The organism is Segatella copri (assembly GCF_026015465.1).
GTDB classification, from domain to species: domain Bacteria; phylum Bacteroidota; class Bacteroidia; order Bacteroidales; family Bacteroidaceae; genus Prevotella; species Prevotella copri_E.
Map to the genome: position 1 here is coordinate 288,357 of NZ_JAPDUQ010000003.1, position 57,671 is coordinate 346,027.

General features: G+C 44.2%; 47 protein-coding genes (2 of these 47 cut by a window edge). 19 read left to right on the plus strand and 28 right to left on the minus strand.

The window, feature by feature from the left end:
* Positions 1-327, plus strand: partial view of a DMT family transporter gene (locus ONT08_RS12295; RefSeq protein ID WP_118200181.1) — the end only. It extends 570 nt beyond the left edge of the window; the window shows 327 of its 897 coding nt (coding positions 571-897); its start codon lies off the left edge, out of view; it ends in the stop codon at positions 325-327.
* A 207-nt stretch (positions 328-534) separates the two neighbouring features.
* Here ONT08_RS12295 and ONT08_RS12300 read toward each other — a convergent pair whose 3' ends face one another.
* The 15 genes from ONT08_RS12300 to ONT08_RS12370 form a co-directional block, all read right to left on the minus strand.
* On the minus strand, positions 535-1,281 hold the full coding sequence (locus ONT08_RS12300) for a peptidylprolyl isomerase (protein WP_301331968.1): 747 nt from the start codon (positions 1,279-1,281) through the stop codon (positions 535-537).
* Between the two features lie 50 nt (positions 1,282-1,331).
* Positions 1,332-1,694 carry a hypothetical protein gene (locus tag ONT08_RS12305; RefSeq protein ID WP_022120298.1) on the minus strand — a complete coding sequence of 121 codons (363 nt, stop codon included), beginning with the start codon at positions 1,692-1,694 and terminating at the stop codon, positions 1,332-1,334.
* 155 nt (positions 1,695-1,849) lie between these two features.
* Positions 1,850-2,704 carry an HAD family hydrolase gene (locus ONT08_RS12310; protein WP_117586403.1) on the minus strand — a complete coding sequence of 285 codons (855 nt, stop codon included), beginning with the start codon at positions 2,702-2,704 and terminating at the stop codon, positions 1,850-1,852.
* A 199-nt stretch (positions 2,705-2,903) separates the two neighbouring features.
* The gene (gene dnaK, locus ONT08_RS12315) at positions 2,904-4,799 is read right to left on the minus strand and encodes a molecular chaperone DnaK (protein ID WP_118201253.1); all 1,896 of its coding nucleotides are present in this window, start codon (positions 4,797-4,799) and stop codon (positions 2,904-2,906) included.
* A gap of 331 nt (positions 4,800-5,130) precedes the next feature.
* The gene (recA, locus tag ONT08_RS12320) at positions 5,131-6,162 is read right to left on the minus strand and encodes a recombinase RecA (protein ID WP_022120294.1); all 1,032 of its coding nucleotides are present in this window, start codon (positions 6,160-6,162) and stop codon (positions 5,131-5,133) included.
* A 19-nt stretch (positions 6,163-6,181) separates the two neighbouring features.
* Positions 6,182-7,423: a saccharopine dehydrogenase family protein gene (locus tag ONT08_RS12325; RefSeq protein WP_006848470.1), complete on the minus strand. Its 1,242-nt coding sequence runs from the start codon at positions 7,421-7,423 to the stop codon at positions 6,182-6,184.
* Positions 7,424-7,452: 29 nt separating this feature from the next.
* Positions 7,453-8,061, minus strand: a complete 609-nt coding sequence (locus ONT08_RS12330; protein WP_117586401.1) for a DUF6621 family protein — start codon at positions 8,059-8,061, stop codon at positions 7,453-7,455.
* A gap of 224 nt (positions 8,062-8,285) precedes the next feature.
* Positions 8,286-8,666: a fluoride efflux transporter CrcB gene (crcB, locus tag ONT08_RS12335; RefSeq protein ID WP_264960065.1), complete on the minus strand. Its 381-nt coding sequence runs from the start codon at positions 8,664-8,666 to the stop codon at positions 8,286-8,288.
* 102 nt (positions 8,667-8,768) lie between these two features.
* Positions 8,769-10,064: an ATP-binding protein gene (locus ONT08_RS12340; RefSeq protein ID WP_218434481.1), complete on the minus strand. Its 1,296-nt coding sequence runs from the start codon at positions 10,062-10,064 to the stop codon at positions 8,769-8,771.
* Positions 10,065-10,407: 343 nt separating this feature from the next.
* Positions 10,408-11,310, minus strand: coding sequence for an IS3 family transposase (locus ONT08_RS12345; RefSeq protein ID WP_182429326.1), 903 nt, complete (start codon positions 11,308-11,310; stop codon positions 10,408-10,410).
* Positions 11,311-11,312: 2 nt separating this feature from the next.
* Entirely contained in the window at positions 11,313-11,750 is a 438-nt protein-coding gene (locus ONT08_RS12350) for a transposase (protein WP_089543290.1), read from the minus strand.
* A gap of 511 nt (positions 11,751-12,261) precedes the next feature.
* A complete protein-coding gene (locus tag ONT08_RS12355) occupies positions 12,262-12,519 on the minus strand; it encodes a hypothetical protein (RefSeq protein WP_264960066.1) in 258 nt (85 codons plus the stop codon).
* Positions 12,520-13,349: 830 nt separating this feature from the next.
* Complete coding sequence (locus ONT08_RS12360) at positions 13,350-14,573, minus strand: transposase (RefSeq protein ID WP_264959370.1); 1,224 nt, start codon at positions 14,571-14,573, stop codon at positions 13,350-13,352.
* Between the two features lie 648 nt (positions 14,574-15,221).
* Positions 15,222-16,034 (minus strand): ADP-ribosylglycohydrolase family protein, encoded by an 813-nt coding sequence (locus tag ONT08_RS12365; protein WP_264960067.1) that lies wholly within the window; start codon positions 16,032-16,034, stop codon positions 15,222-15,224.
* A gap of 22 nt (positions 16,035-16,056) precedes the next feature.
* Positions 16,057-16,455 carry an A1S_2505 family phage non-structural protein gene (locus ONT08_RS12370; RefSeq protein WP_264960172.1) on the minus strand — a complete coding sequence of 133 codons (399 nt, stop codon included), beginning with the start codon at positions 16,453-16,455 and terminating at the stop codon, positions 16,057-16,059.
* A gap of 988 nt (positions 16,456-17,443) precedes the next feature.
* Between ONT08_RS12370 and ONT08_RS12375 the strand changes: the two genes are divergently transcribed.
* From ONT08_RS12375 to ONT08_RS12385, 3 genes are read left to right on the plus strand one after another with little or no spacing between them, the layout of a single operon-like run.
* On the plus strand, positions 17,444-17,983 hold the full coding sequence (locus tag ONT08_RS12375; RefSeq protein ID WP_264960068.1) for an RNA polymerase sigma factor: 540 nt from the start codon (positions 17,444-17,446) through the stop codon (positions 17,981-17,983).
* A 48-nt stretch (positions 17,984-18,031) separates the two neighbouring features.
* On the plus strand, positions 18,032-18,418 hold the full coding sequence (locus ONT08_RS12380) for a hypothetical protein (RefSeq protein ID WP_147380036.1): 387 nt from the start codon (positions 18,032-18,034) through the stop codon (positions 18,416-18,418).
* Between the two features lie 33 nt (positions 18,419-18,451).
* Positions 18,452-18,949, plus strand: a complete 498-nt coding sequence (locus ONT08_RS12385; RefSeq protein WP_178775872.1) for a hypothetical protein — start codon at positions 18,452-18,454, stop codon at positions 18,947-18,949.
* Between the two features lie 145 nt (positions 18,950-19,094).
* Here ONT08_RS12385 and ONT08_RS12390 read toward each other — a convergent pair whose 3' ends face one another.
* From ONT08_RS12390 to ONT08_RS12400, 3 genes are all read right to left on the minus strand, one after another.
* Entirely contained in the window at positions 19,095-20,261 is a 1,167-nt protein-coding gene (locus tag ONT08_RS12390) for a DUF3810 domain-containing protein (protein WP_264960069.1), read from the minus strand.
* A gap of 458 nt (positions 20,262-20,719) precedes the next feature.
* Positions 20,720-21,418, minus strand: a complete 699-nt coding sequence (locus tag ONT08_RS12395) for a M15 family metallopeptidase (protein WP_264960070.1) — start codon at positions 21,416-21,418, stop codon at positions 20,720-20,722.
* An 11-nt stretch (positions 21,419-21,429) separates the two neighbouring features.
* Positions 21,430-21,906 (minus strand): Lrp/AsnC family transcriptional regulator, encoded by a 477-nt coding sequence (locus ONT08_RS12400; protein WP_117695577.1) that lies wholly within the window; start codon positions 21,904-21,906, stop codon positions 21,430-21,432.
* 223 nt (positions 21,907-22,129) lie between these two features.
* On the opposite strand from ONT08_RS12400, the gene ONT08_RS12405 reads away from it, so the two are divergent.
* The gene (locus ONT08_RS12405) at positions 22,130-23,260 is read left to right on the plus strand and encodes a 5-methyltetrahydropteroyltriglutamate--homocysteine S-methyltransferase (RefSeq protein WP_264960071.1); all 1,131 of its coding nucleotides are present in this window, start codon (positions 22,130-22,132) and stop codon (positions 23,258-23,260) included.
* 154 nt (positions 23,261-23,414) lie between these two features.
* Complete coding sequence (greA, locus tag ONT08_RS12410; protein ID WP_006848453.1) at positions 23,415-23,879, plus strand: transcription elongation factor GreA; 465 nt, start codon at positions 23,415-23,417, stop codon at positions 23,877-23,879.
* A 70-nt stretch (positions 23,880-23,949) separates the two neighbouring features.
* Here the strand turns inward: greA and ONT08_RS12415 are convergent, their stop codons facing one another.
* A complete protein-coding gene (locus ONT08_RS12415; RefSeq protein WP_264960072.1) occupies positions 23,950-25,842 on the minus strand; it encodes a MutS-related protein in 1,893 nt (630 codons plus the stop codon).
* Positions 25,843-26,046: 204 nt separating this feature from the next.
* Between ONT08_RS12415 and ONT08_RS12420 the strand changes: the two genes are divergently transcribed.
* A complete protein-coding gene (locus tag ONT08_RS12420) occupies positions 26,047-27,354 on the plus strand; it encodes an ATP-binding protein (protein ID WP_264960073.1) in 1,308 nt (435 codons plus the stop codon).
* Positions 27,341-27,637, plus strand: a complete 297-nt coding sequence (locus tag ONT08_RS12425) for a hypothetical protein (protein ID WP_254974181.1) — start codon at positions 27,341-27,343, stop codon at positions 27,635-27,637. The genes ONT08_RS12420 and ONT08_RS12425 overlap by 14 nt, the downstream gene beginning before the upstream one ends.
* Before the next feature lie 271 nt (positions 27,638-27,908).
* Here the strand turns inward: ONT08_RS12425 and ONT08_RS12430 are convergent, their stop codons facing one another.
* The 3 genes from ONT08_RS12430 to ONT08_RS12440 all read right to left on the minus strand — a co-directional run bounded on the left by ONT08_RS12430 (position 27,909) and on the right by ONT08_RS12440 (position 30,441).
* Positions 27,909-28,298: a nitroreductase family protein gene (locus ONT08_RS12430; protein ID WP_254974182.1), complete on the minus strand. Its 390-nt coding sequence runs from the start codon at positions 28,296-28,298 to the stop codon at positions 27,909-27,911.
* Positions 28,299-28,316: 18 nt separating this feature from the next.
* Positions 28,317-29,531: an ATP-binding protein gene (locus ONT08_RS12435; RefSeq protein WP_117586384.1), complete on the minus strand. Its 1,215-nt coding sequence runs from the start codon at positions 29,529-29,531 to the stop codon at positions 28,317-28,319.
* A 229-nt stretch (positions 29,532-29,760) separates the two neighbouring features.
* Positions 29,761-30,441, minus strand: coding sequence for a hypothetical protein (locus tag ONT08_RS12440; protein ID WP_264960074.1), 681 nt, complete (start codon positions 30,439-30,441; stop codon positions 29,761-29,763).
* Positions 30,442-30,739: 298 nt separating this feature from the next.
* Here ONT08_RS12440 and ONT08_RS12445 point away from each other — a divergent pair, with 298 nt between their 5' ends.
* On the plus strand, positions 30,740-31,372 hold the full coding sequence (locus ONT08_RS12445) for a nitroreductase family protein (protein WP_264960075.1): 633 nt from the start codon (positions 30,740-30,742) through the stop codon (positions 31,370-31,372).
* Between the two features lie 164 nt (positions 31,373-31,536).
* Here the strand turns inward: ONT08_RS12445 and ONT08_RS12450 are convergent, their stop codons facing one another.
* Both ONT08_RS12450 and ONT08_RS12455 read right to left on the minus strand, forming a co-directional pair.
* Entirely contained in the window at positions 31,537-33,066 is a 1,530-nt protein-coding gene (locus ONT08_RS12450) for a hypothetical protein (RefSeq protein WP_264960076.1), read from the minus strand.
* Positions 33,067-33,128: 62 nt separating this feature from the next.
* Complete coding sequence (locus tag ONT08_RS12455; RefSeq protein ID WP_264960077.1) at positions 33,129-36,065, minus strand: TonB-dependent receptor; 2,937 nt, start codon at positions 36,063-36,065, stop codon at positions 33,129-33,131.
* A 258-nt stretch (positions 36,066-36,323) separates the two neighbouring features.
* Between ONT08_RS12455 and ONT08_RS12460 the strand changes: the two genes are divergently transcribed.
* On the plus strand, positions 36,324-37,613 hold the full coding sequence (locus tag ONT08_RS12460; protein WP_264960078.1) for an ATP-binding protein: 1,290 nt from the start codon (positions 36,324-36,326) through the stop codon (positions 37,611-37,613).
* A 36-nt stretch (positions 37,614-37,649) separates the two neighbouring features.
* Here ONT08_RS12460 and ONT08_RS12465 read toward each other — a convergent pair whose 3' ends face one another.
* Positions 37,650-39,287, minus strand: coding sequence for a DUF6377 domain-containing protein (locus ONT08_RS12465; protein ID WP_264960079.1), 1,638 nt, complete (start codon positions 39,285-39,287; stop codon positions 37,650-37,652).
* A 227-nt stretch (positions 39,288-39,514) separates the two neighbouring features.
* Here ONT08_RS12465 and ONT08_RS12470 point away from each other — a divergent pair, with 227 nt between their 5' ends.
* The 5 genes from ONT08_RS12470 to ONT08_RS12490 all read left to right on the plus strand — a co-directional run bounded on the left by ONT08_RS12470 (position 39,515) and on the right by ONT08_RS12490 (position 48,772).
* Positions 39,515-42,490 carry a SusC/RagA family TonB-linked outer membrane protein gene (locus ONT08_RS12470; RefSeq protein ID WP_264960080.1) on the plus strand — a complete coding sequence of 992 codons (2,976 nt, stop codon included), beginning with the start codon at positions 39,515-39,517 and terminating at the stop codon, positions 42,488-42,490.
* 71 nt (positions 42,491-42,561) lie between these two features.
* On the plus strand, positions 42,562-44,289 hold the full coding sequence (locus ONT08_RS12475) for a RagB/SusD family nutrient uptake outer membrane protein (protein ID WP_264960081.1): 1,728 nt from the start codon (positions 42,562-42,564) through the stop codon (positions 44,287-44,289).
* Between the two features lie 104 nt (positions 44,290-44,393).
* Positions 44,394-46,496 carry a glycoside hydrolase family 97 protein gene (locus tag ONT08_RS12480; RefSeq protein WP_264960082.1) on the plus strand — a complete coding sequence of 701 codons (2,103 nt, stop codon included), beginning with the start codon at positions 44,394-44,396 and terminating at the stop codon, positions 46,494-46,496.
* A 68-nt stretch (positions 46,497-46,564) separates the two neighbouring features.
* On the plus strand, positions 46,565-48,292 hold the full coding sequence (locus tag ONT08_RS12485; RefSeq protein ID WP_264960083.1) for an alpha-amylase family glycosyl hydrolase: 1,728 nt from the start codon (positions 46,565-46,567) through the stop codon (positions 48,290-48,292).
* A gap of 162 nt (positions 48,293-48,454) precedes the next feature.
* A complete protein-coding gene (locus ONT08_RS12490) occupies positions 48,455-48,772 on the plus strand; it encodes a helix-turn-helix domain-containing protein (protein ID WP_006848442.1) in 318 nt (105 codons plus the stop codon).
* A gap of 280 nt (positions 48,773-49,052) precedes the next feature.
* Here the strand turns inward: ONT08_RS12490 and ONT08_RS12495 are convergent, their stop codons facing one another.
* Positions 49,053-49,970 (minus strand): hypothetical protein, encoded by a 918-nt coding sequence (locus ONT08_RS12495; RefSeq protein ID WP_264960084.1) that lies wholly within the window; start codon positions 49,968-49,970, stop codon positions 49,053-49,055.
* Between the two features lie 536 nt (positions 49,971-50,506).
* Between ONT08_RS12495 and nhaD the strand changes: the two genes are divergently transcribed.
* A complete protein-coding gene (gene nhaD, locus ONT08_RS12500) occupies positions 50,507-51,877 on the plus strand; it encodes a sodium:proton antiporter NhaD (RefSeq protein ID WP_264960085.1) in 1,371 nt (456 codons plus the stop codon).
* 177 nt (positions 51,878-52,054) lie between these two features.
* Here nhaD and ONT08_RS12505 read toward each other — a convergent pair whose 3' ends face one another.
* Positions 52,055-53,941, minus strand: coding sequence for a VapE domain-containing protein (locus ONT08_RS12505; RefSeq protein WP_264960086.1), 1,887 nt, complete (start codon positions 53,939-53,941; stop codon positions 52,055-52,057).
* Positions 53,942-54,047: 106 nt separating this feature from the next.
* Between ONT08_RS12505 and ONT08_RS12510 the strand changes: the two genes are divergently transcribed.
* Positions 54,048-55,025 carry an IS982 family transposase gene (locus ONT08_RS12510; protein ID WP_118201933.1) on the plus strand — a complete coding sequence of 326 codons (978 nt, stop codon included), beginning with the start codon at positions 54,048-54,050 and terminating at the stop codon, positions 55,023-55,025.
* A 189-nt stretch (positions 55,026-55,214) separates the two neighbouring features.
* Here the strand turns inward: ONT08_RS12510 and ONT08_RS12515 are convergent, their stop codons facing one another.
* Positions 55,215-55,670, minus strand: coding sequence for a DUF6078 family protein (locus tag ONT08_RS12515; RefSeq protein ID WP_119236624.1), 456 nt, complete (start codon positions 55,668-55,670; stop codon positions 55,215-55,217).
* Positions 55,671-56,114: 444 nt separating this feature from the next.
* On the opposite strand from ONT08_RS12515, the gene ONT08_RS12520 reads away from it, so the two are divergent.
* The gene (locus ONT08_RS12520; protein ID WP_264960087.1) at positions 56,115-57,371 is read left to right on the plus strand and encodes a protein kinase domain-containing protein; all 1,257 of its coding nucleotides are present in this window, start codon (positions 56,115-56,117) and stop codon (positions 57,369-57,371) included.
* Positions 57,372-57,381: 10 nt separating this feature from the next.
* Positions 57,382-57,671, plus strand: the 5' end (the start) of a protein-coding gene (locus ONT08_RS12525; RefSeq protein ID WP_264960088.1) for a DUF6939 family protein. Its footprint extends 313 nt past the window's final position; 290 of the gene's 603 nt are visible here — the first part of the coding sequence; its start codon is at positions 57,382-57,384; its stop codon lies off the right edge, out of view.

Consider the following 57,671-nt stretch of genomic DNA (forward strand, 5'->3'; position numbering starts at 1 on the left):
TTCTTCTATGGTGTGCTTACCATCTTGCCTTATTATCTTATCATCCCTGGTTGGCCGTCATGGGATGTGTTTATGAAGCCTCAGGTGGTGGGTAATCTCCTGTTCCTGGGGTGTTTGGCATCCATGATATGTTTCCTTACCTGGAACTGGTGTATCTCTAAGTTGGGTGCCGTGAAAGCTACCAACTGGGTTTATTTCAACCCTATCACCACTATGATTTTCGCCTCTCTGGTATTGGACGAAAAGATAACTCCTTACTTCCTGGCAGGTGCCTGCTGCATTCTGGCAGGTATGTATATCGCGGATAGAAAGACAAAGGCGGAATAAAAAATGACGAAGCATAGCTGTAGTTAGAACTAGCCAATGCTAAGAGCATCATGATACTCTTTACCATTTTGCTTTTCATTTTTCCATATTGATTTGTCTTTTTGTGTAATACGAATGAATAGTTGTTATTACTTATATAATATTTGTTTAGGTTTTTATTAGGCGTTCCGCCGGATTTACCGTCCGGCGGAGCGTTATGGAGATTTCTTATTCTTCGATGACTGAAATCTGCATAGAAACATCCTCTTTTGGGCGATCGCCACGCAATGTTTCGCAGTTCTGAATCTTCTCTACGATGTCAAGTCCTTCCTCCACTTCACCGAAAACGGTGTATTGGTTATCGAGGAAAGGTGTTCCGCCTATTTCTGTATAAGCCTTCTGCTGCTCCTCGGTAAACTTAGGATAGCCCTGCTCCTTGCAGCACTTCTTGGTTTCATTCACCAGTTCGTCCTGGAGTTTCATCAGCCCCTCACGGTCGCGGTTGCGGCGGAAGTTCATGATTTCTTCATGATGCTCCTTGGCAAGCTGGTTGAAGATGTTCTGTTCCATCTGCATGCCCATCTGCTTTTCCATCTGCTTCAGTTCATTCTGCTTGTAGGTCTTTCCCCATACAATATAGAACTGGCTACCGCTGCTCTCGCGTTCTGGGTTTACCTCATCTCCCAAACGGGCTGCGCTCAAGGCACCACGCTTGTGGAAAAGTTGTGGATAAACGAACTCGGCAGGGATGGTATAGTCAGGACCACCTGTGCCCAGCATCTTGCCTTTAGGAGCGCCTTTGCTGTCTGGATCGCCGCCTTGAATCATAAAATCCTTGATGACACGATGGAAGAGAGTGCCATCGAAATATCCCTCCTTTGCCAACTTCAAGAAGTTGTCACGATGCTGGGGTGTCTCGTCGTAGAGGCGCACCTTGATGTCGCCCTCTGATGTCTTTATCAATACTTTTGCCATAATAATTTATAATCAGTATATGTCGTAATCAGTATGTTCTTTTTACCTTTTTACTTTTCGTAATACTCATTCCACTCCTTCATAGCCTCCTGCCAGTCGGTCTGTTCACCGCTGGCTACGGCTTCCTTCTGTCTTTCTGCCTCGTCGCGAGCCTTATCTCGGGCACGTTTTGCCTTCATTGCTTCGATGGTGGCATCGTCGAGAATCTGAATGGCGCCACGCTTGATGGCTGCCTGCAACTCCTCTTCTCCGAAAGCCTTGCCAGGCTCATTGAAGTCAGAGATATTGAATTCATAATCCACGCGAAGGTCGTGGCGTATCATTTTCTGTTGTAAACGGTTGCCTGCGTTTTTGAGTCGCAGCAACTTGCCGATTTCCTTGATTTCTCCTGCTGAGTATTTGTTTCTTCCCATTAATATGATTTGATATTATTATTTTTGTGTGCAAAATTAAGCATAATCCTCGACAAAACCAAGAAAAGTTTCAAGGAATTCACAAAAGAATCCCTTTCTCCCTTTACTTTCTTGTCCTTTTTGGGCTTTTACCTTTTTACCCTTTTACCTTTAAATCACTTCCATGCCTTCTTCTGGTTCAGTTCTATCAGGCGGTCGAATTCAAAGTCGGCTTTGATTTTATCCAATATCCTCTTTACGATGATATTCATCACGCTTCCTTTGCTGTAGTTGGCAGAGCACATGAAGTTTACCCGTCCCTCCTTGACAAGCTGGCAGGCTGTTTTCTGTTTATCCTCGTTATCATATACCGCAATCGAGTGGCCGCCATGTTCCTTTACCATCTTCATGCAAGGCACATCGGTTTCTCCATCTCCGAAGTATATCATTCGGGGGAAAGGGATAGGGCGCTTCTCGTCGGGGATATACTGGTTCACTCTTCTGTTGTCGCTCACCTGTTTGATACCCTTGTTGATTTTGAAGAGAAATTGCGTTTTGGTAGTATAGTCTACGGCTACGGCTGGCCAATAGGCGATTCCCTCCTTGTTGTAGAGAAAGGAGCAGGCGTAGATGTTCTCAAATTCGTGGGCGATAGGTGTGCCCTCTATCATCTCCTTCAGTCCCGAGGAGTTGATGTAGTGCTTTACGTCCAGTCCGATACTGTTGCCATATTCATTCACGAGCGAAAACCATTGTTTTACGCCGCGGAACAGTTCTACATCCTTGCCGAATTTCTGAAAAGATTCCCGGGTGAGCGAGATATTGTTCTTCTTGGCTTCGTCGAGCATCAGATACATATAGGTCAAAATGCCGTTGGCATCCTTACCCTCTGCAAACTTTCTGTTTTTCTCCCAGAACTCGTCTTTTGTCTTGCCTGTAGCCTGTATGAATCCAAACTCCTGCATATTGCCCGGCGACAGTGTGCCGTCGAAATCATAAACCAGCGCTACCTGTGGTCTCTTCTTTGCCATATCTCGTTCTCCTTTCTTTTATATTTACCCTAAACTGTCTATCTCTTTTGGGGATGTTTTTTCTCCCTTAATTTGCAAATATATATAATTTTCAGCGAATTAGCAAACTATTGGGATATAAAAAAACATAATGAAACAAAAAAGGCGTACAAAACTCATTTCTGAGCATTGTACACCTTTATTATAATATTAGTCTGTATTACTTAACCTCCTCGAAGTCAGCGTCTTGTACATCCTGAGCGCCATCATTGCCGCCCTGTGCCTGCTGACCGCCCTGAGCACCTGCCTGCTGGCCGCCCTGATACATCTGCTGAGAAGCAGCCTGCATGACGGTGTTCAAGTTGTTGATAGCTGAATCGATAGCTGCAGCATCACCAGCCTTGTGAGCATCCTTCAACTGCTGCAATGCCTGCTCGATACCTGGCTTCTTGTCTGCAGGAATCTTATCACCGTTATCCTTCAGGAAGTTCTCGGTGGTGAAGATCATGCTGTCAGCCTGGTTCATCTTGTCAATCTTCTCGCGCTCAGCCTTATCAGCAGCAGCGTTCTGCTCTGCCTCAGCCTTCATGCGGTTGATCTCGTCCTCGCTCAAGCCAGATGAAGCCTCGATGCGGATGCTCTGCTCCTTACCGGTAGCCTTATCCTTAGCTGATACGTTCAAGATACCGTTGGCATCGATATCGAAGGTAACCTCAATCTGAGGAACACCACGGCGAGCTGGAGCGATACCTGTCAGGTTGAACTGGCCGATGCTCTTGTTCTGAGCTGCCATTGGGCGCTCACCCTGCAATACGTGGATGGTAACCTCTGTCTGGTTATCAGCTGCTGTAGAGAATACCTCGCTCTTCTTGCAAGGGATAGTTGTATTGGCATCGATGAGTTTAGTCATCACACCACCCATAGTCTCGATACCGAGAGTCAATGGAGTAACGTCGAGCAATACGATGTCACCAACACCCTCTTCCTTGTTCAGGATGGCACCCTGAATAGCTGCACCTACTGCAACAACCTCATCTGGGTTAACACCCTTAGAAGGCTCCTTGCCGAAGTAGTTCTTAACGAGTGTCTGAACGGCTGGAATACGGCTTGAACCACCAACCAGGATAACCTCGTCGATATCTGATGTAGAGAGCTTAGCGTCACGAACGGCATTCTGGCAAGGTACCAAGCAAGCCTGAATCAGGTTGTGAGCCAACTGCTCGAACTGTGCACGGGTCAAAGTCTTAACCAAGTGCTTTGGCATACCGTCAACGGCTGTGATGTATGGCAAGTTGATTTCGGTAGATGTAGAGCTTGACAACTCAATCTTAGCCTTCTCAGCTGCCTCCTTCAAACGCTGCATAGCCATAGGGTCCTTGCGGAGATCTACGCCTTCTTCAGCCTTGAAGCCATCAGCCAACCAGTTGATGATTACCTGGTCGAAGTCATCACCACCCAGGTGAGTATCACCATTGGTAGAAAGTACCTCGAATACGCCGCCACCGAACTCCAGGATAGAGATATCGAATGTACCACCACCCAAGTCAAATACGGCAATCTTCATATCCTTGTTAGCCTTGTCAACACCGTAAGCCAAAGCTGCGGCTGTAGGCTCATTTACGATACGCTGAACGTTCAAACCTGCAATCTGACCAGCCTCCTTTGTAGCCTGACGCTGTGAGTCAGAGAAGTAAGCAGGAACTGTGATTACAGCATCTGTAACCTCCTGTCCGAGATAATCCTCTGCAGTCTTCTTCATCTTCTGGAGAACCATTGCAGAAATCTCCTGTGGAGTATACTTGCGACCCTCGATTTCAACACGTGGATAACCACCCTCGTTTACTACTGTGTAAGGCATTGCCTCAGCCTCTTTCTGGCTCTGAGCGTATGTCTCACCCATGAAACGCTTGATAGAATATACTGTGTTCTTAGGGTTTGTGATGGCCTGACGCTTAGCAGGATCACCTACCTTGCGGTCACCATCCTTAACGAAACCTACTACTGATGGAGTAGTACGCTTACCTTCACTGTTAGCGATTACAACTGGTTCGCTACCTTCGAAAACGGCAACACAACTGTTTGTGGTACCCAAGTCAATTCCAATTACTTTTCCCATAATTATATCTTTTTTTATTTTTATCGTTATTAATATGTTATTTATCTCATGAACTGCTGGCTAATGGAAGTCTGCCGAAGATATGCATCTGTCGGGAACCTCTCTATTCAGCGTTCACGCTTTCCGTCATAACAAAGCATGTGCCAAGGGATTGTAAAATTTAAAGTGGCTGACAAGGTGTCAGATAATGCTGACAAAATAAAAGGAATCAGGATATGGGAGGCGATAAAATGTCGCATTCTCCCTATCTTGATTCCTGTAATATGATTGAGAAATCTTTCTTTTCAGATAAAGCTCCTATATATAATAAGGTGTGAAACCTTATCTGGCTTTATTTCTGTTCCTTAGCAGCAAGTGCTTCGCGAACCTTAGCTTCCAGTTCATCGAGAAGTTCAGGGTTATCCTTGAGCAATGCCTTGCAGGCATCGGCACCCTGTCCGAGTTTAGAACCGCCATAGCTATACCAGCTGCCGCTCTTTTCGATGATATCGTTGGCTACAGCCAGACCGAATACCTCGCCGGCACGGCTGATGCCTTCGCCAAACATGATGTCGAACTCTGCCTTGCGGAAAGGAGGAGCCACCTTGTTCTTTACTACCTTTACGCGAACCAGATTACCTACTACCTCATCGCCGTCCTTGATGGCTGTTGCCTTGCGGATATCCAAACGCACTGATGCATAGAACTTCAGAGCATTACCACCGGTGGTTGTCTCTGGGTTACCGAACATTACACCAATCTTCTCGCGCAACTGGTTGATGAAGATGCAGGTAGTGTTGGTCTTGCTGATGGTAGAAGTGAGCTTGCGGAGAGCCTGACTCATCAATCGAGCCTGAAGACCTACCACATTGTCACCCATATCGCCTTCGATTTCCTTCTTAGGAGTCAAGGCGGCTACAGAGTCAACAACTACGATGTCTACAGCAGCAGAACTGATCAGCTGGTCTGCAATCTGCAACGCCTGCTCACCATTATCTGGTTGTGAAATCCACAAGTTATCAACATCAACGCCCAATTTAGCCGCATAGAAACGGTCGAAAGCGTGCTCTGCATCAATGAAAGCAGCGATACCGCCAGCCTTCTGAGCCTCTGCGATGGCATGGATAGCCAATGTTGTCTTACCGGAAGATTCCGGACCGTAAATTTCGATGATACGTCCCTTAGGATAACCGCCTACGCCCAGTGCATTGTCGAGAGCGATACTGCCTGTAGGGATAACTTCGATGTTCTCAACGTGCTCATCGCCGAGTTTCATGATAGAGCCCTTACCGAAGTCCTTTTCTATCTTAGCCATGGCTGCCTGAAGAGCTTTCAGCTTGCCTTCATTGGGATTCAATTTTCCCTCTTGCATTTCTTTTGCCATATCTTATTTAGTTTAAAGTTTAGTCAATTTCCAAATCGCCATCAAACACCTCGTGCCATGGCAATCCCTGCTTGTTCAACTGCTCCATGAATGGATCTGGGTCGAACTCCTCTACGTTCCATACGCCTGGTTTCTTCCAGATGCCCTTGAGGAACATCATGGCACCAATCATGGCTGGCACACCGGTGGTGTAGCTTACGCCCTGCATACCGGTTTCGTTGTAAGCCTCCTGGTGCTTGCAGTTGTTATAAACGTAATAGGTGCGCTCCTTGCCATCCTTCTTACCGCGGATGCGGCAACCGATAGATGTTTCGCCATCATAGTTCTCGCCGAGATCCTGTGGGTTAGGCAATACGGCCTTGAGGAACTGCAGAGGAACAATCTTCACCTTGGCTGTCTTGCCAGAACCGTCTGCCAATGGAGCCTCGTATTCGATTTCGTCGATGCGGCTCATGCCGAGGTTCTGGATGCAGTCGAGGTAGGTGAGATACTGCTGGCCGAAGGTCATCCAGAAACGTGCCTCCTTGATGGTAGGGTAGTTCTTCACCAGACTCTCCAACTCCTCGTGGTGCATCAGATAGCTCTCGCGAGGACCGATGTTAGGGTAGGTGAGAGGCTTGTGGATAGAGAGAGGGTCGGTTTCAATCCATTCGCCATCCTTATACCAGAGTCCCTTCTGGGTAATCTCGCGGATATTGATTTCTGGGTTGAAATTGGTTGCGAAAGCCTTGTGATGGTTACCGGCGTTGCAATCCACGATGTCGAGCACCTCAATCTCATCGAAGTGATGCTTGGCTGCATAAGCGGTGAAGATGCCTGATACACCTGGGTCGAAACCGCAGCCGAGGATAGCGCAGAGACCAGCCTGTTCGAACTTATCCTTGTATGCCCACTGCCATGAGTACTCGAAGTGAGCCTCGTCCTTAGGCTCATAGTTAGCGGTATCCATGTAGTTGCAACCGCAAGCCAGACAGGCATCCATGATAGTGAGATCCTGGTAAGGCAAAGCTAGGTTGATGACAAGCTCAGGCTTGTAGCTATTGAAGAGAGCCTTCAACTGCTCAACGTCGTCGGCATCCACCTCAGCTGTCTGAATATCCATCTTGTAGCCCTTGGCATGGATATCCTTAACCAGCTTATCGCATTTTTCCTTGCGACGGCTAGCAATCATAAACTCGGTGAAAACGTCCTGGTTCTGGACGATCTTGAAGGCAGCCACGGTAGCCACGCCACCTGCGCCAATCATAAGTACTCTACTCATTTTTTATTTTAATGTTAAGTGTTTAATGTTTACTTTATCTCATTTGCCGAAATTCCCAGGGCATTCATGAGCGAATAACCGAGAATCTCCTGTCTGAAGTTGCCGCCTGGCATGGGCTGCATGGCAAAGAGTGTGATGCGCTTGTCATCGTCATCTACCTTGCGGAGTATCTCGCGGAGTCGGTCGTAAGCATCTCCATCCTCAGAATTTGGGATTACCATCACTCGCTTCACCTCTTTGGCGTTGCATACGGTGCGTGCCACATCTACGAGGAAGTCATCCTTGCCTACCATCTTCTCCTCTGTAGGATAAGAAGAGATGATGAATTCTCCGAGCTTATCATCCTTGAAAGCCTGAGCGTTCAGATCTTTCTCATAGTTGGCAGGGCGGAAGTTCTTCATCGCCATCGACTGCTTGTCGTGGATAAGCACAACCTGTGTCTCGTGCTCGCCCTCTCTCAGACCTCCGTCAAGGGCAATGCAGACTGCCCATTGTGCCATATCGGCTGGTTGGATGCGACGGTTAATCATTCGTTCGAAGTTGACTATCAGGTCGAAAGCCACTCGGTCGATATAGTCGGCGTCAGCGATAATTACGTTCTCGCTCCATTTTATATTGTTTGTATCTAATGTATTCATTGGTGCAAAAATTAAGCAAACGAGCATGATGAAAGCTTGCTTTCAAATTGTCGAATGCAGATTATTTCTGCAAATTTACGAATAAATTTCGTAATTAAGGCATTTTGGAAATATAAAATAATAAAAAAGATAGTATTTTCATCATTTCTTCATTTGATGGAATACTATCTTCAGTATATTCTTCGGCAATCTGAGCTTTTTTTCTTCTATTCTCCTACTTCTTCTCATGCAATCATTTTCGCCAGATAATGTCCGGCGAGAACGGCGATAAGTCCCAGCGCCAGACTTCCGAAGAGATAGAGCATCATATAGAGGTAATTCTCTTCTTTCATCAGTCCTACCCCCTCGTTCATAAAGGTAGAGAAGGTAGTGAATCCTCCGCAGAATCCCATGGTGAGCAGCAGTTTGGCAGATGGCGACATCCATCCCCCTTCCCGCCAGTTCAATCCCGAGAGAAACCCGATGATGAGGCATCCCGCCACATTCACCGCCATCGTTCCGAAAGGAAAGGCAATCACCGTGCAGGATTGCACCAACTTTGAAATCCAATATCTCATGCCGCCTCCGAAGAAACTGCCAATGCTTACTATCAATACTTCTTTCATCTCATTATCTCCTTATATATAATAACTTGTATGATATTTCCTCGTATATACTATCTGCCTTGCCGCTATTCTCCTTGAGTATGTTTTGCAATCCTTTACATATCATTTCTCAAAATATGTGCCAATGGCTATGATAGGGATGTTTTCCATCCATTCTTGGTCTACATATCCTTTCATGGAGATACGTAACCCTTTCAACCCTGGGTTGTCTTTGATGAATTGTGCCAGGGAACGCGCACGTACGTTTTCCTCTGCCTTCACTTCTACTGGTATAACCCTTTGGCTATCTTGAATGATGAAATCAATCTCCGAAGGAGTCTTGGTATTGCTCCAGTAATAGGGCTTTAATCCCAAGGCCAACAGTTGCTGTAGCACATACTGTTCTGTAAATGCACCTTTGAACTCAGTGAATACATTGTCGCCTATCAGCATTTGGTCTGCTGAGGCATCTGTCATGCATGCCAGGAGACCACAATCTAATAAGAACAGTTTAAAGGCATCCCTATCTTCATAAAATTTAAGCGGCATTTTAGGTTCCTTGATGCGGCTCACCTTATATACAATGCCGGCATCTACCAACCATTGTATGGCCAGTTCAAAATCCTTGGCTCTGCTACCTTTGCGCACAGCTCCATAGATGAACTTCTTGTTTTCACGTGCCAGTTGAGAAGGGAGAGAATCCAGCACCTCCCGGATTCTTGTAGATTCCGCAGCTGAAGTATGTTTGGAAATATCCCTGCGATAGGCTTCCAGAATATCACGCTGCAGGGTGCGAACCTGCTGCAAGTCTGTATTTTCGATGAATTTGCTTACCACTCCTGGCATGCCGCCCACAAAGTAATATTGCCGGAGCAGTTCCGTCATCTTGGGTTTCATGATGTCGATAAGTCCCCAGTCTTTTGAATGGAGTAATTCTATCCAATTTTCATTGCCGGTTGCATCAAGATATTCCTCGTAATCCATGGGGTACATGGTAAGCATATCTACTTTCCCTACAGGAAACGACTCTCCTTTACCCAGGGTAACCCCAAGGAGGGAACCTGCTACCATAATATGGTATTCGGGAGCTTTTTCGCAAAAGTACTTCAAACTATGGAGTCCTCTCGGAACCTCCTGTATTTCATCCATGATGATGAGAGTAGCAGCAGGTGTAATCCTTACGCCAGTAATGGCTTGGATGGTTATGAGGATTCTGTCTATGTTGTAATCAAGCTCAAAGAGCTGTTTCATTCTTGGTTCATCGTCACAGTTGATATATGCTACGTTTTTGTATTCCTTTTTTCCAAAGTGCTGCATGATCCAAGTCTTACCCACTTGTCTGGCACCTAGTAACATCAAGGGCTTTCTGTCCTTGTTTTCTTTCCATTTCAGGAGTTGCTTGTATATCTTTCTTTTCATAACTAACTGGAATTTAAATATTTCTGTTGCAAAGATACACTTTTTCGATGATAAAAACAAGAAAAATATACACTTTTTCGATGATAACGAATGTTAAATCGTACAATTTTTCGATGATAAGTGTCTTATACGTGAAAAAGTTGTCACCTTTAGGATGGTTAAACTAAATTTGTTACTATCTATTTTTTGTATCACTAAATGGGTTACGCATTTTTAATTTTATCACTATATGGGTTGTCAGCGAATACCCATTATACCTAACTAGGTTACTCTTTTTAAGGAGCTATCCCTAGAAAGGTTACGGTGATGATATTCTTTCAAATGCAAAGATACACATTTTCAACTAATTAGAAGAATTTTCCCAAGGATTTTTCCACATTTTCTGCTGTGGCCCCACTTGAGTATGTGCAACTGATGGTGTTTGATTACCGATACTCATATGCGGTCTTTCGTCGTTATAAAACGCAATAATCCTGGTCAGTTCCTTCTTACATACTTTACGAGTAGGAATTGTCATTCTATAAAGCCATTCTGTTTTTAAAATGCCGTTTGCACGTTCTGCTATAGCATTCTCCAAAGGATCTCCTGTTTGAGTCATACTTATTTGTGAGCCATGACTTTTTAGGATAGATACATAATTCTGACTGCAATACTGGCTTCCTCTGTCTGAGTGATGAATGAGTCCTTTTGCAGTTTCTTCATCAATGCTTTTATATGCCATTTTAAGCGCTTCTAATGGATATACTGTTTCTAATGTTGGACCAACAGCCCATCCTACAATTTTATGGGAATACAGGTCTGTTATAAGCGAGAGATAGCACACACCTTCATTGGTTTCAACATAGGTGATGTCACTTGCCCAAATCTGGTTCGGATGAGTAGGAACTACTCCCTTAATCAGGTTTGGGTATTTGCGATAATTATGGTCGGAATCTGTTGTCTTATAGCGCCTACGGCGCTTTATACGCACCATGAGTCCATGCTTACGCAGCATCTCAATAAATGTGTCACGACCAGGGAAGCAGCCAGTATCCTCAAACATCTGTTTCAATATGGCATGCAACTTTGCAGCTCCTAAGCCAGGATTCGACTTACGATACTCACGTGCCTTTTCAATGATGATAGACTCAATGGCCTCTTCAGCAAAGCCGTCAGAGACATTGCGCTTATTATATGCTTGCCGGGTGAAACCAAACAGCCCGCATAGAGTGCCTAAACCTTGGCTCTGGCACTCTGTGCGGAGCAAGCTTACTGTTTGGTACCAGATTTTTTTCTCACAGGAATATTGAAGGTTTCTTCTGCGAGATCAATCATGGTGGAGAATGCCTTAGAGCGAAGCTTCTCTAACTCCAAAGCCTTGCGGAGACGCTTAATCTCTGCATCTTTCTCTTTCAACTGTTCATTTGTTGTCTTTGCCATATCGTCACGGTTTTGGTCTTCTGGCGGCAAAGATAACAAATCTTTTTCATTTAAGAACTTATCCATCCAAGAAAATAGCACTGTACGACTGCTTATATAGTATTTCTTGATGATTTCTTCTGCTGGGAGTCCACTCTCCATATACTCTCGAACTATCATGATACGATCATCATCTGTAAAAGAGTAGCTATTCAACTCTACCTCACGGGTCTCAAACCAACCTGTGTCCTCATTATACACACGTTCAATTCTTGTCTTACGTTTCATTGTCACTTCTGTTTGTTCCTAAGTGACAACCTTTTTCAGGGAAGTACAAAGGTAGTAAAAAGACAGATTTATACTAGATTTTTTAGAAAAAAGTGAATGGGAACTTACGCATATTAAGGGGTGGTATTGGGCTGATGATGAGGATGATAGCCATATCACTGTAGATAAAAGTCCTGAAAGTGATGATAAATTTAGATTTTCTCTCAATGCTAATGGTGGTTGCATTTGGTATGATTATGATGCAGGGACTTGGAAATCTTATTCAGGAATTACTAAATATGAATTGAATGCCAACATTTTGATTATTAAGGATTCCTATTCTTCAGGGGATGAAACAGATTGGCAAACTTGCAAGCGCTTTAAGATTGTTTCTATCAAAGGTAATACGATGATTTGTACTGTATGCTTAATGGATGAGGGTGATACAGAACTTACATTTACGAAAAGATAAATATTAAAATAAACTAAGGATAGAGAAAAGCAGTATGTTGCGTGTTTTTCATACTGCTTTTCAGCTTACTTTTTGATTCTGTTGTTCTGGCGCAAAGAGTTGATCTGTGTCAACTTCTGCTCCCGCGAGTAAGGATGCAATAACATGTATTGTTCCCCCTTTAACGCGGCCAAGCTGCTCTGACGGTGAAAATCGTTTATATAAGATCTTTCCAGTACTGAATTGTTCTGCATAATCATTTAATTTTGCTAGACCTTCAGATGTAAATCCTTCATTGATTATGTCGCTGATGGACATCCAAAAATCATGATTCGTCATAAATTATATTGTTTGATAAATTCTATTGGTGGCAAAGTTATAGCTTTTCTTCGATAACACCAAATTATTTGGGCTTTATTTCGCATTTACCAGCAAATTGTTTCAATACATCTTTCATTTCCCGTTGTCCTTGAAATTACATGGCGATGTAGGAATCTCTGCGTCGGGACGTAGGAAAGATTACGTCGCCATGTAGTAAAGTCTACGTCGGGACGTAATTTTTGGGGTATCTATAAGGTATTGTATCAGATTCTTTTTAGATTTAGTGTCGAGTTTATACGCACACGGGAAAAGTTTTTTTATAAAAAAGTCTCAAAGTATCATCTTTTGGACTAAGTAATGGTATAAATAACTGATATATAATAATATACAAGAATGATACTTTTCGGATTACTTTACAAAAAGTATCATCGAAGTATCATGAATATGATAGAAGTATCATGAAATTGCCATAGAAGTATCATCAAACCATCACAAAATCGTCATAAAGCATCATGCATAATATCGAAGCCGCCGACTTGCGAGAAGTGCCCAAAATTGTCCGACACTTTGGGCACTCGATGCCTACTATATGGGCAATGAGTGCCCGTTACTTGTTCTCTCGATGCCCGACACTTGGTCCCTGAGTGCCCACTTGATGGTCTCTTACAGACCACTTTATGTGCTTTTATTCCTAATCCTGGTTGTCAATCTTTTCTCTTATTCCTAGTTTGTATTGACATTCTTTACATTCTGAAAAAGTAGACGCTATTAATTTTATAAAACTGGAATAGTAGATATTTCATTTTAGCCTTTTAATTTCAATAGTTCGTTAATAATTCAATAATGTGCTAAGCAGCTATACGCTGTAAGCACGAGAGATTTTTGAAAATCTTGCTAATTAAAGTTCGGTTCGGGGTGTACCCGCTTGCTTTAAAAATTCGTTTCACCAGATAAATGTTGGTCATCAGTGACTTGAATGAAGACATAGAATATTCCATTCCCATCTCCTTCATAGTTACCTTGGCAACATTTAGTGATGTGAACGAAGCATTGAAAGCAAAATCGAGTTTCCACTTATCGCGAGCCTGGCAGTCCATAAGACCAGTATAGCCTTTGGCGTCACGAAAGCAAAATTCAATCCGGAACCTGGTTCTATAATAAAGAAGTACCTCTTCACCCGAAAGTGAGGTGTCTGTAGAGAAGAATAGTTTCTTCTTGCCATTCGGCATCTGCCAGATGACAAGTCTAACTTTACACCTGAGTGCCTTGGAATAGGCTATCAAAGTATAAGCTGTTCCTTCTATATCTTCCATCTCCATCTTCTCCATTCGAGTGAGGTCAAGATTCTTCATATCAATCTTGCCATCCTTGGTCTTTGGGCGACCACGTTTTCCAGTACGTGGACCAGCATAGACATAAAAGAGACAAGCATTGTCACGAAAGCGGCTTATCAAAGAGAACCCTTCTTTCTTTATCCCATTAACAAATGTACTTGTAGAGAAGTAAGCATCTGCAACTATGAGGGTTGAGAGTTTGAGAAGTTCCTTGCGATAACGCTTAATGACGCCGATATAGAAATCTACCATAGTCTTGTTTCTAAGACTCAGTTCTTTATTACTTAGCGACTGGTGGGCTTTTAACATCATGCAGTCTTTGGCATCAATATCAATGAGGCCAATACCCATGATTTCGAGACCATGTTTAACAGACTGTGCACATCCCGACCAAAAACGACCGATATGTGGAGTCTTCTTGCCAGCTTTGCTGATGTAACTGGGATCAATGGCAATAGCCCATCTTCCCTGTTTACCAAAGAAGCGCTTGGCAAGTGAGACATTAAGTTTGAGCCAGTCAATGCTTTTCGACTTTTTTAAGCCGAATGCGTTGCGATAGGTTTGCTCAACATGCGAGCCATACCTCCCCATTTGGGTGAAATTTATCTTTCTTGGTATTACCATGAACAAAATTATCACCTCGATGAGTATTTTCTCGAAACTTTTTGTTAACTTTGCAGCCGAATCTTCAACTGCATCTTTAAAGATATCCATATATTGGTCAAGTCCTGTATTCATATAATTTTGCGTTTGTCGTGATTTGCAAAGTTACTGAAAATCAGCGACTTGACCAACTTTTTATAGTTAAGTTTTCATAAGCATTTCTTAATATAAGTTATTGATTTGCAGACGATTAAATATTAATTTAACGCAGTATTGTTAATTTACCTCAAAGCCGAAATTTATGATACTTCTTGCAATTTTATGATACTTCGATGATACTTTTCTGTAAAATATTTCGAAAGTCTCATTTTTGTATATCGCAATGTATCAGATGTTTAGAATGTTATTTTCTCTAAATAATGATACTTTGAGACTTTTCTCACAAAAAAATTTTATGTGCAGGAAATAAATGGGGAGAAAATGCAGAAGCTGAGTGCTATTGTGACCACGATTTCTGATAAGCAGTATCATAATGATTAACTGCCTGGAGAAGGTTGTAGATAGGGTTGATTTAGCAGAATGAGTTGGTTCTACAGGATGACGGAGTCGGCTCGATGGGATAAAGGAGTCAACTCTATAGGTTGATGCAAGCGTCTTCGTGAGTTGAAAGACATTACTCCTCGGGTTCCAGGAGATACCTTCTCAGAAGTTGCCACTAGGCTCAGCAGGTCTACCGAGCTTAGTCGGCAGGTCTGCTGACTGCAGTCAGCAGTTTTGCTGAGCCTAGTGGCAACACTTAATTCTTACCGATATTTCTCTCATATCATCCGGAAGAAAAGAGATTGCCTTCTCTTTCATATCTTGCGGAATACCGAATCGGGCTTCGGCGATGCTGCCGACGATGGCTCCGATGGTATCGCTATCGCCGCCATGAGATATGGCTAGGCGGATGGCATTCTCGAAGGATGAGGCTTGCGAGAGGAGATAGAAAGATAATGGCACAGCATCCATGCAGGTTTCATCGAATTTGCCTTTCGGATAATCTCGGGTATCGAAATCCTCGTAATAGCTGCGGGCGATATCCTTGAAGGCTTTCATTGCCTTATCATCAGATTCTTTAGAATTCTTATCTTTACACTCCTTAGATTCTTCTGAGAATCTGCTCTTGCGGAAATGCCAGATGGCATGAGCCACGGCTTTGGCTCCCTTGATTCCTTCGGGATGGTTATGGGTAGGAAGAGCCGTCTTCTCTGCCTCTTCCAAAACCTGCGACAGGTCATCGAATAGCCAAGCCACCGGTGATACTCGCATTGCCGAACCATTGCCCAAACTATTGTATGGCTGCGGATCAAGAGAACGAATCCACCCCGCGAATCTTCCGCCATACGCTCCTTTTGGAGAAGGATAGCGGCGGCACCAATCCAGCAGACTTTCCTGATAGCTTCGTCCGTTCAATATCGCATCAGCTATCGCCACCGTACAAATGGTATCATCAGTGAAGTCGCATCCCTCGCCGAACATTTCGAAATCATAATCAAACGTATTGTTGAACTCATATTTTGAGCCAGCAATATCTCCTATTATTGCTCCTAACATAAGCTGATATTTTTCCAATTCTTTACTCTATCACTTTCCAGAAACTCTCCGGCAAGCTGATGTTCTTCATCTTCTTTGTCTTCTCGAACAATGGGGCGATGTCTTCGGCTTCGAAACCGGCGATGCCGCAACCTATTGGGGTTACCAGGAAATGTAGCTCGGGATGCTGATGGGCAAAGATAATGAATTCCTCCACGTATGGACGGATGGTTTCCACGCCGCCCTGCATCGTAGGGATGGCATAACTCTGGCCCTGCAAACCTACACCCTTGCCCATGACGGCACCGAAATGCAGGCGGGCAATGCGGGCAGCACCACCACCATGCATGCCAGCCAGATTGCTGCCAAACACAAAAATCTCGTTTTCCTTCAAAGAATCAATCCAGCGAGGAGTGATTCTTCCCTTCTTCTTATCTTCCATATTACTATTATTTAATGTGTTACTTTCTTCAGCCGCTTCCTCGTTGCATATTCTTGAAGCCATCATGCTCGGCATCGACATCTTAGGAGCACTTGAAACAGATGTGTCTTCCTCTGCGAACGACAGATAGCTTCCGTATTCCGATGCGTCGAAGTATCTCTTGAAATAAGGAATCACCACATCGTGCATCATCTTCTGGCAACGCTGGGTGACGGCTGAATGGGATATGCCCAACTGGGCGGCTACGTCCTTGCCCCTGAATCCCTCTATATAGAGCATCTTCAGAATGATGCTGTTCTTGCTGTCTCTGCCATAATAGAAATTGCCGATGTCTTCTATCGTCTGGTAAAGATCGTGCTCAAACTGGTTGTCGGTTACGTCAAACTGCATCTTGCGGCTTTCCTGCCGTGCCTCGAAACTTTCGAAGCGATGCTCCTTTACCACCTCCTTCAGTTTATCCAGCAGCAGGAACCGGAAGCCATTCACCATCCAGGTTTTGAGCGACATGCTCGGTTTCCTGTCTTCCAGCGGCTTGAAGTCGTGTTCGTAGAGATAGAGATAGTATTCGTGAGCCAGCGAATAAAAGTCCATGCCCGGCTTGTGTTGCAGGTCGTATCGCTTATCGTAGATGCAATAAGCCACCCGGCAGTATCCGTAGTAATACTCCCTCACGATTCTGGCATCGGCATCCTTGAAGCCCTGCAGAATCTCATCGTCCGATAAGCTTTCTAATGCCTTCTTCTGGAAATCAGTTTCTGAAAAATTCTTTTCTTTCTTCATATCGATTCGATATTCTAAATCTGTTTGCAAATATATACTTTTTCTTTGAGAAAGCGGAGAAATAGCTCCCTTTTTTCTCTTCTCTATAATATTAAAAGAGAAAAAAGGAGGAAAAATTAAGCAGGTATCGAAAAAAAATGCATCCCGCTTTTTACTTTTCCCTTTTCTTAAGGTCATATAATCGTAACGTTCATGAAAATAAACGAATATGAGTGTAAAGGACAAAGGCATAGTGGATACGCTGAAGGAATGTCCGGAGAACGGATTCAGAATGCTGATGATGAAGTATCAGGAACCGGTTTACTGGCACATACGCCGATTGGTGGTTTCGCATGATGATGCACAGGATGCTTCGCAGGAAACTTTTGTGAGAATCTATCGCTCGTTCAATCAATATCGGGGCGACTGCTCACTGAGAAGTTGGATTTACCGCATCGCTACCAACGAGGCCCTGCGGCTCATCAGCAAACGGAAACAGAAAGAAGTTTCTCTGGAATCAGATTCAACGGGCGTCAGTCTCATCCCAGCAGATAATTATATCGACTTCGATGATAAGGTGGCAGTAAAACTGCAGAAAGCGATTCTCTCGCTTCCGCCTAAGCAGCAGCTGGCATTCAATATGAGATATTACGATGAACTCGGGTTCGACGAAATAGCGAAGGTCGCTGATTCCACGCCAGCCAGTATCAAGGCAAGCTATCATGTTGCCAAGGAGAAAATTATCAAGTACATGAATTCGAACGATTAAGTGAGAGTTCTGTGGGTTTTTAAATGGTTATTCAAAATGGAAAAGAATATGGATACAAATTTTGATTTCAACAAAACCGGGAAGTTTGACTTCGGTAAGGTGGGTAAGCGAATGCCTTATTCTACGCCAGAAGGATTCTTCAAGGAGATGGAAGCCAATATCCTGGAGCAGGTGAAGAACGACAAACCGAAACCTGTCAGGATACAGCCGAAGAAACGACCTCTGATGAAGGTGATATGGGCGACTGCAATGGCAGTGGCAGCATCGGTGGCAGTACTCCTGGTACTCAACATCGATTTCTCAGCCTCTTCTTCTCAACCTTCACAGGTGAATAACGGAATACAGGAGGTAGATCAGGCTTTCGCTCAGCTGTCTTCTGCCGATCAGGCTTATCTTCTCTCTGTATATCAGGAGGATGTGTTCCTCAACAATTAAACGGATTCAATAATAATTTAAAATGATAGAGTTATGAAACGAATTTTGGGTATTTTAATGATGGTCATCGCCATGATGACGGTTACTACAAGTGTATGTGCACAGGCGCCTAACCAGAAGCAGCGCCTCAGTCGTGAACAGTTGGCTGAAAAGCAGGCTCAGTACATCTCTCGTAATTTGGGGCTTGATGAAAAGACCAACGCTAAGTTTATCGAGACCTATACTGATTGTCAGAAAGAGGTATGGGCTTTAGGTCCTCGCCCTCATCACAAGAAGGGCGAAATGAAAACGGATGCTCAGACCGAACAGGAAATCAAGCAGCGTTTCGAGATGAGCGAGAAGATTCTCAACATCCGTCAGAAATACTACAAGAAGTATTCACAGTTCCTGAGCCAGCAGCAGATTCAGCGTGTTTACGAACTGGAGCGACAGATGATGAAGCGCTTTGCCCAGAAAGGTCCGCGCAAGGGAATGGGTAAGGATGGAAGACCAGGTCCGAGAAGAATGCATGGACCTGCACAGCAGAAGTAAAAAACGGCAGAAATGTTTAGCGTAATAATATATTAGTCCTCTTATCAAGGAAAAAAGATTACTTTCTATATTCAAATATATGCGAACGACGATTGGTGCAAGAACGCGCGCCAATCGTCTTTTCTTTCTCATGTAATTATTTCTATCATCTTTTCATAAGAGATTTTTCCTGCTTGTTCTCCCAAGCCAGAATCAGACCGATGACGCCGGCATAGCTCTTTCTGCCGCCTTCTACATGGTTGCCTCTCAGATAGAGTTCGAAGAAGAAATCCTGGGCGGCATCCAGTGCCTTGCATCTTTTGCCCTGCCAGTATTGGCGGTCGCTTTTCAGCAGCCTGATTATCTCTGGCCGGATATGTTTCAGGTATTTCTCACCCTCCTTTTCGCCGAGAATGTCGAATACATTATATAATACATGGGGCAGAATATGGTAATATCCGCTGAATTTCACCGCCTTATCCTGTGATGCCGTACAGACGAGATAACTGTAGAAATTTGCCTCTCCTTCGTTGGCAATGCCCAGAAAATGAGCAAATTCATGGGCATAGGTAGCCGGATAATCATGCGCCCGGATATCGCCGTTCAGCGTAAATTCACAGAAGAATGGTCCCATGCTGCCGGTTACACCCGACATCGAACTGATGGGCGTAAACACCATCGTCTTGGCATGCGGATGCTGGTTGAAAGGCGGATTTATGCCCTCCCGATAGCCTATCTTGTTATATTCCTTCAGAACCGCATCCCGCACCCGATTCTTCAGTTTATCATCCACAATACAATTGAATTTTTCACTCTTCCCTCTCCGTTCTTCACTCAAAAGGTTGAGGCTGTCGGCATACTGGTAGGCAAATTTCCGGAACTTCTCTTCCGAAACCTCAGCAGGCTGCATGCCTACTCTATAATAGATAACGGGTTGCGAATAGTTCAGTCCCCAAGCAGCATAAAACCATACATATACCCACAGCAGATATTCAATTACCCTTCCGAAAACCGCCTTTTTCTTCGGATAGCCGCCGCTCTTGGCAGCAAGAAAGATAAACCGACGGGCGAGTTTCTTCCGTAATCCAATCTCGTAGATAGGATAGAGGACGACCCAGGCGATGCTGAGAGCAATGAAAATATCGCCCACGGCAAAGGGAAAGATGCCTGAGATGGGCGAAAGAAGGCTGCCGATAACGGGATAAACACGGTAGGTGTAGATAACTCCCCAGAGAGGAATCATCTTGGTAAGGGTGACGAGGATGAGCAACAGCAGCAGTACCCAGTGACGCCACTTCATTCTGTCGAGTCGTAAAGTATGTAATATCTTCATCTTGTTTCTTGTTTTTTATCTTGCATGGCTCTTGAACAGAGCTGTCTTTTTTGCACTTTTTGCCCCTGATGTGCAGAGATGGTGCAAAAATACAAAAGTTTTCTGAAATATTGACACAAGAAATCTGTTTTTTTAGTAATTTTGCCATATTAAAAGTTGAACTTAATAAATAGAGGAGGAGTTATCATGAAACAGACACTGGAATCATTCGAGGCTATGAACCTTGAATATGAGAACCTCTATAATGAGGACGATGAACGTAGAGAATATAATTCTGTCTGGTACAGCTAGTTACAATGTATTATAAAAAGGCTGTAGCAGGTGAATTAAATTTGTATTACATATAAAAAAATCGTTAGGATAATAAAAGACTATGCCATAGTTACTAAAGAAATGATGTAACATAGGCATAGTCTTTTTTTATGTCCTTTCCTTGCTGGCTGTTCTTTCCTGCATTTCTATTTTTCGAAGTGCTGGTAATCCTTACTGTGTTTCCAGTCACCTCCCCATCTGAATCCCTTCGCCTTGAAGAGCCGGTAGCAGAGGTCGCCTTTTTTTATCATATAAGCATGGTTCTTGCTGCGGTCCAGATAGGGACGGGCGGTGGCAGGCTCCACCACTTCCTTGCCGTTCTTCAGTCGTTTGTGGTAAGGATTGTAGAGGGTGTTGATGTCTACGGCCAGTCCCCTTCCGTGCTTCGATACCGTATGGGTATGTGAGATGAAGCGGAAGTTGAAGCTGGAGGAGTTGTTGGCTCTCATCGCCCTTTCGTCGTCGGCATCCCAGTAGTCAATGAGTCTCATCCGCTCTATCGGATATTTTGCCTCGTATAGCTTTTTCAGAATATCGAGCACATCTGTGGCTATCGCCTTGTTCACCACCATTTCTCCTACGATGTTTCTGCCGTCCTTGTCTACGTGCAGGCATCTTATGTACCTCAGTTCGCTTCTTGCCACGGTACAGTTCTTCTTGTATGTCTTGCCCTGCATCAGGCGGAAGATATCATCAGGAATAGTGGAGATGGAGAAGAAATGCTTCTCGCCCAATTTTCTGATGGTTTGAGAACTGACGTTTTCTCCAGGCTGCTGTGCCTTGGATGGGAGGCAGAAAAGTCCGGAAATAAACAGGCATATTACAAATATCTTTTTTGCTTTCATCACGTTTCTCCTTATTTTGCTACGGGTATATAATGCGAATCCTTGATTTCACCAATCACGATGATGCTGTGCAGACTTCCGATGCAGTCGATGTTTCCCAGCGTGTTGAGCATGAAGTCCTGATAGGCTTTCATATCCCGGGCGTATACCTTGATCTGGAAGTCATAATCGCCGGTGGTGTTGTAGCATTCCGTTATCTGGTCGATGGTTTGCACGGTATCCATGAATTGCTGAATCAGGTCATGGGTATGCTGCTTGAGCCGGATATTGCAGAGCACGATTACGTTGTGCCCCAACTTGTGATGGTCTACGATGGCTCCATATCGCTGGATGTATCCCTCGCGTTCTAGCCGCTTCTGTCGCTCGAAGGTGGGAGAAGGGGAGAGGTGTACTCTTGCGGCAAGTTCCTTTACGGTGAGTCGGGAGTTCTGCTGCAGTAACTTCAGTATTCTGATGTCTGTTTCATCAAGTTTTTCTTCTGTTGTCATTATTTCTTTATTCCTGTTTTTACTGATTCTTACAGAATAATATTCTGCTGATTTGCTTAATTCGCTGCAAAGATAGTATATTTTTCTGAATTACGGAGAATATTTGGCAAATAAAATTCTTCTTCTTACCTTTGCACCCGCAATTCCGGATGCAAAGCGTCATTCATCGGTAATGACAGGATAAAGAGTCATTCACATCAAATAATAATAAGGAGATAAAAATATGAGCAACGTAAGAAATATACATTTTGAGGCAGTGGGCAGCTATTTGCGCCCTGCAGAGTTGAAGGAAGCAAGAGCTAAGTTTGCTGATGGCAAGATTTCTGCCATCGACCTTCGCGCCGTAGAAGACCGGCTGATTACTGAGGTCATCAGTCAGCAGAAGGCGCATCGCCTGCCTTATATCACCGATGGCGAGTTCCGCCGCAGCTATTGGCATCTCGACTTTATGTGGGGATTCAATGGCGTGGAGCATATCGAACTGGAGCATGGCTACCTGTTTCATGGCGAGGAGACAACCAAGGGTTCTATCCAACTGACCGGCAAGATTACCGGCGAGGATCATCCTTTTATCAAGGATTTCCTCTTTGTAAAGCAGTTTGAGGAGTTGGATGCCAATGGCGAATATATCTTCGAGGCAAAGCAGACGGTTCCTGCTCCGGCTCAGTTTCTTGCCGAACTGTTCCGTGGCAAGAATGCCGAGAATACCCGCAAGTTCTATCCTAACACTACCCAGCTGATTGAGGATATTGCTCAGGCTTACCGCACCTTCTTCCAGGAGATTTATGCAGCCGGTTGCCGTACCGTCCAGCTGGATGACTGCACCTGGGGAATGATTGTGGATAGCGATTACTGGAAGGCTAAGGTGGGCACAGGTTTCACCCTTGAGCAGGAAGCCCTGCAATATCTGAAGGTGAACAACCTTGCCATCGAGGGCAAACCGGAGGGGTTGACCATCAACACCCACGTATGCCGTGGCAATTATCATTCCTGCTATGCCACCAAGGGTGCCTACGATGCCGTAGCTCCTTATCTCTTCGCTCATGAAGATGTAGATACCTTCTATCTGGAGTATGACGATGAGCGTTCGGGTGGTTTCGAGCCGTTGAAGTATGTGGCTGATGGCAAGAAGGTGGTTCTGGGTTTGGTAACCTCTAAATCTCCTGTGCTGGAGGATAAGGCTACGGTTATCGACCGCATCCACGAAGCAGCCAGATATATCCCCCTCGATCGGCTAAGTCTCAGTCCTCAATGCGGTTTCGCCTCTTGCGAGATTGGTAATAAACTGACCGATGCTGAGCAGTGGGCAAAGATAGATCTGGTGAGAGAGATTTCCGAGGAAGTTTGGGGATAATGATATATTCAAGGAGAAGATGTGTTGTCTGTCATGGCTGCACATCTTCTCTTTTTTTATTTACTTTTTATCAAAAATGTTTGGTGTTTTCATGAATTACTAGTAACTTTGCACCCCGAAAATTAAAAACATCATTCATTAAGATTATCAGAAAATGGAATATATGTCTCAGGAAGGTTACGATGAGCTCGTGGCCGAACTTCAACACATGGTTAACGTAGAGTTGCCAGCCGTTCGCGATGCGATAGCTGAGGCCCGCGATAAGGGCGACCTCAGTGAGAATTTCGAGTATCATGCAGCCAAGCGTGAGCAGGGCAAGCTTTTGAGCCGCATCAGCTTCAAGCAGAAGGTCTTGGAGAATGCCCGTGTCATCGACAAGTCTCGCCTGAAGAGCGATACCGTTGGCTTGTTGAGCAAGATTAAGATTACCAATCTCGCCAACAAGTGCAGCATGAATTATACCATAGTAAATCCTCACGAGGCTGATTTGCATAGTGGCAAGATTTCCATCAAGTCGCCTATCGCCAAGGCCCTTCTGGGTAAGAAGGCAGGTGAAGAGGTAATGGTAAAGGTACCAGCCGGCTTGCTCAAATTCCGCCTGGATAGCGTGGAGCTATAATGTATTCTTTAAAAGGAAAACTCCCGATAATTTGAAACTGATCAAACTATCGGGAGTTTCTCTTTTTATTCTAATATTTCTCCAGAATCTTATTCAGTAAGAAGGTGGCATTCTGGTTTCTTGCCACACCCTTCTGTATCTTATAAGTATAGGTAACATCCGTGCCCAAATCTATCTCGAAACAATAATTGTGGAATTTTCCTGATGCATCATTCTCCATCTTGGAGAGCTCCAGATCGTGGGTAGCGATGATGCCGCTCACCGGCTGCTTGGCAATGGCTTCGAGGAACTTTCTCGAACCATTCAGCTTATCCAATGAATTCGTTCCCTTCAGAATCTCATCCAGAATAATCAGCGTTCGGAGTGGCTCCTTATTGTCTTCTCCACTTTTCTTGCGGCACTTTCCCTCAGCACTTTCCCTGCAGAACTTCAGTAGCTCCTCCAGTCTTATCAGCTCAGCATTAAAGTAAGAGATGCCATGCGTCAAATCGTCCGTGGTTCTCATACTTGAGAACAATCTGAAACGTGAAATCTTCAACAGATCCGCAAATACCGGCATACCCGCCATTGCCAGGATATAGTTCACGCCCAGCGAACGCAGGAAGGTACTCTTTCCCGCCATGTTGGCTCCGGTGATGATATAATAGTTGTCGTCCTTGATGGTGAAATCGTTCTTCACCGCCTTGGCACCTAGGAAAGGATGATAGAGATTCTTCCCCTCGAACACGATTTCCTGCTTTCCCGAAACAAATTCCGTCTCTTCCGCCTCCGGATGATTATATCTGAAATCCGCCATCGAAACCATCGCATCCATCTCGCTGATGATGTGCATCCATTCCTCCATCTTCACCATATAGGTATTCTTCCATTTCAGAAAACTGCGAACCAGGAAGAAATCGCTCAGCATGAAGGCATCGGTGAAGAAAAGACCTAGGAAGTTGCCTCTTCTGTCATACCCCTTCAATATCTTTTCCAGTTGGGCAAAGGAAGGCAGGGCATCTGCCAGGGAATTCTGCATCTCCTTGCCTGATTCGCTATGGAAATTGCGCCTGTTGATAAGCTGGAGTATCTGGGCATAGGCGATGAGCTGATGGCGAAGCTTGCCGCCATTGCTGTCTATCTTGTCAAGTGTCTGCTTGCAGACGAAGAACACCACCATGTATTGAACCAACAACCACCACAGGGCGAAATTCACCGAAACCATATCGCATATCGATAAAATCACGGAACCGATTACTCCGATAATCAGCAGCCATCCGATAACGAGCGAAACCGGAGACCCAAACCATGCCGGCACCTCCATCTTCGAAACCTTCTGCATCGCATCCACCACCGCAGCAGAATCAATCTTCTTCGTCTTGCCATTCACCATTTTGCCATCCGCAGTTTGGCTTCTGTTCTTTTCGCCAAGTGCCAGGAATTCCATTCGCCAGTTTTCGCCTTCTCCCGCCAATTCCTTCTGCAAATCCCTTCTTCTTTTGATATCCTCCATGCCCAAAGGTGTTTCCCGGGTAAGATTCCTGGCGAGCGCCTCTGAACCGCCCGATGTGATGGTTCGGCAGATGCGGTTGAAAAGCGAACTCTTGCCGAAAACATCGAGGTCGAAGGAATAAGGATGCTGCGGATTCTGATAGGAATCGCCCGTTTCGAAAGGCGAGAAATCGCCCTCCAAAGCCTTGATTTCATCCTGATAAACCTTGAGCAATGCCGAAAGATGCTCTATCTTCTCCTTGTTCTTGTCGTCAAGTCGTCTGATTCCCAGATAGGCAATCAGGCACAACGCCGCCCCCATCAGATAGTTCTGCGTATCCCCATCCAATGCGAAATAGCAGATCAGGAAGGCGAGAATGCCGCCAAAAGCCAGCAGTTCGCCCGTTATAAATCCCGTATTCTTACGCTTCAGGGCAGCCACCTCAGAAGCGTATCGGCTTACATATTGTTGATAATTCTCCTTGATATTCATACTTTTTCTTTATTATGAATTTTTTGATGTGCAAAAATAGGTATAAAATCTAGATTTCCAAAATAAATTCTCTCATTTTAAGTCTTTTATACTTATATTCGTGATAGGAATCTGGTTTTTATGAACCCTTGGCAGTAAAAAGTGCTATGAAAATTTGGAGGTTACATAAAAACATCGTATTTTTGCATTAAAATAGTTTGAATAATGAGCAAGTATAATTTTAATATAGACAATTATCATGCTATAGGGCATGCTGATATCGAAATAGAGGGTATCACAGTTATCGTGGGTAGCAATGGCTGTGGAAAAAGCACTATGTCCCGTTGGTTGTATTATATCGTTAATACATTGTCAGTGTTAGACAGCTTCTTTTTCTCTGATTTCAGAGATGTGATTATCAAATCATTAGAGAAATATTCTAATGCGCTGGATGATATCTCAAATTATCTGGATGATGATAAAAAACGATTTTTTGACCATACCTTATCATTAATGACAATGGTAACATTGAGTAATGGTGGTGTGGAGAAGCTCGATTTTTATTATAAAAGAGCGATTGGTTCACTTGATGACATGCTGGTTAACTTTCTTCAGAAAGAGCAGAATCCTCAGCAGATGCGTCGAGTGCTTAATCTTTTTGGGATTACTGAACAAAATCATGTTCATGAGGATATAGAACGAAATTCCATTCAGTTGTTTTCTGAATATCTTCAGAAATATGAAAACAACAAAAAAAATCGTCCCATCAGTTACTTGAAAGAGAAAATCGCTTCTGTATATCGGGAAAAGGATGGCTTCCCTGCCAGCATAAGCTTTAAGGAAGATGAAGTGGAATTGCTTGTTGATAGACTTGGAAAGATATATAGTTTAAATAATGCCATATATATAGGAACACCAGCAGCTATTTCTCTTCGTCAATCAGATAGGGTTCTGATGACTTCCTTGGCACATAAAGTGGTTCACGTAAATGAAAAAGGAAGTGAGATTACCGGCAAACAGGAATTACTTCATTCTATTAATAAAATGATAGATGGTTCTATTGTAGAAAAGGAAAATTTCGATGCTGTTGATTTAGTTTATCACAGCAACAATGGTAAGGATATTAGAATTGAAGATATAGCATCGGGATTCAAACCGCTGGTTTATATGCTTCGTCTGATAGAAAACGGGTGGCTGACAGAAAACACTTTGTTGGAGATTGATGAGCCTGAAACAAATCTTCATCCACAATGGGTGGTTGAGTTGGTGCATCTTCTTGTTCGCATCAACAAAACATTTGGAACCAAGATACTCATCACGAGTCACAATCCCGATATGGTATCGGCTATCAGGTATATCTCTGAAAAAGAGGGCTTGTTGAATACTACTCGCTTTTATCTGGCAGAGCAAAGTGAAGGTACAGATTCGTTCTACTATAAGAATTTGGGTTGTGACATCGAACCTGTATTTGAATCATTCAATAAATCTTTTGATACTCTTCTGAAATACGTAGAGAACTATGGCGAAATTTAAGATTGGCAATTATCAGGGAATCAAGATTGATTGTTGGACAGCAAAAGATTTAGTCGGCTTGCATCATTTGATGAAGCAGGAGGGATGCCCAAATTCAGAAAATCTTTTCTCTGACACAGATAAGGCAATAGAACTTGATGATGTTCAGAGACGAATTTCTCAAAAACATCATGCTGATAAGAAATCTTCTGCAGATATGCTATTGCATGTGAATGATAAGAGATTACTTTTGGCCGATGCAAAATTCCGACTAAGCAATACCAGGAATTTGGATTCAAAGTAGATAGCAAAAAAGGTTAGTGAATCAAAGGCAATGGTTACTTCTAACTATTCTTTTGATAACAGTTTCTATGTTTTGCTGACAAAGAAAGCTACAACTCCTTCCAATTTAAATAGGCTTAGAAGAAATGTAGGAAATAATCCAAATTATCAATTTATGGATGCCGTTGAATTTCATAAACTGTTCGAGGATTAGTGTTTGAACTCCGTTCCTGATGTCTTGAAAACTCAGAAACGGAGTTTTTTATAACTTTTTTCTGTCTTTTTTTCTAGTATTATGAATTTTTCTCCATCCATTTATTATAGGAAATATTCTCCTCTTTACACTTATCCTTTGCTTCCGCCTGATTCTTCGGATATCCGATGATGAGGGTGTTGAGCGGAATCATCGTCTTGGGCAGATGCAGCAGTTGCTGTATTCCCTCGTATCGTTCTTTCAGAGGATAGAGGGCTGTCCATACACCGCCGAGTCCCAGGCCGTGAGCCATCAGCAGAATGTTCTTCGTGGCTGCCGAACAGTCTTGAATCCAGAACTTCTGCTCTGTGCCTTCCAGCGTCTTGTCCAGGCATCCGCAAACCACGATGGCGAGCGGTGTCATGTCTGTATAGCTTCTCACCGATGTACGGCTCATGATATTTTCAAAAATCTGATTCTTTTCCATCATTGTTTTTCTGTGTGAGTCTTATTTTTTAGGCGAATCATAGCATTCCATAAGCCAGTCGAGCACATATTCTTGCTTGATTCCATCATGAAACTGGACGGGGTCGTTGTCCAGGGTGAGCAAATATTTTGGAAAATTGTCGGAGATGGACTTCAGGGGTGCCAATTCTCTCTGCATCGTGGTCTCATCCCTTACGCTGAGCGATACCTGATAGTATGCCTTGTGTTCACCAATGATTACCACGAAGTCTATTTCTGCATCACCGGCTTTGCCTACATAGATTTCTCCGCCTCGTCGTGCTAGTTCCAGATACACGATGTTCTCCAGTACGTGCCCCAAGTCGCCACCTTTGGTGCCATTGATGACTTGGCGCAGACCTACGTCGGCAAGATAAAGCTTCTGTCCAGTCTTCAATAGCTGCTTACCCTTGGCATCATATCTCTGTACAGGGTAGAAGATATAGCTGTCGGTGAGGGCAGAGACGTAGTTTTCTATCGTATGAGATGTAGTCTTTCTTCCCAGCGAGGTCATGGTATCGCTGATGCGCTTGATTACGGATATGTTGCCTATATTGTCAGCAAGGAATCTTACCACACTTTGCAACATCATCACATCGGTTATCTTCTTGCGGCTCACCACGTCTTTCAGTACGATGGTGTTGTAGAGACCTGACAGGTATTCACGCACCATCTCTCGGTCTTGGCTGATTTGGGGAATGTATGGGAAGGAACCCAGTTCGATGTATTGGCGATAGGCGAGCTCTCGGGAAGTATGGGCAGGCTGCGTCTGCATGAATTCTCGGAAGGAGAAAGGGAAGAGCTTGATTTCGATGTATCTTCCGGTGAGCAGGGTGGCTATTTCGCCAGAGAGCAGGTAGGCATTGCTGCCAGTAACGTAAATGTCTACGTTGTCTAGCAGGAACAGGCTGTCTATCACTTTCTGGAAATTTTCTACCATCTGTATCTCGTCAAAGAAGAGATAGTTCATCTTGTCTGGGCACAGGTTCTGCTTTACGTGCGCGTACAAAATTTTATAGTCGAGGAACGGTTCGTTGTCGAGATCCTCGAAGTTGAGGTCCTGTACTTGTTCTTCGGATACTCCGTCCGAGAGAAGTTTCTCCCTAAACATCCTCAGCAGCGATGACTTGCCACAGCGTCGTATGCCTGTTACTACCTTGATGGCCTTCTTGTCTCTCCATTTCTCCAGGAGATTCATGTATTCTTTGCGCTCTATCATATTCTCTTTATGTTCTATTTATTCACTTTGCTATTCATTTTGCATTCTATCTTGATTGCTAAAAATGAAATGCGCTGCAAATATACGAAACTTTTTCAAGAAATTTGCAGTGTATTGCAAATTTCTTGTGTTTCTGAGTAAAATTTGCAGTGCATTGCAAATTTTCTTTCTGTAAAACTGATAACACATTCTGTAATCTGTATATCCGAGAATCTGTATTTATTTAGTTTTATTGCCCGATACATCCTATAGCTTTTATTGCCCGATACATCCTATAGTATGCGTATATATAAGCCGATGTAGTGGTTATCATACTGATGAAATTCATGCTGGTGATGGCTGCCTGCTGGGTGTTACCTGCCAGATAAAACACTGCAACAGGGAGTATATTTGAGCATATCAGCCATACCATGAAAACCAGGATAAGGGCTATGCCCAGTTTGCGCATGTTGCCCCTGTGCTTGCTGCACAGATGACAGCCGGCTACCAGGGAGGCGATGACGGAAATCAGGCCCATCGTGCTTTCTGTCCAGGTGAGTATGGAAGCCATTTGGGTAATCTGTCCGTTCTGCATCATCGTTACGAGATGAAGATTGAAGCATTGACCCAGGATGAATGAGAGCACATAGTAAAGTACCATCAACTCGCTGCAGCGTCGTAGCAATTTTACGCCTGCCGGTAGCGTGTAGCGGAATATTCCCCATAAAGCTAGAGGGGCGAGCTGCAAGACCAGTTGCTTGATGGTAAACAGGATGGGACTTATTGGAATCAGGATGGGACTTGTTCTGAAGAATAAGCCCGCTTGTCTGCAAACAGAAAATGCCAGCGAAAACAATGCGAAAATGCAATATGCATACATGGCATATTGTGCAATGCGATTTATATCTATAGAATAACTTTTTCTTTCCATAATTCTACGTTTGATGATTTTATAAACAGCTTATCTTGCATAAAGCCATTGCAAAGATACGAAGTTTTTGGGAAATTCTAGCAAAATAGGTGGAAAATGTTTGGCTATTATGATATATACTTGTTAAAAGAATGGCGGAGAGACCGATAAAAACTCTTAAAAATCATAACGTATCTTCTTGAATACCAGTATTTGTTGTTATCTTTGCACGGTATATACTAATAACGCTACGTGGATAAATACTAATAGTGTTACATGGGTATATACTAATAGGAATATAAGTTTAATCATGAATCATATGAAGAAGATTTTCTTAGGATTGGCAGCAGCACTGATGTTGACTGCCTGCAATGAGAGCAGACAGCCGGAGGCAACAACCAGCGTTGACTCTGCAAGTGTGGTAACCGATTTGATGATGAGTCGCAGAAGCATCCGTGCTTACAAGGATTCCGTCATCAGCCGCGATACCCTGAACGAGATTCTGAAATGCGGCATCCATGCGCCAAACGGGCAGAACCTGCAGTCGTACGAAATCAGAGTGATAGATTCTCCTGCTCTCATCGATTCAATCACCCAAGCCGTGGTAAAGGATAATCCTAAGATAGCAGAGCGCAAGGGCTTCAAGAACATCTTTGTGAATGCTCCATGCGTGGTTTGCATCGCCTACGATACTACTTATGATATGGCGCAGATTGATTGCGGTTTGCTTGGCGAGAACATCATTCTTGCAGCATGGTCAAGGGGCATCGGTTCCTGCTGCCTGGGCAGTTCAGCCCGCTGGATACTGGATTCACCATCAGCCAAGCCTTACCTCGACCGCATGGCATTCTCCAAGAATTACAAGCTGCTCTACTGCATCGCCCTGGGTTATCCTGACGAATCGCCAGAGGCAAAGCCAAGACGCCAGGAAATGATTAAGTTCATGGATTAAGATAAATGAAGGTTGATGTCCTGTTTCAGGACATCAACGTTTCCCTCCATAACCCAACAAAAAAAGCATGGCGCAAATCACTGCGCCATGCTCCAATAAAAGAAAGCCTTATAGTCAAAATAGAAATTAGCGATTCTAATTCTTATTCCGGTACTAATCTTTTTCTAGTACTTTGCATTCTGAGGATCAAAGTTGGTCCAACCGCTCATCCAGTTGGTGCTGCCATCGAAGGCTCCGATGTAGGTTACGGTGTCGAAACCTGTCCAGCCGGCGAAACTTGCGGCACCAAGCAATGGGCTTCCTGCGATAGGAGTATAGCCATCTGCACCAACCAATGAAGTCCATGAATCAAAATACTTGTTGCTCTGCTCTGAGAAGAAGAAGGTATTGCTGTATGACTTCTGATTCTTGTCGAGATCCTTCTTGTTGGCTGCATCATAGAGGTAATCCTCATACTTCTTGTTGGCATCAGTACCAACGGCATCCATACCTGCGAAATATACATTCTGAAGCTTGAATTTGCCTTCCTTGGCATTCTTCACGGTTTCACCCTTCTCACCATCAACAATCAAACCGATAGGCCAGCCTAAGGCCACTGAGTTGATGCAGTTTAGGTTAGAAGAACGGCGAATCTGCATGGCTGACTGGAACTTGCCGAGAGCTGAACCGTTGTTTGGATTGTATGCTCCGGCAGTAATATAATCTGTGGTGTTCTGGAACTTAGAATCCAATACCTTAGGACCTACGAAGGTGATGTTAGAGAAGGTTGCCTTGGTACGAGGGGCCACGGTAGCACCATCGGCGCAGTTGTCGCTCTCGAAACCGTTGCTCTGAGAGGTATCGGCTATCTTGCTGTCGCGCAGAGAAAGACCATACTGCACCTTTCCTGAGAAACCGTTATCTGTATCGAAATCATCATCCCAGCCCTTGTAGGCTACGAGATACTTGCAGTTTACTGTACCGCCAAACCACTCGAAGGAATCATCATTGGAATAAGATACCTGAACGTGGTCAATCTCTGTGCCTGAACCTACAGAACCGAGAGTCAAACCATTAATCTCCTTATCCTTCTGGAATGGATAACCGGCAAACTCGATGCGTACATAACTCAAGGCTCCTGAGTTGTCAGCATCATCTGCGCCACCATGCTTGGTACGAGGACCACCCTCTATCTGCTGCTCAGTCTGGTTGTTCTTAGCCTTGCCGCAGAGAATGATGCCACCCCAGTCGCCAGGCTTTCTGCTGCCGGCAGCCTCTTCAGATGTAAAGACGATAGGCTCTGTGGCTGTACCCTTGGCGATGAGCTTGCCGCCACGCTCTGCGATGAGTGCCGCCTTGGTTTGCTTGTCGCCCTTGATAATCGTTCCCGGTTCGATGGTAAGCTCAGCACCATCTGCAATATATACCCATCCCTTGAGGAGATAAGTGCCTTTCTTCAAAGTCTGCTTGCCTGTGAAAACGAATTCCTGGTCGCCGTTGCCAATCTGTGTTCCGTTGGCGTTTTCCTTGTCATCTGTTCCGAAGAGGATGTGGTCGCAAGCCTTCAAGCCGCCATTGGTTGTCCACTTGTAAACTACTTCTGATCCAGGATTTGGAGAAGGAGTTGGATCGTCATTGTCACTGCTGCAGCTGCTCAACATGGCAGATGCTGCGAGGATGCCCATGCATCCTAAAAAATACATCTTGTTCATCATTGTTTCCTGTTTTATTAAACAAACATCTATTATTATCTTTCTTGAAATTCTACGGATAGTCTCTAAAATTTATAGATTGCCTGCAAACCGATGTTTCTACCCGGCTTGTAGCATCTTGCTATTTCTTCTACTTCCTTCTTGCTTCCGTCGCTATACGTTACATCAGCAAACTGCTTGTAATATATCTTTTCAGCAAGAAGATCTCTTACGTTGAGCTTCAGTTCCAGATGCTCGCCGAATTTCTTAGCCAGCGAGAAATCGATGGTGTTGCGAGGCATCTCGTAGCTGTGAGGCACTCGGGAATTGGAGTCATCGCCTGTGCTCCCCTCGCTTCTGCCCACACCGATGATTCGCTTGCCTATGCGGTTGTAGAGCAGGGCGATATCCATCTTTAATGGCGCATTCTTATAGAAGATGCCGGTGTTGATAAGGTATGGCGACTGACCCTGCATCGGTCTGTCTTCTTCCTTCGCTCCCTTCTCAAACTGAACCTTGCTCTTGATGAGGGCACCGTTAAACGACCAACTGAAATCCTTCAATCCTATGAATCCGAGATTCTTTCTGATATCCAGCTCCACACCATAGTTGTTGGCACTCTTTGCATTCTTGTAAGAGTAAATCAAGTCAGTGCCACCAGCCACCGTATAGGTCCACTCGATAGGAGAATCGAAGTGCTTGTAGAAGACTGCCAGCGAAATGAGCTCTCCACGGGATGGATACCACTCATATCGCAGGTCGAGGTTATCGACATAACAGTTCTTCAACTCAGTGTTTCCCTGCACATTGCTGGCAAGGTCGAAGTCGTAATACACCGACGACGATACTTCACGGAATTCTGGGCGGTTAATACTGCGGCCATACGAAAGTCGCACCTGGTGCTGGTCGCTAATCTTATATGTTGTATTGAGAGATGGAAAAACATCATCGGTCTTGTAATGACGGCTCGATTCACTCTTCTCGTAGTCACGGGAATTGGAGATGAGTTCCATTTCATTATGCTCGAAGCGGACACCGGCGTGGATGCCGAGTTTGCCAAAGGGGAGAGACAACGCCAGGTATCCGGCGCCTAAGGTGTTGTGTCCGCGGTAGTTATTGCGCATCTGCTTTTCCTCCAGAAGATACAGCTTGTCGTAACCCATGTTTGCCTCGCTGGAGAGCAGGGTTGGGATGTCGCTGTGGCGGAAGTCGGATGGCATGTTGTTATCTGAAACATTCCAGTTGTAGATAAAGTTGCGGGTCTGGTATTCTCGGCTGCGATACTCCCCATAGGCACCCACCTGTAAGTTTGGCTCAAAGTTGCCAAACTTGAAGTGGTGCTTGTCATTTACACCAAGAGAGAGAATGTGTTCGTCGAGTTGAGTCCACTCGCGGGATATGTCGTTGCCGGTGCTCAGGGCATAAACGCCCGATTCAAGAGCATCGTCGATGAGGTATCTACGACGGTCAGGCAAATGACGGTTGGCATACGCATACCCGATGCTCCAGTCAAGGGCATCGCTAGTGAAGGTGTGCTTGCCGGTAAGCTGACCGTTATATGTAGTTCTACTGCGGTAGTAATACTCTGCGCTTCGCTCCAGGTTCGACTGGGCACTCACGCCATCACGCCAGGTATATCGGCTGGTAGCCAACTGGTTGAAGATGTTCTTGAGCTGATACTTGTGATTGCCGTCCTTGGAAAGGAAGGTGAAGTTGAGCATTGCTCCGAGTCTCACGTTATTATTATACTGGTCGTCAACAGAGTGACGAAGATAGTTCGGCTTGTCGTTTGCCGCATCATAGATGCCATAGAGGTTGTTCTCCATGTTCTCGTAGGTGCGGTATTCGTTGGTATAGTTCATGGCGGCGAGCATGCCGAGTGTTCTTCCGCCGAGCATCCAGCGGCGGTTGAGGCTTGCTGCCAGTTTCAGGTCACCCAAAGGCTTCCTGTTCTTGACAAGCCAATCGTTGTTAAGCCCGTTTCCCAGGAGCGAAGTAGCATAATCGCCCACCGGCTTTCCGTTGGCATCGAGCTGCGGATTCAAGGCAGCTTGGATGCCCCCATTCAGGTTTCTCAAGCCATTGTCGAACCCAAGGAAATCGGTTCCGGAACCTTTTGAGTAAGAAAAGTCCTTGAAGGCAGAAGATGTATTCCAGTTTCCGCCCACGGCGATATTGAAACTGTTTTCTGCCGGAATCTCCTTGGTGTTGACGATGATGAAACCGCCTGAGTAATCTGCGGGATATTCAGCCGTTGGTGACTTCACGATGGTGAGGTTGTCGATTTGCGAACTTGGGATGATGTCGAAGGAGAATGCCCTGGAATCAGCCTCCGAGCTTGGCACAGCTCCACCGTTCACCCATACATTATTATAACGCTGCGACAAGCCACGAACTATCACGAATTTATCATCGATGAGGCTCACGCCTGGCACTCGGCGTATCACTTCACCCGCATTCGTATCCTGAGTACGAGATATTTCCTGTGCCGAAACATTGCTCACGATGACGGGACTGTTTTTGGCCACCTGTATCATTGCCGCATCCGTATTACGCCTTTCCACAGCGGTAATGGTCACCTCGTTCAGCTGCTGTTCATCAGGTTGCAAAGCGATGGTCAGCAATGCTTTCTCCGAAGCATCATTCTTCGAGGAAGTATCCTTCTTCGAGGAAGTATCCTTCGAAGAAACGATAGCCTTTCCATCTATCCACTTTCCGCCCTTCAATTGAACCCCGTCAATTTTTTGAGTTTTGTATCCTACATATTTTATATATAAGGTATAAGTACCATCTTTGAGATTTTGGAGCGAGAAGTTTCCGTCGATGTCAGTCACTGCTTTGATACCATCCTTCTCTTGGGTAGCATTCTTGCTCCCATTTCCAGGCACGGCAGTGATGACCGCTCCGATGAGTGTCTCTTTCGACTTTTGGTCGATGACAACACCCTTGATGTCTTGTGCCCACATCGGTGTGATACCGGCAGCGAGCAATCCTAATCCAATAATTCCCCTTTTTGTGTTCATAACTGAATACCTTTTTGTTTTCTCAATCAAAATACCTTTCTGATTTCGTTTGCAAAGGTACGATGGTTATATTACAGGTCGATTTCTTTCCGATTGAAAGATGTTTGCGATACTGATACAATGGTGTTACGAGCCATATTTCCTTCCAGACAAGGAAACTTTTGATGATTCTTTCCTTCTAAAAAGGAAATAATTGCCGATTTCTTTCCTTTTTAGAAGGAAAGTTTGTATCTTTGCGCCAAAAATAAGAAAGAAGATATGGAATTACGTAATACTTTTCAATCCATCATAGCCTTGCATCAACGAGAATTTCCGTTGGATTTGCAAGCAAGAGAGATGCAACTTTCTTTGGATGGAGGTCGTATCGTCACGGTCACAGGCATCCGCCGTTGTGGCAAGTCCTCGCTTTTAGGCTTGACTATCAATCGTTTGCTGGAAAGTGGTGTGCCTAAGGAGCGCATTCTCTATGTCGGTTTTGATGATGAGCGTTTTCTCTCCATGGCACCAGAGAATTTCGATGAACTTTTACAGGCTTATCGGGAGATGTATCCTATGATACCTCTCCAGGATGTCTATATGTTTTTTGACGAGATACAACTGGTGCAAGGTTGGGAACTCTTTGTGCTCAGAGTGTATAAGAACTATTGCAAGTATATCTTCATCACGGGTAGCACTGCCAAGATGCTCTCCGAGGAGATGGCTTCCGCTTTGCGTGGATGGCCAGATGAATATCGTGAGTATCCGTTGAGTTTTGAGGAATATCTGAGTTTTAAGGGTGTTGAGGCAGATAAGTATAGCGAAGAAGGCAAGGCAATGATGGCTTCTGCCTTTAGAGATTATTGTGAGGAAGGTGGATTCCCGGAGGTAGTGCGTGCCAAGAGTAGGTCGGAGAAAGTGAAGATACTCCAGTCTTATTTCAGCACGATGCTCTTCCGTGATATGATGGAGCATTACCATATCGGAGCATCTTCCACTGTGGTGAGATACTTTTTGAAACGAGTGATGAACAATCTCACCAAACCAACCAGTGTCAACAACATCTATAATGACTTAAAGTCGCAGGGATTGAAAGTTTCCAAGGATTCCTTGTATTTGTGGCTCGACTATGCTTGCAATATCTTCTTGTTTCGCAAGGTGCAGAAATATACCAAGTCGCTAGTCAAGCAGAGTTCTGCGCCATCCAAGTATTATATGGCAGATATTGCCATGCGCAATGCAGTGTTGCTCCCTGAAAGTGAGGATGCCGGCAAGGCTCTTGAAAACATTGTTTACCTCAACTTGGAGCGCAGTTTGGGTGAGGAAGACAGAATCACCTATTTCTGTGATCAGAAGGAGTGTGATTTCGTAGTACAACGAGGTGAGCGAGTTTCGGAGTTGATACAGGTATGTTGGGCTTTAAACGAAGAGAACTTGGAACGAGAGGTAGGTGGACTTCTGGCTGCTTCTGTTTTTACAGGATGCAGGCAATGCAGAATTTTAACTTTCAATCAGCAGCAAACGATAGAACGTGATGGCATCAGGATAGAGGTGCTGCCAGTATGGGTGTAATGATTCGAATCAAGAAAAAATATTCTTAGTCTCCGATCAGTCTGCGATAACCATACAGAGTTTGAGTACGTTTTCCTCGAAGTGCTCCTTGTCTATAGTATTGTTCTTGAGGATGGAACGGTAGTTATATACGGTTTGTGGCGAATAAGACAGAATGCCGGCAATCTTTGAACTTTCAGTGATGCCTAATCGTAACAGGGCACACACACGAAGTATAGGGGGCATTTCTCCATTCTCTTTCAGTTGGATGTGAGCCGATTCTGTGAGTTGCTGGTTCAGTTCGTTTACAAAAGTTGGGTACAGAGCTAGGAAAGACTTGTCGAATTCTGTCAAAAACTCCTTGTTTTCCCTTTCTGTACTTGATGAGGAAGAGAGGAGACTCAGCAGTTCCTTGCTTTGGTTGGCCTTGATCTTTCTTACTGCCAATGTTCGTAGCTTTTGGTTCCTCTCTATATTCTTATAGCTCAGGTCAATATATACCTTTACCAATCTCTCGCGTTTCTGATTGGTATTCTTCAATTCGTCGTTGATGAGATGCAATTGTTCATTTAGAATTTCCATTTTTGCCGACGTGGCTGTGATTTCATCTTTCTTTTGTTTCAGAAGCCTGTTCTTCTTGCGGATGAACAGACTGCTAATACCTACTCCAAGTAGGTGCAGGATAATGACCAACAGGGCGATGTTGAGCAATCTGTTAGTTGTTTTGATGTCATCTGTATAGGCATTGGTAATCATCTGCAATTTGGATGAAATCTCAATGCGGCGCAACCGGTTGTTGTATGCATAAGCATCTTCCAGGGATAGGTTGATGTATTCCTGGGCTTTGTTCAGACTTCTGGTCTTATGTTTGTAGATGAAGAGTGCGATGTTTTGCAGGGCTACGTTTTCTTTTGTGGCAGAAGTGATGTCTGAGATGGCTGCAACCAGCAGGTAATGTTCCGTCAGTTTCTGGTTGTTGGCTTTCTGGTATACTTCGGATAGGGCAAAGGCGGTCATGGCATGGAGACGGCTGTCCGGCTTTTCCATACTCAGTGCTTTTTTGTAGTATTGGATGGTCTTGTTATTGTTGGAATGATTGCTGTAATAGTAAAACTCTCCCAGCAGGTAGTAATAGAATGCATCTTTCTTTGTCGACAGTTCTAATGTTTTCTTCAGGTATTCCACTTTCTGCTGGTCGTAAATCTTGCTGAATTCATTGTTTTCACAATAGGTTGACCAGTTGTTGTATAGTCCGTAAAGTGTATAATAGTATTGAAACTGATAGTCAAGCGGATCTTCTTCCTTGGGTTCTATCTTCTGCATGATGTTTTTTGCTTCAGCATAGAATCCACGTGTGATAAGCAGGCTGGTTTGGCTAAGTTGGAATCTTTTAAGATATAAGATGTTGTTGCTCTTTTGGGCAAGAACAAGGCCTTTTTTTACGTAAGTCATCGCCGAATCATACTCGTAGGCTTTGTATCCATTGGCGAGTTGCTCGTAAAGCTTGAGCTTGTCCTCGTTGCTGGTTACATATTTGGCACCCTGCTTGATGTCGTTCAGACTTTTCTCTTTTACTTCTACATAATGCGCACGTTTTTCCAGGGCAGCATCCAGCTGTTTGTAGAGTTGGCTGTTGTCTGCTTTTGCGCATAGTGGTAGTAGTATCAGTAGTACGATAGTTATAAAATGTCTCATGTTTCTTATGTTTTAAAGATTCTGCTGCAAAAGTAATAAAAAACTTTCAGAATCTCGCATCTACTAACGTGTTTTTTTGAAAATCTTTAATTTGCTGATATTCAGCCTGATAAATCGGATAGTAGATAATGGTAATCTACCAAAAACCTACTAATCGCAACAACCTATTGAATTTTGACGTATTTTTGCGGCATCAAACAATTTTAATCGTTATAAACCTATAGATTATGGATAAAAACAACCTTTCAAAGAAAGTAGGTCTGCTGTTAGCAGGATGCTTTATTACTTTTAATGCTCTTGGTCAGACAACCATTAAGGGTCAGGTGCTAGATGCTACAGGTGAACCTGTCATAGGTGCCAGCATTTTGGTGAAAGATACCAAGAATGGTGCAGTGTCCGACTTGGATGGTAACTACAAGCTTGACAATGTTAAGGATGGTGCCGTCCTGGTATTCTCTTATCTGGGCTACCGTACCCAGGAAATTCCTGTAAAAGGAAATCATGTTATCAATGTTTCGCTGAAAGAAAACGACGAGGTGCTCGATGAGGTGGTTGTCGTTGGTTATGCTGTGGGCAGCAAGCGCACGGTGTCGGGGGCTGTTGATCGCATCAAGAAAGAAGATATGAACAAGGGTGTGGTAACCAGTCCTGCCGAGGCCTTGAAGGGTAAGGTTGCGGGTGTTATCATTTCTCAGGCTGGCGGCGACCCTACCAGTTCGCCAAGCATTCGTGTTCGTGGTACTTCTTCTCTTTCAGGTGGTAACGACCCGTTGGTTATCATTGATGGCGTCTTTGCTGATATGACGATGTTCAATTCCCTGGCTCCTGGCGATATTGAGAGTCTCACCATCCTGAAGGATGCTTCTGAGACTGCCCAGTATGGTTCACGTGGTGCTTCCGGTGTCATCGTTGTTACCACAGCCAAGGGCAAGTTGGGCTATTCCAGCCTGAGCTACAATGGCCAGTTTGGTGTCAATACAGTCTATAAGAATCTGGATCTGATGTCGGCTTCAGAATATCGTGAGACTGCCAAGTCTTTGGGTCTGACCTATACCGATATGGGTGGCGATACCAATTTCCTTGAGGAGATTGAGCGCAATGTGGGTCTCACCCAGAATCATAATATTTCTTTCTCTTCTGGTACAGACACTTCCAGTCTTCGTGCTTCTCTGGGATTCGTTCTCCGTCAGGGTGCCTTGAAGAATTCTGATATGAAGAATTTTACAGCAAAGCTGGATGGAACCCAGTATCTCTTCGACAAACATCTGAAGCTGGAACTGGGCATATTCGGTTCTCAGCGCAATAGCAATATCCAGTATGATATGCACAGGATGTTCTATTCTGCTACAGCCTATAACCCTACTTATCCTAATGTAAGAAACGACAAGGGTGAATGGGATGAGGACTTGCTTGCCAGTGAAGTCTGGAATCCGCTGGGATTGCTCGATATTGATGACTTCTACAAGGATGCCTCTGTCAATGTTCATGGCAAGGCAACGGTCAACATCATCGACGGACTCACTGTAAGTGCCTTTGGATCATACAATTATTGGAACCGTGACAATAAGTTCTATATTCCTAACAATATCCAGATGGGTAAGCTGAACGGTAACGGATGGGCTTATATTGCCAATACCAACCGCAAGGACTATATGGGCAACGTCATGGTGAATTTCTCCAAGGATTTCGGCAAGCATCACATTGATGCCTTGGCTCTGATGGAGGGACAGAAGTACACCTACGACTGGAACTCACAGGAGGCACATGGATTTGATACCAATTACTTCAAGTTTAATAACATGAAGGCTGCTGCCAATGTGAGCTGGGGTAATCTGCAGTCTAACTACACCGAATATACCCTGAGTTCTTATATGGCTCGTGTCAACTATATGCTGGCTGACAAATACATCGCTACCGTCAATGTTCGTACTGATGGTTCTTCTAAGTTGGGTAATGGTCAGAAGTGGGGCTGGTTCCCTTCTGCTTCCTTGGCATGGGTAATCAGCAATGAGCCTTGGATGAAGAAAATCAAGCAGATAGACAATTTCAAGATTCGTGCAGGATATGGTGTAACCGGTAATCAGGATGCCATCGATCCTTATACTTCTCTCGCCCTGATGGAGCCTAATGGTGTAACTACCGTCAACGGCGCAACAAGTACTACTTTTGCGGTTACCTCCAACAGCAACCCTGATCTGAAGTGGGAGGTAAAGAAGACATTTGATGCCGGTTTCGACCTGTCGATGTTCAAGCAGCGTCTCAACGTAACCTTCGACTGGTACACTTCTGAGACTTCAGATATGCTTTATACCTATACGGTGCCGGTGCCTCCTTTCACTTACGACCGTCTGTTGGCTAATATGGGTACCATGACTAATATGGGATTTGAACTGGCTGTTCGAGGTGACATCATCAAGACAAAGGACTTTACCTTCAATTCCGGTGTGAATTTCTCTTATCAGAAGAACAAGCTGAAGAAGTTGAGCGGTACCTACAAGGGACAGCCTATGACAACGAGCGAGCATATCTCTGTTGCCACCGTAGGTGCGGCTGGTCTGGTGCATAACAATGGCGTAACCTATCTCATTGAGGGACAGCCTGTAGGTGTATTCTATCTGCCTCACTGCACAGGTATCGATGAGAAGGGACAGTATATCATCGAAGACCTTGATGATAATGGTACCATTGATACGGGTGACAGTGGCGACCGCAAGGTTTGCGGACAGGCAATCCCTAAGTACTTCCTCGGTTGGGATATGGGCTTCAAGTACAAGAACTGGGATCTGACTATGCAGTTTAACGGTGCTTTCGGTCATAAGATTTACAATGCTACCTCCATGACCTTGAACAATATGAGTAATTTCCCAACCTATAATATCCTGAGCGGTGCACAGCATCTCAACAATGGTAAGGGAATCCATGATGTTCAGATTTCTGACTACTGGTTGGAAAAGGGTGACTATATGAACTTCGAATACGCTTCTCTGGGCTACACCTTCACCAAGGATATGCTCAAGTGGAAATTCATCAACAACATTCACCTGTCGTTGTCGGTCAACAATATCTGTACTCTCACGGGTTACAAGGGCTTGACTCCAATGATCAACTCTGCAACCATCAGTGGCGACAATCTGGGTGTTGACGACAAGAACATCTATCCTCTGAGCCGTACTTATACTCTGTCGCTCTCAGTGAATTTCTAAATGTTTTCACATAGAATAGATAACAAGTTCTAATTAAGAATTACATTATTAATATATAAAGGATTACAGTTATGAAACAATATATTATAGGCTCGATGCTTCTTTCATCGATATTACTGGCTAGTTGCTCACTGGATGAGACTCCACGAAGCAAGTTTTCTGAGAAGGAGGCTTTCAGTACCTCTAAGCTGGTATATGTAAACACAGTGGCTAACGTATATTCTTCCATCGGCAATGGATTGTATGGAAGTGATGGTGGTTCTGTGCATACCTTCCAGGAGTTCTCTTCTGATGCCAGTATGATTCCTGGTCGCCAGGGTGACTGGGTAGATGGTGGAGCCTGGCAGAACATTTTCCTTCACAACTTCGAGTCGTCTGTAAGCAAGTATAACGATGTGTGGAACAACCTGTATCGTGTCATCGGTCTTGCCAATTCTTCTATCGACCGACTCAACAAGTACCTGGGTGAACATCCGGAGTATGCTGGATATGTATATGAGTTGAGAGCCCTTCGTGCTGTCTATTATTACTATGTGATGGATCTCTTCGGACAGGTGCCATTGGTTGTTTCTTCTGAGGTGAGTGCTAACGAGGTGAATCAGTCCAACCGCTCTGATGTCTTCAAGTTTGTTACTTCTGAATTGGCTGAATGCATTCCTCATCTTTCAGACAGTAAGAGTCAGAACGAGGGTGAATATTATGGCCGTATCACCAAGGCTGTGGCATATATGTGTATGGCTAAGTGTACCATCAATGCACCGGTCTATACCATCGATGATACCAATCCAACCAGCTACAGTGCCTTTGTAGGAACAGACAAGAGCGGCAAGGCTACTGCCAGCGAGGAGCAGGGAAAGACTGTTTCTGAAATGGGCAAAAATATAAACATCACTTTGGATGGTGAAACTCGCAATGCGTGGGAAACAGCAGTCTATTGTGCCGACCAGATTGCCAGTTTGGGTTACCGCCTGCAGCCTAGCTATGCAGATAACTTCATCGTAGCCAACCAGAATTCCGTGGAGAATATCTGGACCCGCCCAAATGATTGCGTCAACTATAAGATAGATGATTACAACATCGTGCGCACCCTGCATTACAACCATGGTGGTGCCATCGGTTACCAGGGCTGGAATGGAGCCTGCTCTTCCAAGCAGCAGATGCTGGTATATGGCTATGGAACGGCTAATCCGGACCCTCGTCTGAAACTCAACTTCTATACCGACAAGGATTATATGGAAGAAACGGGCAAGGCTGTAGAGGATGGTGCCACAGGCAAGGATCTTGAGTATATGCCATTGGCTGTAAAGGTAGATTTCACTGCTACCGATGACCCTCATGCCATGAAGTGTTCCGGTGCCAGAATGAAGAAGTATGAGTTTGACAAGTCCACTACCCAGCAGTTTAGCTTCAACAACGACCTGGTAATCTGGCGTTATGCTGATGCCTTGCTCCTGAAGGCTGAGGCTGAGTATCGTATGGATAATAAGGCTGAAGCTCTCACAATTGTCAATGAGGTTCGTGGCCGTGTTGCTGCTACACCTCGTACAGAACTTACGCTCAATGACATTCTGGATGAACGTATGCTGGAACTGGCTTGGGAGGGAGTACGCCGCCAAGATCAGATCAGATTCTGTACCTTTACAGAGCCTACTGCAGACCGCTTCACGGGTGTGACCCACAATGCTTCTGCAGGTGATTACAATGATGATACGCAGGGCTATACCATGGTTTATCCTATCCCTTATGCCGTGCTCAACTTGAACAAGAAACTCCACCAGAATCCTGGTTATACCAAGTAATGGTTAGCTCCAATGAGGAAACATTTCTCATTGGAGCGTACCAAGGAAAATCTTAATTTTATATGAATTCGGTATTGAATATTATAAACAAAAAACAAAATAATATGAAAAAACTCTTTTTGCTCGCAAGCCTTCTGATGGCTTTTGGCATCTCAGCAGATGCAGGAGACATCACTTCTCCTAACGGACAAATCAAGGTGAACTTCACCTTGGATGGCACTGTGCCTACCTATAGTGTGACCTATCAGGGCAAGACCATCATCAAGCCTAGCCGTCTGGGTTACAAACTCGCCAAGGGCGGTAAGGATGGCAAGGACCTGCTTGCCGATTTTAGTGTTATCGATGAGAAAACTTCCACTTTCGACGAGACCTGGACTCCTGTTTGGGGAGAGAACAAGTCGATCCGCAACCATTATAATGATATGCTGGTAGAGTTGAAGCAGAATTCTACAGACAGTTATATGAACGTTCGCTTCCGTGTTTATGACGATGGAGTAGGATTGCGCTATGAGTTCCCTCAGAAAGGCAGTCTCAACTACTTTACCATCAAGGAAGAGCGTACAGAATTTGCCATGACGGGCGATCATACCGCCTGGTGGATTCCGGGTGATTACGATACCCAGGAATATGAATACACCAAGACTCGTCTGTCTGGCATTCGTCCAGCCTTGCATGCTGCTGTCAGTGGCAATCTCTCACAGACCGTCTTTTCGGATACCGGTGTACAGACTTCACTCCAGTTGAAGACAGATGACGGTATCTACATCAACCTGCATGAGGCTGCCCTGGTAGATTATCCAGCCATGCATCTGAACCTGGATGACAAGACCATGACCTTTACCTCTTGGCTTACCCCTGATGCACAGGGTATGAAGGGATATGTGCAGACTCCGTTCAAGAGCCCTTGGCGTACGATGGTCATTACAAATGATGCTCGCAAGGTATTGTCTTCCAACCTGATTCTCAATCTCAATGAGCCTTGCAAGATTAAGGATACCTCCTGGATTCATCCTGTAAAGTATGTAGGTGTATGGTGGGAGATGATTTCCGGTAAGGGTGAGTGGGCTTATACCCATGATTATCCTACCGTGAAGTTGGATGGAACCGACTATGTACATGCCAAGCCATCGGGCAAGCATTCTGCCAACAATGCCAATGTACGCCGTTACATCGACTTTGCTGCAGCCCATGGTTTCGATGCAGTCCTGGTAGAAGGATGGAACATCGGTTGGGAAGACTGGAGTGGCTATATGAAGGAAAAGGTATTCGATTTCCTGACTCCATATCCTGATTTCGACATCAAGGCGCTCAATGAGTATGCGCATTCCAAGGGAGTGAAGCTCATCATGCATCATGAGACCTCTTCTTCTGTGATGAACTATGAGAAGTATATGGACAGAGCTTACCAATTGATGAAGGATTATGGCTACGATGCTGTAAAGAGCGGTTATGTGGGCAACATCATCCCTCGTGGCGAGCATCACTACAGTCAGTTGGAAATCAACCACTATCAGCATGCCGTAACCCGTGCTGCCGATTATCACATCATGGTAAATGCCCATGAGGCTGTGCGTCCTACCGGTCTCTGCCGCACTTATCCTAACCTGATTGGCAACGAGAGTGCTCGCGGTACTGAATATCAGGCTTTCGGAGGTACCAAACCGGGACATACCGCCATCTTGCCTTTCACCCGTCTGCAGGGTGGTCCGATGGATTATACACCGGGTATCTTTGAAATGGATTGCGCCAATGGTTCTCATTGCAACTCTACCATCTGCGGTCAGTTGGCACTTTATGTAACGATGTACAGTCCATTGCAGATGGCTGCCGATTTCCCTGAGAATTACGAGAAGCACATGGATGCCTTCCAGTTTATCAAGGATGTGGCTGTAGATTGGGACAAGTCTATCTATCTGGAGGCTGAACCAATGGAGTATATCACCGCTGCCCGCAAGGCAAAGGGTTCTGATAACTGGTTTGTCGGTGGCGTTACGGGCATGAAGGCTCATCAGTCTACCGTAAAGCTCGATTTCCTCGAGAAGGGCAAGAAGTATATGGCTACCATCTATCAGGATGCAAAGAATTCCAACTACAAGACCAATCCTCAGGCTTATGTCATCACCAAGAAGACTGTAACCAGCAAGTCTGTCTTGAAGTTGAATTCCGTTGCAGGTGGTGGATTCGCAATTAGCCTTCTTGCACAATAAAAAGCAGGATTTGAAGTTATTATTGGAGAGAGAATTTTCTTGAATTAATAATGATGCTCATGAAAAGAATGAATAAAATGTTGTTGGTTGCTGCCTTGGCGGCAACCACACTTTCTGCTCAGGCAGAACAGAAGAAGGGACCGGCTTGGTTGAGTGATGCACTTTTCTATCAGATTTATCCATCTTCCTATATGGATACTGATGGCAATGGTATTGGTGACCTGCCGGGTATCACTTCCAAGTTGGATTACATCAAGTCGCTGGGTGTGAACGCCCTCTGGCTCAATCCGATCTTTGAGTCGGGATGGTTTGATGGTGGCTATGATGTCATCGATTTCTACAAGGTAGATCCTCGATTCGGTACCAATACCGATTTGGTTACATTGGTCAATGAGGCCCATAAGCGTGGCATGAAGGTTTGTCTCGACCTGGTGGCAGGACATTCCAGCACCAAGTGTGCCTGGTTTAAGGAGTCTTCCGAGAAAGATCCTAACCAGCGTTACAGCGACTATTATATCTGGATGAACGATATTCCTGAGAGCGAGAAGAAAGAAATAGAAGCCCGTCATCAGGAGGCAAGTCCGGAGTCTAGTACCCGAGGCAGATATGTGGAGGCGAATGCTCCTCGTGCCAAGTATTATGAGAAGAATTTCTTCGAGTGCCAGCCTGCCTTGAACTATGGCTTTGCTCATCCAGACCCAAATCATCCTTGGGAGCAGAGCGTAGATGCACCTGGCCCACAGGCTGTTCGCAGGGAAATACGTAACATCATGGCTTTCTGGTTTGATAAGGGTGTGGATGGATTCCGTGTTGATATGGCGTCATCGCTCATCAAGAACGACCCCGACAAGAAGGAGGTTTCCAAACTCTGGAAGGAGATGCGTGCATGGAAGGACAAGTACTATCCTGAGACCGTCCTGATTTCAGAGTGGGCTAATCCGCAGCAAGCCATTCCTGCCGGCTTCAACATCGATTTCTACATCCATTTCGGTCTTAAGGGCTATGCCTCTCTGTTCTTCGACCGCAAGACTCCATGGGGCAAATGGGAGCAGAGCTATCAGAACTGCTATTTCGACAAGCAGGGCAAGGGTTCGCTTAAGGAATTTAGCGAGAACTATACCAAGGCATATAATGCCACCAAGAATCTCGGCTACATCGCTGTACCATCTGCCAACCACGATTACCAGCGCCCTAATATCGGTACCCGCAATACGCCAGACCAGTTGAAGGTGGCGATGACCTTCTTCCTCACCATGCCTGGTATTCCGTTTATCTATTATGGTGATGAGATTGGTATGAAGTATCAGATGAATCTCCCTAACAAGGAGGGTAGCAATGAGCGCTCTGGTACTCGCACTCCGATGCAGTGGACCAAGGGCAAGAATGCCGGCTTCTCAACGAGTGCGCCTGATAAACTCTACTTCCCTGTAGATACGGAAAACGGAAAGTTGACCGTTGAAGCTCAGCAGGGAGATCAGAATTCTCTGTTGTCATATACCCGTAAGCTGACCGCTTTGCGTCATTCAGCCAAGGCTCTTGACAATGAGGGAGATTGGAAGCTTTTGAACCAGAAGAATCAGGAATATCCGATGGTATATGAGCGCACTTTGGGTGATGAGAAGTATGTTGTTGTCGTGAATCCTGGTGCCAAGGCAGCCTCTCTCAACATCAGCTCTGTAGGTGGCAAGGCAGTTTCTGTTCTTTCTACAGGCAAGGTTGTATATAAATCAGGCAAGAAGACCGATGCTATCAAGGCTTCAGGCATTAGTGCCGCCGTATTCAAGGTGGCTAAGTAACCTGTGAACATGATTATTGCTAGCTTTATTAAATATCAGAATCCGCATGGCTCTCTGGGCTGTGCGGATTTTTTATACCGATTTTTCTTTTTAATAACTAAAGATATTTAAATATTTAACCCGATATTTGGCGATAAATAAAGAAATAACTATATTTGCAGCATGATTACGGAATATGGTATAGAGGCAAAGTCTAATTCTGAGATTATATCTGAATTAGGAGGACGATTCAAGCAATATCGTCTGTTCAGCAATCTCACTCAGAAAGAGGTGGCTGTAAAGGCTGGTGTGAGCATTTTCACCATTAGCCAGTTTGAAAAAGGCGAAGCTAAGAACATAGGTTTTGGCACTATTCTTTCTCTGTTGAGGAGCATTGGATTCCTGCAGGAAGCAGAGAAACTCTTGCCGCCGCTGCCAATGTTGCCTAGCCAAGTGAAGAAAATGAATGAAAAGAAGGAAAGGGTAAGACATGAAAGATAATGTTGTGCAGGTGATCCTGATTCGCATTTCTATCGTAACCATGAACTTACGGTTCTTGGCAAGCGAAAGAATATAACGAAGCAGGATTTGATGCTTTTTGCACAAAGACAGGATATCAGAAATGCTTCTAGTATCATAGAAGAAGTGGAAGACGTAGTGATGAATTTCAAGTCTTATGCCGAAAAAGTGGAAATCGATGAGCACTGGATACGCAAAATTGAACGGGTTTTGGAAGAAATCCGTAAGTAAGCGATTTCATCAGGCAATATTTTTAGCCCCCTTACTCCTTTATTTCTTTCATGTTTGCAGGATTATAGGGAGTCAACTGCTGCATCTCCTGCTCTGTTGCTTCAGGCAAAGAAGGTATCTTGTTTCTGATGCAGAAATCGGTAATGGCGGCAGCTGATTCTTTGGGAGTAGAAGAATCCGGTTTGATGGATTGCTTCTTTTCTACATACTCCTTTTCCGTGATATATAGCTCGGTAATCACATGGATGAGTTGCTGCTGCTTGTCTTTCTTATGAGAGAAAAGATAGCTGTTGTCAGATTTCTGGAAGAGCAGGTCCTTGAAGGAATAGTAATCTTCAGGACTTATCTGATAGGCTTCCACCACATGGTCGTAGATATCTGTCTGGGTATAACCGAAAAGCTGGTGCGTCAGATTCTTGTAGGTAGGAAGCTGGTTGATTTCTATCTGACAGATGTTCCGGGTGCTGTCCGTTTGAATACTGCCTATTGTCTGCTGATTAAGCTGAATGAGTTGGGTACCCAGAGAATCTTTCAGCTGATATTTCTTTCGATATTGCTCAATAAGTGTCTTCTCTTCCGGCCAAGGTCGGAAGGTTCCTTTGTCGCTGACCATGAATGCTCGCTTTTTGTCTTCGGAAACGAGTCGGCTGTTGTGAAGATTTCTTTTGGAATAGGCATTGAGATCCGTCTTTCCATTCTTCAGGTTGATGTAATACTCCACGATGCCGTCGTTGAAGTATTTCATTACAGAGTCGTTGGTCTGGTAACTGCGATAATATCCCTTGAGTCTGATGAAGTGAGGACGATTCCCTGTTACGTTCACATCCTCCAGTTTCTGTATTTTTGTGATATGTCCAGGCATCTTCTCTTCCTTGTTCTGTGCCATGAGACTGGTAGGAAGGAAGAGGAGAAGCACAAACAGATATTTCATATAATGATGATGTTTCATATTGATGATGCTTTAAAAAGAATACTTAATGATGTGTTTATATGAGCTGTTGCTTCTACAGGGAGGCTGCGCAGTTCTTCCTCAACCACATCCCGAAGAAGCGGTCGTAGATGATATAGCTGCCATTGTATTTGTAGATTTATATCCGTAGATAACAAATGAGTTATTCAGCTGTTCCATAACGTTTTATAGCTATTTCATGTTTTATGTTACATGTTTTATGTAATGCAAAGGTAGTAATAATCTTTTGGGTAAGAGATATATTAGTAAGAACTTTATTACTAATTAACTTTTTACTAGTTATACTGATGTCCGCGAATTCAACAAGCATGTGTAAATATATGAAATGCCTCAACCATACAGGGCGAAATCTGTTATTATTTAGGTTAAAACTGTAAGTAAGTAAACGATTTCATATAATTATAATAAGGAATCGTGTGGTTATTGCTTTTCTTTTTGTATCTTTGCAGCCGTTTGGCAATTGTGGGTACCAAATCATACATAAAGGAAAAATATCTAATAATAAATAAGAAGTAATGACTACACTTACAATTTCTATTATTGTCGTTTTCGTGCTCGGCTATGCTCTCATTGCTACCGAAAGCTTGACAAAGGTTAACAAGGCTGCGATAGCCTTGTTGATGTTGGTAGGTTGTTGGACCCTCTACATGGTGGATCCAATGCAGTATCTCCAGTTGATGCACCCTGACTATACAGGCGGTGCTGCTGGAATGGTGGAGAAGGTGACCGGAATCATTCAGGAACATCTGGGCGATACCGCCACAACACTCTTCTTCCTGATGGGTGCGATGACTATCGTGGAAATCGTTGACCAGAACGGCGGATTCAACTGGGTTCGCAAGGTGATGAAGACCAAGTCGAAGCGTGCGCTCCTCTGGCGTATCGCTGTCCTTACCTTCTTCCTCTCTGCAATCCTCGACAATCTGACCACCAGTATCGTGATGATCATGATTCTCCGAAAGCTCGTCACCGACCACAAGGATCGCATGGTTTATGCATCCCTCGTCATCATCGCAGCCAATTCGGGTGGTGCTTTCTCACCAATCGGCGACGTTACCACCATCATGCTCTGGAACAAGGGATTGATTACTGCTGCCGGCGTTATCGCCGAAATCTTCATCCCGTCTGTGGTTTCCATGGTGATTCCTGCCCTCATCCTTCAGACCATGTTGAAGGGCGAACTCGTGATGCCTGAGGTTTCTGCCCAGCAGAATGCATCGGTCAGCGATTTCACCGAAGGTCAGCGCAAGGCTGTGTTCTGGTTGGGAGTAGGCGGTTTGATCTTCGTGCCTATCTTCAAGAGTATCACCCACTTGCCTCCATTCGTAGGAATCCTCCTGGTATTGGGCGTTCTCTGGACTGCTACCGAAATTTTCTATCGCGGTTTGCATCGTGGAGCTGATGCCGAGGGCACTCAGAAGCGAGTAACCAAGTTGCTTTCTCGTGTTGATATGAGTACCATCCTCTTCTTCCTCGGTATTCTGATGGCTGTTTCCTGCCTGGCTGAGATTGGCGTATTGACTGCTTTGGGTCAGGGCTTGAACGTCGTATTCGATGGCAACCACTACCTCGTAACTGGTATCATCGGTGTGCTTTCAAGTATTGTTGACAATGTGCCTCTGGTAGCCGGCTGTATGGGAATGTATCCTGTGGCTGCTGCTGGTGATATGGCTGTGGATGGTGTCTTCTGGCAGTTGCTGGCCTACTGTGCCGGTGTCGGTGGTTCAATGCTGATTATCGGTAGTGCCGCTGGTGTGGTAGTAATGGGCTTGGAGAAGATAACCTTCGGCTGGTATATGAAGCATATCTCCTGGATAGCTTTCGTAGGTTATCTCGCAGGTATCATCAGCTACTGGTTCATCCGCACCTTCCTTTATGCTATCTAAAGGATAATACTTTTTCTCTTACGTGAAAAAGTTTTTTTTGAGAAAAAAGTCTCAAAGTCTCATTTTCTATTGAAAATATCGACTTAAAGACTTGATAGATAATAAGATAAAAGAAATGAGACTTCTCGGTTTTCGTGCTGAGAAGTCTCATTAAAGTCTCATAGAAGTATCATTATTTCACTTTTTCTTTACAAGATACTTCATTCCATCTGCAAATCTCTTATGTTTTAACTCACTCATATTCGCCAGTTTCCTGCCGAATCCCATCAAACTGTTCACCTTGAGCGATGAACCTATCTGCTTTTTCAGATAGTCGAAAATCTCGGCGGCAGTCAGATATTCACCCTCTTTCTCATTCTCAACCAAATCAAAATAGAGCTGGAAATACTGGTCTATCGGCTCAGCCACTTCAAACTGGCTGTTGTTCTTCATGATCAACTTTACCTGTTCCGCATCAAAATAACTCTTTTCGCCATTGTGCAAGGCAGTCAGCGCCTGGGCGAAAAGTTGCTGATAGTTCGGACGCACGCTCACATCGATAGGCCCCGTCAGTTCCACACCGATGAATCTTCGGTTGCCGGATGGATCGGTGAGAATATCCGTGATGTTGCTCGTGGCGATGAACGAGGCGAGACGAGGAAATTCCATGACATGACTGCCATACGGAGGCTTGTATTTCAGCGTAGGCAACTGGATGAGATTCTTCAGAAATCCCTGCTGCACCTGTGGAGAAATCTGGTTGAACTCATCGAGATTGATGACCATAAACTGCGCCATCGCCTGATAAACCTGACGTTTTTCTGACAGAATCAGATTATCGCTATATCCCCATTGCAGCTCCGGTGGCAACAGCCGGCGACAGAAAGTACTCTTGTTGTAACCCTGCTTGGAAATGAGAAGCGGAGCCACTGAGTTGCCATACTGGCGATGGGTAAAGCCGCGCCACTGGTCAACCATGCCCAGAAACCAGGTGTAGAACCAGTCTGCCCAGTAAGGATTGTTGGTAGGAACCGTACGAGCCAAGGCACGTATATGGTCCTTCCCGTCCCATTTGTCGTAGCATTGGAAGAGATATTCATCTATCGGATTATAATTCTTGATGTAATCAGACTCCAGAAAATTCCTGACATCCTTGATGCTCACTCGGATATCGGCAAGCTGCACCTCCAGCGTCATGCGCTTCTGCACCCTCGGATCTACGGGCTGGAAACCATACCAACCTTTCTCTTTCGGCATGTATTCCACGAATTTCATCACCGTGTTGTATCTGAAGTTATATTTACTTTTCAGCAGCTGCATCATGCTCATGATATTCTCGCGAACGCTGTTCTTGTCAACTTTCTTTTCTTCTTCCGAAGTATCGGAACCAGGAATCATCTGCTGATTATCTTCCGTGTTGAAAGCCTGGTTCTGAGGGTGCATGTTGCTGTCAATTTTCATCGCTACCGCCTTACTGTTGAAATAAGGTTTCGCATCGAGCGTCATCATAAAACTGTTGTGCATCGAAGGCTCAAAAGACAGGCTTGAGCCCGCTTCTATGGAAGGTTTCGGTCCGTCTGTGAGCACCGAAGCCTTGGCAATCCCCTGATATACAGGCAGAATCTGCTGGTAAGCGATGCGGTACAGTCGTTCGGCATCCGCCTCCTCAGCAGGCAGCAAGTCATCTTCATTGCTGAATTTCACCAATACGATAACCGACTTGCCATCAGCACCTTCCAGCGCAGCAAAGGTAGAAGGCAGCATGGCAACCGAGCGCTTCACGCCCTCCACGCCGTCCGCATCCGTGATGTTTCCGAATTTCAGCATCAGGATACCGTTGCACGCCTTCATCTTCAGGTTGTTGTTTTCGTCTTTGGCGAATTCAGCAGCGGGGTAGATGTGCATCCATGTTGGCATGTCCTTGTAATATTCGTAGCCGCTTTCCATATAGGTCACGTATTCGCGGAAATGGGTAACAGTAAGTCTGCTGTCATCTTTTGCGATACGTTGCAGCAACTTCTCCATCGTCTTGGTGCTGACGAGGAGCTGCTTCTTGTTGTTTGTATGTACGATTGTTATCTTCATTGAATATATCGATTAGGATGTTTGTTTGTTAACTATTAACCATAAACAGTTAACTATAAACTACTCATTGGCGGAATTAAAATTCGCCTAAAAATTAGTATCTTTTATGGAGAAAAAGTTGTGCATCTCGCTGATTTTTAGTAACTTTGTGGTGTCAAAACATAAAGTTATAATCTTTCACGCTATGCACAACTTGTATGCAAATTTCGTAAAAATTCTTGAGATATGCAAGAATTTCTCCATAAATTTAGTTAATGAGCTAGGAAATATTCCTCGCCCAGGAGTCGTCCCACGTTTTTCAGACCTCGAAGTTGTTGCTTTGAGCTTAACTGCTGAGCATCTAAGTATCGACAGTGAAAACAACTTGTTCGACAGACTGAAGGAGTATAAGACTGAAATGCCAAACCTGATTTCTCGACGTCAATTTAATGACCGCCGAAAATTCACAGCGGAATTATGCGAGACGATTCGTAAGCGCATTGCATCAAAGATGGATGGCGCAGAAGAATATTTCTGCATTGATTCCAAACCGATAGAGGTATGCCGTTTGTCCAGAGGATTGCGTTGCAAGATGAAAGGAACAGACGTGACAAACTCTCCAGCATTTGGCTATTGTGCCACTCAGAAGATATACTATTATGGATTTAAACTCCACGCAGTCTGTGGGTTAAGTGGAGTTATCCACTCGTATGATTTGAGTCCAGCTAATGTTCATGACATTCATTTTCTTAAAGATGTTAAGTTTCAATTTCATGACTGTTGCATCCTAGGTGATCGTGCTTACCTCAGTGCAGAACTACAGCAAGACCTGTTTTCTTCTGTAGGCATTAAGTTGGAAGTTCCATATCGTCTGAATATGAAGAATTGGAGACCAACATTCAAGCCTTATGCAAAGGCGAGAAAGAGAATCGAGACCAATTTCTCTCAACTTTGTGATCACTTCATGCTCTTCAGAAATTACGCAAAGCAAACACCAGGACTGTTTACCCGAATCATCGGGAAAATTAGCGCATTCACAGTCTTGCAATATATAAATTATGTAAACAATAGACCGATTGGCAGGGTTAAATATGCGCTAAACTAATTCCGCCAACAGGTTATAAACTATAAAATCTTATCAGCGTTGCCCAAAGTTTGGTTGGTAAATTGGGCACTCGTTTCCCGTTGTACGGGCAATGACTGCCCGTCACGTGTTCACCGGTAGCCCGTCACGTGTTCTCTGTGGGACCGCTTAAATGGCATGGCTGGAACATCTGGAGGGCAGAGAAAAAGATTAGCTTTTAGTGAAATCAATCTCTTCTGAGAAATAGTCGAATTCAACATCTTTATATCCGTATCTGGCGAAGAGCTGTTTGATATATGCCTGTTGTTCCGGCAGGAGTTTCAGTTGTCCCAGTTTGTAACGGTAGTATTGTCCTTTGCTGCCGAGGTAGTCTCTCATTTCGGCGCGCAGAGCAGGAGCGTCTTTCACTTTCATTTCGGCAAAGAGTTTGTCGAATCCCCATGCCATTTTCACGACACGCAGCGGAGCGAAGTACTTGCAATTCCCGTTTTTCAGGGCATTTGGGAAAATGGCATCCCCTCTATCAGTCTTCTCGTTTTTGTAGAGTGCAGATAGATAGTGGATACATTTGTTTTTCATCGGACATGGTTCGGTGAAACAGTAGGTGATGTTGCTAGGTACGTTTCCGTACTCAAAAGCCTTTTTCAGTAATTCCTTTTCATCCATGTTTCTTAAGTATTAAGAATAAAACATTCTGTTTTACTAAACGCAAAAACATCCTGTTTATTGCCTTAAAAAGGCTATTATTATCACTTCATAAAGCATTTTTTTTTCGATGCAAGCAAGAAATCATGATACTTTTCGCTAATTTATGATACTTCGATGATACTTCTCTCTTCATTTTTAGAGAAGTCTCATTTATGTTAATGCGCTGTGTATTAATGGTATAACCCTGAATTTCTGCGGTAGAATGATACTTTGATACTTTTTCCGAGGAAAAACTTTTATGCGTGAGCATATCAATCTTTCTTTTGTTTTACAATTTTCTGCTGAAAGAGTAGTTACCATAATAGCTTTCTATATTAAATAAGGTAAAAAAATAAGCGATGATTTGGTTGTATCGTAAGTCTTTTGTATCTTTGAGGGCAAAACAATTAACAGGAAAAGTCCATGCAATATCCTTTGATATCAGAATATGTGAGAGCAATACAAGATGCTAGCAATAATCTTGATAAGCTGGCTCATTTGCTACCAGTGTTAGATGATCATGATGAACCATATCGTAGCAGTGGTGCGTTTGCCGTCGTGTTCAAGATGAAAGATGAACAGACGGGGAAATGCTATGCCTTAAAGTGCTTTACTGAAGAACAAGAAGGTAGAGCTGAGGCTTATCGCCAGATTGCAGATGAGTTGGAGTTCGTAGATTCCTCTTATATTACTTCTGTAAAGTACTTAGACAAAGAAATCTTCGTAGATAGCAGTTGTGAGGAAGACGAGTTTCCTGTTCTTCTGATGGATTGGATTGATGGTGAAACAATGGAGAATTACATTGCAGAGAACTATCAAGACAATTATGCCATGGCTATGCTTTGCTATCGCTTCTGTAAAATGGCAGCGTGGCTTCGTTCTCAACCATTTGCTCATGGTGACATCAAGCCAGACAACATCATGGTTCGTCCTGATGGAAATCTGACATTGGTAGATTATGATGGTATGTTTGTTCCTGCCATGAAGGGACAGAAGTCTCCAACAATTGGTACAAAAGACTTTTCGCATCCTTTGCGAACTGTTGATGATTTTGACGAAACCATCGATGACTTTGCTTTGGCTAGTATTGCTTTGTCATTGAAAGCTATCTCTTTGAAGCCATCTTTGCTTGATGAATATGGTGCAGCAGATAGATTGCTCTTTTCTGTAAATGATTATAATAAGTTATGTAAAATAAATCTATGGAAGAAACTGTCTAAAATCAAAAATATGGAAATTAAAAAATTACAAACTTGTTTACGGTTGGCTGAAAATCGCCAAAATTATGATAATTTGTTAATTAGTTGTGTGAAAGAACCTACAAAAGATACTACCTTGGAGAAAGTTGATTTCCTAAAAGCAAGGGCGATATCTGCTGTATGTTCAAGTAGACAATTGCAAGAGCACTTAACTTCTAATACTCATTATGATTTGATTGATTTGACATCTCAGAAATCAGAAAACTCATACCCGATAAAAGAAATTTTAGCATTATTGGCAGTGTTGTCTTTTTTTGCTTTGTATTTCATAGACGAGGAGTTGTTTTTAAACGTGTTCCTCTTTTTTATGGCAAGTTCATCGGTTATATTTATGATTATAGGTTTTGTTATTTATGCTGGAATAATTTTATTGGGTGGTTATTTGCTTTTTGTAATAATAAAAAAGATATTGAAAAAATAAGAATGCAACTATGATACTGATTGAATCTAAGCGAAAGAAGCAGGAGAATATCTTGAAGAAATATCCCGATGCAATCATTGCAGATGTGACAAGCCATGCGGAAGATGATTTGATAAAGTTGAGTCCTTTTTATCCGCATGGTGGAATACCTGTGCCATTCAGCGAGGGTGTTACTGCTACATGTGTTGAGGCTGTGTGGCAAGGGTTAAAGGTATTTGAATCGGCTGATGTAGATATGAAAATGTTTACGAATGAGTCGATGAAGAATATCAAGAGAACTGTTCGCAAGTTCGGTAAGCC

Excerpts from the sequence above, each read along its gene's own strand:
- ONT08_RS12300 (WP_301331968.1), bottom strand. The coding sequence starts at position 1,281 with ATGGCAAAAGTATTGATAAAGACATCAGAGGGCGACATCAAGGTGCGC.
- ONT08_RS12305 (WP_022120298.1), bottom strand. The coding sequence starts at position 1,694 with ATGGGAAGAAACAAATACTCAGCAGGAGAAATCAAGGAAATCGGCAAG.
- ONT08_RS12310 (WP_117586403.1), bottom strand. The coding sequence starts at position 2,704 with ATGGCAAAGAAGAGACCACAGGTAGCGCTGGTTTATGATTTCGACGGC.
- dnaK (WP_118201253.1), bottom strand. The coding sequence starts at position 4,799 with ATGGGAAAAGTAATTGGAATTGACTTGGGTACCACAAACAGTTGTGTT.
- recA (WP_022120294.1), bottom strand. The coding sequence starts at position 6,162 with ATGGCAAAAGAAATGCAAGAGGGAAAATTGAATCCCAATGAAGGCAAG.
- ONT08_RS12325 (WP_006848470.1), bottom strand. The coding sequence starts at position 7,423 with ATGAGTAGAGTACTTATGATTGGCGCAGGTGGCGTGGCTACCGTGGCT.
- ONT08_RS12330 (WP_117586401.1), bottom strand. The coding sequence starts at position 8,061 with ATGAATACATTAGATACAAACAATATAAAATGGAGCGAGAACGTAATT.
- crcB (WP_264960065.1), bottom strand. The coding sequence starts at position 8,666 with ATGAAAGAAGTATTGATAGTAAGCATTGGCAGTTTCTTCGGAGGCGGC.
- ONT08_RS12340 (WP_218434481.1), bottom strand. The coding sequence starts at position 10,064 with ATGAAAAGAAAGATATACAAGCAACTCCTGAAATGGAAAGAAAACAAG.
- ONT08_RS12350 (WP_089543290.1), bottom strand. The coding sequence starts at position 11,750 with ATGAAACGTAAGACAAGAATTGAACGTGTGTATAATGAGGACACAGGT.
- ONT08_RS12355 (WP_264960066.1), bottom strand. The coding sequence starts at position 12,519 with ATGACGAATCATGATTTTTGGATGTCCATCAGCGACATAATCAATGAA.
- ONT08_RS12360 (WP_264959370.1), bottom strand. The coding sequence starts at position 14,573 with ATGAATACAGGACTTGACCAATATATGGATATCTTTAAAGATGCAGTT.
- ONT08_RS12365 (WP_264960067.1), bottom strand. The coding sequence starts at position 16,034 with ATGTTAGGAGCAATAATAGGAGATATTGCTGGCTCAAAATATGAGTTC.
- ONT08_RS12370 (WP_264960172.1), bottom strand. The coding sequence starts at position 16,455 with ATGGAAGATAAGAAGAAGGGAAGAATCACTCCTCGCTGGATTGATTCT.
- ONT08_RS12375 (WP_264960068.1), top strand. The coding sequence starts at position 17,444 with ATGAGTGTAAAGGACAAAGGCATAGTGGATACGCTGAAGGAATGTCCG.
- ONT08_RS12380 (WP_147380036.1), top strand. The coding sequence starts at position 18,032 with ATGGATACAAATTTTGATTTCAACAAAACCGGGAAGTTTGACTTCGGT.
- ONT08_RS12385 (WP_178775872.1), top strand. The coding sequence starts at position 18,452 with ATGAAACGAATTTTGGGTATTTTAATGATGGTCATCGCCATGATGACG.
- ONT08_RS12390 (WP_264960069.1), bottom strand. The coding sequence starts at position 20,261 with ATGAAGATATTACATACTTTACGACTCGACAGAATGAAGTGGCGTCAC.
- ONT08_RS12395 (WP_264960070.1), bottom strand. The coding sequence starts at position 21,418 with ATGAAAGCAAAAAAGATATTTGTAATATGCCTGTTTATTTCCGGACTT.
- ONT08_RS12400 (WP_117695577.1), bottom strand. The coding sequence starts at position 21,906 with ATGACAACAGAAGAAAAACTTGATGAAACAGACATCAGAATACTGAAG.
- ONT08_RS12405 (WP_264960071.1), top strand. The coding sequence starts at position 22,130 with ATGAGCAACGTAAGAAATATACATTTTGAGGCAGTGGGCAGCTATTTG.
- greA (WP_006848453.1), top strand. The coding sequence starts at position 23,415 with ATGGAATATATGTCTCAGGAAGGTTACGATGAGCTCGTGGCCGAACTT.
- ONT08_RS12415 (WP_264960072.1), bottom strand. The coding sequence starts at position 25,842 with ATGAATATCAAGGAGAATTATCAACAATATGTAAGCCGATACGCTTCT.
- ONT08_RS12420 (WP_264960073.1), top strand. The coding sequence starts at position 26,047 with ATGAGCAAGTATAATTTTAATATAGACAATTATCATGCTATAGGGCAT.
- ONT08_RS12425 (WP_254974181.1), top strand. The coding sequence starts at position 27,341 with ATGGCGAAATTTAAGATTGGCAATTATCAGGGAATCAAGATTGATTGT.
- ONT08_RS12430 (WP_254974182.1), bottom strand. The coding sequence starts at position 28,298 with ATGATGGAAAAGAATCAGATTTTTGAAAATATCATGAGCCGTACATCG.
- ONT08_RS12435 (WP_117586384.1), bottom strand. The coding sequence starts at position 29,531 with ATGATAGAGCGCAAAGAATACATGAATCTCCTGGAGAAATGGAGAGAC.
- ONT08_RS12440 (WP_264960074.1), bottom strand. The coding sequence starts at position 30,441 with ATGGAAAGAAAAAGTTATTCTATAGATATAAATCGCATTGCACAATAT.
- ONT08_RS12445 (WP_264960075.1), top strand. The coding sequence starts at position 30,740 with ATGAAGAAGATTTTCTTAGGATTGGCAGCAGCACTGATGTTGACTGCC.
- ONT08_RS12450 (WP_264960076.1), bottom strand. The coding sequence starts at position 33,066 with ATGATGAACAAGATGTATTTTTTAGGATGCATGGGCATCCTCGCAGCA.
- ONT08_RS12455 (WP_264960077.1), bottom strand. The coding sequence starts at position 36,065 with ATGAACACAAAAAGGGGAATTATTGGATTAGGATTGCTCGCTGCCGGT.
- ONT08_RS12460 (WP_264960078.1), top strand. The coding sequence starts at position 36,324 with ATGGAATTACGTAATACTTTTCAATCCATCATAGCCTTGCATCAACGA.
- ONT08_RS12465 (WP_264960079.1), bottom strand. The coding sequence starts at position 39,287 with ATGAGACATTTTATAACTATCGTACTACTGATACTACTACCACTATGC.
- ONT08_RS12470 (WP_264960080.1), top strand. The coding sequence starts at position 39,515 with ATGGATAAAAACAACCTTTCAAAGAAAGTAGGTCTGCTGTTAGCAGGA.
- ONT08_RS12475 (WP_264960081.1), top strand. The coding sequence starts at position 42,562 with ATGAAACAATATATTATAGGCTCGATGCTTCTTTCATCGATATTACTG.
- ONT08_RS12480 (WP_264960082.1), top strand. The coding sequence starts at position 44,394 with ATGAAAAAACTCTTTTTGCTCGCAAGCCTTCTGATGGCTTTTGGCATC.
- ONT08_RS12485 (WP_264960083.1), top strand. The coding sequence starts at position 46,565 with ATGAATAAAATGTTGTTGGTTGCTGCCTTGGCGGCAACCACACTTTCT.
- ONT08_RS12490 (WP_006848442.1), top strand. The coding sequence starts at position 48,455 with ATGATTACGGAATATGGTATAGAGGCAAAGTCTAATTCTGAGATTATA.
- ONT08_RS12495 (WP_264960084.1), bottom strand. The coding sequence starts at position 49,970 with ATGAAACATCATCATTATATGAAATATCTGTTTGTGCTTCTCCTCTTC.
- nhaD (WP_264960085.1), top strand. The coding sequence starts at position 50,507 with ATGACTACACTTACAATTTCTATTATTGTCGTTTTCGTGCTCGGCTAT.
- ONT08_RS12505 (WP_264960086.1), bottom strand. The coding sequence starts at position 53,941 with ATGAAGATAACAATCGTACATACAAACAACAAGAAGCAGCTCCTCGTC.
- ONT08_RS12510 (WP_118201933.1), top strand. The coding sequence starts at position 54,048 with ATGGAGAAAAAGTTGTGCATCTCGCTGATTTTTAGTAACTTTGTGGTG.
- ONT08_RS12515 (WP_119236624.1), bottom strand. The coding sequence starts at position 55,670 with ATGGATGAAAAGGAATTACTGAAAAAGGCTTTTGAGTACGGAAACGTA.
- ONT08_RS12520 (WP_264960087.1), top strand. The coding sequence starts at position 56,115 with ATGCAATATCCTTTGATATCAGAATATGTGAGAGCAATACAAGATGCT.